General features: G+C 69.8%; 43 protein-coding genes and 1 pseudogene (1 of these 44 running past the window's edge). 24 read left to right on the forward strand and 20 right to left on the reverse strand.

Annotated elements, in window-relative coordinates; translation table 11 throughout:
* From CRO12_RS07170 to CRO12_RS07180, 3 genes are all read right to left on the reverse strand, one after another.
* On the reverse strand, positions 1-239 hold a 239-nt coding region (locus CRO12_RS07170; protein ID WP_144033476.1), incomplete at its 3' end, for a hypothetical protein.
* A gap of 342 nt (positions 240-581) precedes the next feature.
* Positions 582-1,052, reverse strand: a complete 471-nt coding sequence (locus CRO12_RS07175) for a group I truncated hemoglobin (RefSeq protein ID WP_097063407.1) — start codon at positions 1,050-1,052, stop codon at positions 582-584.
* A 1-nt stretch (position 1,053) separates the two neighbouring features.
* The gene (locus tag CRO12_RS07180) at positions 1,054-1,926 is read right to left on the reverse strand and encodes a DUF3034 family protein (RefSeq protein WP_097064214.1); all 873 of its coding nucleotides are present in this window, start codon (positions 1,924-1,926) and stop codon (positions 1,054-1,056) included.
* Between CRO12_RS07180 and CRO12_RS07185 the strand changes: the two genes are divergently transcribed.
* The 5 genes from CRO12_RS07185 (at position 1,904) to CRO12_RS07205 (ending at position 10,219) form a co-directional block, all read left to right on the forward strand.
* The gene (locus tag CRO12_RS07185; RefSeq protein ID WP_245858308.1) at positions 1,904-2,608 is read left to right on the forward strand and encodes a cupredoxin domain-containing protein; all 705 of its coding nucleotides are present in this window, start codon (positions 1,904-1,906) and stop codon (positions 2,606-2,608) included. The two genes, CRO12_RS07180 and CRO12_RS07185, sit on opposite strands and share 23 nt — an antisense overlap.
* Positions 2,605-4,914, forward strand: coding sequence for a putative bifunctional diguanylate cyclase/phosphodiesterase (locus CRO12_RS07190; protein ID WP_245858311.1), 2,310 nt, complete (start codon positions 2,605-2,607; stop codon positions 4,912-4,914). The genes CRO12_RS07185 and CRO12_RS07190 overlap by 4 nt, the downstream gene beginning before the upstream one ends.
* Positions 4,915-5,044: 130 nt before the next feature.
* Positions 5,045-5,752: an IS6 family transposase gene (locus tag CRO12_RS07195; protein WP_097064216.1), complete on the forward strand. Its 708-nt coding sequence runs from the start codon at positions 5,045-5,047 to the stop codon at positions 5,750-5,752.
* A gap of 198 nt (positions 5,753-5,950) precedes the next feature.
* Positions 5,951-6,565, forward strand: a complete 615-nt coding sequence (locus CRO12_RS07200) for a TetR/AcrR family transcriptional regulator (RefSeq protein WP_097063409.1) — start codon at positions 5,951-5,953, stop codon at positions 6,563-6,565.
* A gap of 216 nt (positions 6,566-6,781) precedes the next feature.
* The gene (locus CRO12_RS07205; protein WP_179640918.1) at positions 6,782-10,219 is read left to right on the forward strand and encodes an acyl-[ACP]--phospholipid O-acyltransferase; all 3,438 of its coding nucleotides are present in this window, start codon (positions 6,782-6,784) and stop codon (positions 10,217-10,219) included.
* A gap of 50 nt (positions 10,220-10,269) precedes the next feature.
* Here the strand turns inward: CRO12_RS07205 and CRO12_RS07210 are convergent, their stop codons facing one another.
* Positions 10,270-11,604 (reverse strand): M28 family metallopeptidase, encoded by a 1,335-nt coding sequence (locus tag CRO12_RS07210; RefSeq protein ID WP_097063410.1) that lies wholly within the window; start codon positions 11,602-11,604, stop codon positions 10,270-10,272.
* A 95-nt stretch (positions 11,605-11,699) separates the two neighbouring features.
* Positions 11,700-14,156 (reverse strand): zinc-dependent metalloprotease, encoded by a 2,457-nt coding sequence (locus CRO12_RS07215; protein WP_245858312.1) that lies wholly within the window; start codon positions 14,154-14,156, stop codon positions 11,700-11,702.
* 156 nt (positions 14,157-14,312) lie between these two features.
* Here CRO12_RS07215 and rarD point away from each other — a divergent pair, with 156 nt between their 5' ends.
* The 5 genes and pseudogenes from rarD to CRO12_RS18345 all read left to right on the forward strand — a co-directional run bounded on the left by rarD (position 14,313) and on the right by CRO12_RS18345 (position 16,611).
* On the forward strand, positions 14,313-15,209 hold the full coding sequence (rarD, locus tag CRO12_RS07220; protein WP_097063411.1) for an EamA family transporter RarD: 897 nt from the start codon (positions 14,313-14,315) through the stop codon (positions 15,207-15,209).
* A gap of 66 nt (positions 15,210-15,275) precedes the next feature.
* On the forward strand, positions 15,276-15,539 hold the full coding sequence (locus CRO12_RS07225) for an MHYT domain-containing protein (RefSeq protein ID WP_097063412.1): 264 nt from the start codon (positions 15,276-15,278) through the stop codon (positions 15,537-15,539).
* Positions 15,464-15,787, forward strand: coding sequence for a PAS domain-containing protein (locus tag CRO12_RS18575; protein WP_101750162.1), 324 nt, complete (start codon positions 15,464-15,466; stop codon positions 15,785-15,787). The genes CRO12_RS07225 and CRO12_RS18575 overlap by 76 nt, the downstream gene beginning before the upstream one ends.
* Positions 15,771-15,848 (forward strand): annotated as a pseudogene (locus tag CRO12_RS18340) (hypothetical protein); the annotation flags it as partial. The gene CRO12_RS18575 and the pseudogene CRO12_RS18340, both read left to right, overlap by 17 nt.
* Positions 15,849-16,161: 313 nt before the next feature.
* Positions 16,162-16,611, forward strand: coding sequence for an ATP-binding response regulator (locus CRO12_RS18345; protein ID WP_245858431.1), 450 nt, complete (start codon positions 16,162-16,164; stop codon positions 16,609-16,611).
* Positions 16,612-16,759: 148 nt separating this feature from the next.
* Here the strand turns inward: CRO12_RS18345 and CRO12_RS07240 are convergent, their stop codons facing one another.
* Positions 16,760-17,254, reverse strand: coding sequence for a nucleoside deaminase (locus CRO12_RS07240; RefSeq protein WP_097064220.1), 495 nt, complete (start codon positions 17,252-17,254; stop codon positions 16,760-16,762).
* Positions 17,255-17,493: 239 nt separating this feature from the next.
* Here CRO12_RS07240 and CRO12_RS07245 point away from each other — a divergent pair, with 239 nt between their 5' ends.
* From CRO12_RS07245 to CRO12_RS07260, 4 genes are all read left to right on the forward strand, one after another.
* Positions 17,494-20,358 (forward strand): TonB-dependent receptor plug domain-containing protein, encoded by a 2,865-nt coding sequence (locus CRO12_RS07245; protein ID WP_097063413.1) that lies wholly within the window; start codon positions 17,494-17,496, stop codon positions 20,356-20,358.
* An 82-nt stretch (positions 20,359-20,440) separates the two neighbouring features.
* On the forward strand, positions 20,441-21,781 hold the full coding sequence (locus tag CRO12_RS07250) for a CitMHS family transporter (protein WP_097063414.1): 1,341 nt from the start codon (positions 20,441-20,443) through the stop codon (positions 21,779-21,781).
* Positions 21,778-23,748, forward strand: a complete 1,971-nt coding sequence (locus CRO12_RS07255) for an alpha/beta hydrolase domain-containing protein (protein ID WP_097063415.1) — start codon at positions 21,778-21,780, stop codon at positions 23,746-23,748. The genes CRO12_RS07250 and CRO12_RS07255 overlap by 4 nt, the downstream gene beginning before the upstream one ends.
* Entirely contained in the window at positions 23,735-25,258 is a 1,524-nt protein-coding gene (locus CRO12_RS07260; RefSeq protein ID WP_179640919.1) for a tannase/feruloyl esterase family alpha/beta hydrolase, read from the forward strand. Before CRO12_RS07255 ends, CRO12_RS07260 begins: the two co-directional genes overlap by 14 nt.
* On the opposite strand, the gene CRO12_RS07265 is transcribed toward CRO12_RS07260, so the two are convergent.
* Both CRO12_RS07265 and CRO12_RS07270 read right to left on the reverse strand, forming a co-directional pair.
* Positions 25,221-26,129 carry a hydroxymethylglutaryl-CoA lyase gene (locus CRO12_RS07265; RefSeq protein WP_097063417.1) on the reverse strand — a complete coding sequence of 303 codons (909 nt, stop codon included), beginning with the start codon at positions 26,127-26,129 and terminating at the stop codon, positions 25,221-25,223. The two genes, CRO12_RS07260 and CRO12_RS07265, sit on opposite strands and share 38 nt — an antisense overlap.
* Positions 26,126-27,349 (reverse strand): CaiB/BaiF CoA transferase family protein, encoded by a 1,224-nt coding sequence (locus CRO12_RS07270; RefSeq protein ID WP_097063418.1) that lies wholly within the window; start codon positions 27,347-27,349, stop codon positions 26,126-26,128. The genes CRO12_RS07265 and CRO12_RS07270 overlap by 4 nt, the downstream gene beginning before the upstream one ends.
* Positions 27,350-27,454: 105 nt before the next feature.
* Between CRO12_RS07270 and CRO12_RS07275 the strand changes: the two genes are divergently transcribed.
* Entirely contained in the window at positions 27,455-28,390 is a 936-nt protein-coding gene (locus CRO12_RS07275; RefSeq protein ID WP_097063419.1) for a LysR family transcriptional regulator, read from the forward strand.
* Positions 28,391-28,408: 18 nt separating this feature from the next.
* Here CRO12_RS07275 and CRO12_RS07280 read toward each other — a convergent pair whose 3' ends face one another.
* Positions 28,409-30,628: a beta-glucosidase family protein gene (locus CRO12_RS07280; protein ID WP_097063420.1), complete on the reverse strand. Its 2,220-nt coding sequence runs from the start codon at positions 30,626-30,628 to the stop codon at positions 28,409-28,411.
* A gap of 294 nt (positions 30,629-30,922) precedes the next feature.
* Between CRO12_RS07280 and CRO12_RS07285 the strand changes: the two genes are divergently transcribed.
* From CRO12_RS07285 to CRO12_RS07295, 3 genes are all read left to right on the forward strand, one after another.
* On the forward strand, positions 30,923-33,886 hold the full coding sequence (locus CRO12_RS07285; protein WP_097063421.1) for a TonB-dependent receptor domain-containing protein: 2,964 nt from the start codon (positions 30,923-30,925) through the stop codon (positions 33,884-33,886).
* Positions 33,887-33,910: 24 nt separating this feature from the next.
* Positions 33,911-35,569: a carboxylesterase/lipase family protein gene (locus CRO12_RS07290; RefSeq protein WP_097063422.1), complete on the forward strand. Its 1,659-nt coding sequence runs from the start codon at positions 33,911-33,913 to the stop codon at positions 35,567-35,569.
* A gap of 102 nt (positions 35,570-35,671) precedes the next feature.
* Positions 35,672-38,011 (forward strand): glycoside hydrolase family 3 N-terminal domain-containing protein, encoded by a 2,340-nt coding sequence (locus CRO12_RS07295; RefSeq protein ID WP_097063423.1) that lies wholly within the window; start codon positions 35,672-35,674, stop codon positions 38,009-38,011.
* Positions 38,012-38,051: 40 nt separating this feature from the next.
* Here the strand turns inward: CRO12_RS07295 and CRO12_RS07300 are convergent, their stop codons facing one another.
* Positions 38,052-38,786: an SDR family oxidoreductase gene (locus CRO12_RS07300; protein WP_097063424.1), complete on the reverse strand. Its 735-nt coding sequence runs from the start codon at positions 38,784-38,786 to the stop codon at positions 38,052-38,054.
* Between the two features lie 131 nt (positions 38,787-38,917).
* Between CRO12_RS07300 and CRO12_RS07305 the strand changes: the two genes are divergently transcribed.
* The gene (locus CRO12_RS07305; protein ID WP_097063425.1) at positions 38,918-39,241 is read left to right on the forward strand and encodes an ArsR/SmtB family transcription factor; all 324 of its coding nucleotides are present in this window, start codon (positions 38,918-38,920) and stop codon (positions 39,239-39,241) included.
* Positions 39,242-39,261: 20 nt separating this feature from the next.
* Here the strand turns inward: CRO12_RS07305 and CRO12_RS07310 are convergent, their stop codons facing one another.
* From CRO12_RS07310 to bdcA, 8 genes are all read right to left on the reverse strand, one after another.
* Positions 39,262-41,298, reverse strand: coding sequence for a DNA/RNA non-specific endonuclease (locus CRO12_RS07310; RefSeq protein WP_097063426.1), 2,037 nt, complete (start codon positions 41,296-41,298; stop codon positions 39,262-39,264).
* 104 nt (positions 41,299-41,402) lie between these two features.
* Positions 41,403-42,644 (reverse strand): dicarboxylate/amino acid:cation symporter, encoded by a 1,242-nt coding sequence (locus CRO12_RS07315; RefSeq protein WP_245858314.1) that lies wholly within the window; start codon positions 42,642-42,644, stop codon positions 41,403-41,405.
* Positions 42,641-43,678 carry an LLM class flavin-dependent oxidoreductase gene (locus CRO12_RS07320; protein ID WP_097063427.1) on the reverse strand — a complete coding sequence of 346 codons (1,038 nt, stop codon included), beginning with the start codon at positions 43,676-43,678 and terminating at the stop codon, positions 42,641-42,643. Before CRO12_RS07320 ends, CRO12_RS07315 begins: the two co-directional genes overlap by 4 nt.
* A complete protein-coding gene (locus CRO12_RS07325) occupies positions 43,678-44,586 on the reverse strand; it encodes an ATP-grasp domain-containing protein (RefSeq protein WP_097063428.1) in 909 nt (302 codons plus the stop codon). The genes CRO12_RS07320 and CRO12_RS07325 overlap by 1 nt, the downstream gene beginning before the upstream one ends.
* 98 nt (positions 44,587-44,684) lie before the next feature.
* The gene (locus tag CRO12_RS07330; RefSeq protein WP_097063429.1) at positions 44,685-47,204 is read right to left on the reverse strand and encodes an Hsp70 family protein; all 2,520 of its coding nucleotides are present in this window, start codon (positions 47,202-47,204) and stop codon (positions 44,685-44,687) included.
* A gap of 3 nt (positions 47,205-47,207) precedes the next feature.
* Positions 47,208-47,552, reverse strand: a complete 345-nt coding sequence (locus CRO12_RS07335) for a hypothetical protein (RefSeq protein WP_144033554.1) — start codon at positions 47,550-47,552, stop codon at positions 47,208-47,210.
* On the reverse strand, positions 47,549-48,994 hold the full coding sequence (locus CRO12_RS07340) for a hypothetical protein (protein ID WP_144033555.1): 1,446 nt from the start codon (positions 48,992-48,994) through the stop codon (positions 47,549-47,551). Before CRO12_RS07340 ends, CRO12_RS07335 begins: the two co-directional genes overlap by 4 nt.
* A gap of 124 nt (positions 48,995-49,118) precedes the next feature.
* Positions 49,119-49,832 carry an SDR family oxidoreductase gene (gene bdcA / locus CRO12_RS07345; protein WP_097063432.1) on the reverse strand — a complete coding sequence of 238 codons (714 nt, stop codon included), beginning with the start codon at positions 49,830-49,832 and terminating at the stop codon, positions 49,119-49,121.
* 75 nt (positions 49,833-49,907) lie between these two features.
* On the opposite strand from bdcA, the gene CRO12_RS07350 reads away from it, so the two are divergent.
* The 5 genes from CRO12_RS07350 to CRO12_RS07370 all read left to right on the forward strand — a co-directional run bounded on the left by CRO12_RS07350 (position 49,908) and on the right by CRO12_RS07370 (position 55,379).
* On the forward strand, positions 49,908-50,495 hold the full coding sequence (locus CRO12_RS07350; protein WP_097063433.1) for a TetR/AcrR family transcriptional regulator: 588 nt from the start codon (positions 49,908-49,910) through the stop codon (positions 50,493-50,495).
* Positions 50,496-50,544: 49 nt separating this feature from the next.
* Complete coding sequence (locus tag CRO12_RS07355) at positions 50,545-50,943, forward strand: DUF2946 family protein (RefSeq protein WP_097063434.1); 399 nt, start codon at positions 50,545-50,547, stop codon at positions 50,941-50,943.
* Between the two features lie 117 nt (positions 50,944-51,060).
* Positions 51,061-52,185: a PepSY-associated TM helix domain-containing protein gene (locus CRO12_RS07360; RefSeq protein WP_218838876.1), complete on the forward strand. Its 1,125-nt coding sequence runs from the start codon at positions 51,061-51,063 to the stop codon at positions 52,183-52,185.
* Positions 52,182-54,302: a TonB-dependent receptor gene (locus CRO12_RS07365; protein ID WP_097063436.1), complete on the forward strand. Its 2,121-nt coding sequence runs from the start codon at positions 52,182-52,184 to the stop codon at positions 54,300-54,302. The genes CRO12_RS07360 and CRO12_RS07365 overlap by 4 nt, the downstream gene beginning before the upstream one ends.
* Positions 54,303-54,371: 69 nt before the next feature.
* Complete coding sequence (locus CRO12_RS07370; RefSeq protein ID WP_097063437.1) at positions 54,372-55,379, forward strand: aldo/keto reductase; 1,008 nt, start codon at positions 54,372-54,374, stop codon at positions 55,377-55,379.
* Positions 55,380-55,388: 9 nt separating this feature from the next.
* On the opposite strand, the gene CRO12_RS07375 is transcribed toward CRO12_RS07370, so the two are convergent.
* Both CRO12_RS07375 and CRO12_RS07380 read right to left on the reverse strand, forming a co-directional pair.
* On the reverse strand, positions 55,389-57,326 hold the full coding sequence (locus CRO12_RS07375; RefSeq protein ID WP_097063438.1) for an NPCBM/NEW2 domain-containing protein: 1,938 nt from the start codon (positions 57,324-57,326) through the stop codon (positions 55,389-55,391).
* A gap of 70 nt (positions 57,327-57,396) precedes the next feature.
* Positions 57,397-57,671 carry the 3' portion of a glycosyl hydrolase family 28-related protein gene (locus CRO12_RS07380; protein WP_097063439.1) on the reverse strand. The gene runs 2,725 nt beyond the window's last position, so 275 of the gene's 3,000 nt are visible here — the last part of the coding sequence; its start codon lies beyond the right edge, outside the window — the gene reads right to left on this strand; it ends in the stop codon at positions 57,397-57,399.

Here is a 57,671-nt window from a genome sequence, read left to right on the forward strand (position 1 = left end):
AACACGGGCTGCGCACCTGCATCCAAGCTGAGTGGCGCGCCGGGCGAGGCGGAGATCGGATGCGTGCCGATCGTGATCATCAGGGCGTTGAACGCGAGCATCGCCCCCAGTCGCACCGACAAGTCCAGGTCGCGGTTTTCGAGATACTCGAGGTCAGCGACGAAGCCGGGGTCTGGCGTCGCGCCGCGCATCGCCTGGAATGCGCGAAGTCGAACGCGATGAGAGGACTTCTTCATCATGGCGATCTATCGTCGGTCATTGTGCCGCGCCAGCGCCTAGTATGGCGTCGCTAAGGACCCAGAAACGGCCGCTCAGAGACGATTAGGTTCCGCCCGGAACCGGTCGCTCGTTCAATATCGCCGATGGCCGATCAACCACACCGCTAATCCATCGAATTGTTGAGCCTGCGTACGCTCAATCCGCCAATTTGATTTCAATGGAGAAGAGACAGTCAGCCAATAAACGATCGACTCGACGGCGCGCGTGCGAGTTGAAGTTTTTGTTTGATCCGGCGCAGTGTTCAACTAATCGCTTTGTTAGGAGGAGGCTCGCCGGCTCGCGAACATTTGGTGAGGCAGCTGTCAGCGCTGCACGACATCACGGTGCATCGGCGCCAATTTTGCCAAGAGGCGGTTCTGTGCGCCGAAAGGAATCCTTTCGGCACGCATGGCCGCTTGCAGGTTCTCGACCAGCGCGGCCATGTCGGCACGCTGGACGCCCATGTTCTTGTGCGCGGTTTTCATGTCTCGCCCTGTGTAGGTGCATCCCCCGCCCAGGATGTAGCAGAACTGTTCCTTCAGCGTGCGACGCAGCCGAACCGTGTCTTGGTTGCGGAAAATGTCGCTGATGCGAGGATCGTTCTGGTTACGGGTGACCAGATCGTCGACGATCCGCGATACGCCAGCGCTTTCGTGAAACGCCTTCCACAGCGTATCGTCGCGAAAGGGCTTGGCGCCGGCGTTGACGTCCGATTGCGTGTACGGCTCCACCGGCTCCTCGCCGGGCGGAAGGATGACGGTGGCCTGTAGGAGGAGGGCCGCGACAATCAACATGTCAGAAGGATCCTTGAGCGGAGAGGAAGGCGCCGCGCTGGCGGCGCACGGTGGCAATGTCGCCAAGGTCGACGTAGGCGGCCGTTAGAGAAAGGTTGCGGGTCACGGCCCAAGCGGCGAAACCATCCACCGCCTTCTGCTCGCGCGCGAAGCCGAGGTTGTTCGGCTTGGTCCGGCCCTCGACTCCGAGCACGAAGCGCGGCGACAGCATGATCGCCGCCGATCCTTCGAATTGCGGACGACGTCGATCGTAGCGATCGCCGCCGAAGCCCAGCAAGCCGAACTGGTTGGCCTTGGTGAAGCGAACGGTGCCGTTCACCACCACGCTGCGCGAAAGCACCACCTTAGTGGCGGCGACGTAGAAATCGGTTCCGCGGTCGCCCTTACCCCCGACAGCGCGGATCACCGCGCCGCGGGTCGCGCGCTTGTGCTGCGCGCCGATGGCGACCTGCGGCAGCCAGCTGTCCTGATCCCAAACCGCGTCGCCGAACAGCCGCAGCTTGGCTCCGTAGATCTCCTGCTTGAACGTAAAGCCGCGCCCAAGCCTCAGCGCGACGCCCGCAGCGCGGGTGTCGAAGCTCTGGTGAGTGTAGGACAGCTCCAGCCGGTCGTTGACGCCGATGGCTCCGCCGAAGCTCTCTAGGTCGAAGTCGGGCAGCGTCACGATGGTGGCATTCACCTTGCCACCGATGCCGTCGCGGGTCTCGTTGCCCGCGATCACCGCCCAACTGGCCAGGCCGCCACCGGCCGCGCCCTCCACGCTCGTGACCCCGTTGGTGAGCAGGAGCTTGCCGCCGGCCCGACGATCGCCGGCCGACGCGGGTTGGGCTGCGATAAGCAGCGTCAGGGCAGTGGCGACGGCGAAGCGGACCATGCCGTCATCTTGGATCAGCGTCCGCCAAAACCGAGTTAACGCCGGCATTCACTCTGTCGAAACCACTGGACGCTATCCGGATGCGATGCGCCTCTTGCCCACGCTCGTCGCGGTCGCAGCCACCGTTGCTTCTGCCGCCATCCCGGCAGCTGCCGCGCCCGTCACGGTACAGGTGATCGGGGTCGACGGCCGCCCGCTTGCGGGCGCCGTGGTGACGCTGGCAATGCCCGGTGCGCCGGCACCGGTGCCGCGCGGCCCCTATTCCGTCGCGCAACGCGACATCCAATTCAACCCACAGGTGCTGATCGTGCCGGTCGGCGCCACGGTCAGCTTCCCAAACTTCGACAAGGTGCGGCACCACGTCTACTCCTTTTCCAAGGCGAAGAAGTTTGAGTTGAAGCTGTTCGGACGGGACGAAAGCCGAAGCATAACCTTCGACAAGCCGGGCGCCGTGGCGCTGGGATGCAACATCCATGACGGCATGAACGGCGTCGTATACGTGACTGCCAGCCCGTACACCGCACAGACGGATGTCAACGGACGCGTTCGGCTGAACGTCGCGGCGGGCGTCGGTCGCGTGTCTGTCTGGCACCCGTCGATTCGAGCCGCCGGCAACACGCTGCAGCAGCCCGCGACCGTCACGGGTACCGGCCTCAGCACGACCCTGCAGCTGCGCCGGTGATCCGGGCCGCTCCCGCGTTTCGCACGCTGCGGACGCGGCTGACCGTTCTCTACGCTGGGCTGTTCACGGTCGGGCTGATCGCGTTGTCCGTGCTGGCGCAGGTCATGATCGAACGGAGCGCCCGCAGCTCGGCGACCGACGAGCTTGCGACCAGTGCCTCCGTCCACGATCGGCTGTGGCAGGAGCGCGAGCGCTCGCTGGTGGGTGCGGCGGACGTGGTCGCGCGCGACTTCGGCTTTCGCAGCGCGGTCGCGAGCAGCGACACCGACACGATCGTGTCGGCGCTCGACAGCCTCCGCGGACGCGCCGACGTGCCGTTTGCGGTTCTGGTCACGAATGAGGGCGAGGTCATCGGGGATGCCGGCGCGCTCGGCCCGACCATCGGTCGCTTCGTCGGCCAGATCGCCGGTGATCGGCGAGATGCTGTCGTTACGTCGGGTGCGTCCGTGTTCCGGATCGTCACCGCTCCCGTCTTGGCCCCACTGGAAATTGGACGGATTGCGTTTGTCGTTCCGCTGAACACGGCGGAGATGCGAGGTCTTGAGAAGCTCTCCGCGATTCCGCTGAATGCCACCATGCTGACCCGGTTGCCGTCCGGAGCATGGCGCGGAGGCGGCGTCGAGTTGGCCGCCGATATGGGTCGATCAGTGGTCCATGTCGACACGCCCGCCGGACGCAGCTTCGCGATCGTTCGCCCGCTCGCCGCGCCAGCCGGCCAGGCGCAGGCCGCCCTGTTGCTCAGCTATCCGATGGTCCGCGCCATGGCGCCATATCGATCGATCCAGCTCGGTTTGGTCGCGGCCGGCCTGCTGTGGCTTGTACTGATCGTGATCGGCACCGGCCGGCTCGCCCGCGGCATCGCGCGCCCGATCGCCGCCCTCGACGCAGCGGCGCGGCGGCTGGAGGAAGGTGAGCGCGCGGAGGTCGATGTCGAGAGCGACGACGAGGTCGGACGGCTCGCTCGGTCGTTCAACAGTATGTCGCGCGGCATCAAGGAGCGCGAGCAGCGGATCACCCATCTCGCCTTTCACGACGGTCTCACCGATCTGCCGAACCGCGTCTTTTTTCAAGAGTCGCTCGAGCAGGCGGTTGCGCGCGCCAATCGGCTGGGGGAGCAGGTCGGCGTCCTGTGCCTCGACCTGGATGGCTTCAAGAGCATCAACGACACGTTAGGCCATCCGGTCGGCGACGACCTGTTGCGCGCGGTGTCCGAGAAGCTCCTTCATGTCGCGGACGGATGTATGATCGCGCGCCTGGGCGGCGACGAGTTCGCCATCGTGGTGCTTGGGAGCGATGATCTGGACCGGTCGCGACGCCTGGCGCAGGCGATCATCGACGCCTTCGCCGATCCGCTGGACGTGGCAGGCCACACCATCGCCACCGGCAGCAGCATCGGCATCGCCATGTATCCCGCCGACGGCACAGACGCGTCGGTGCTGCTGAAGAACGCCGACCTAGCGCTCTACCGCGCCAAGCAGGACGGTCGGGGTGGCTTCCGCTTCTTCGAGCCGTCGCTCGACGAGGCAGCGCGCCGGCGCCGGCAAATCGAGACCGACCTGCGCGTAGCGATCCGTACCGGACAGCTCCAACTCAACTTTCAGCCGATCGTCGCCAGCGACGGCGGGTCCATCAGGGGCTTTGAGGCGCTGCTGCGCTGGCCTCACCCGGAGCGCGGGTTCATCCCGCCGGTGGAGTTCATCCCGGTGGCGGAGGAAACCGGCCTGATCGTTCAGCTGGGCGAATGGGTGCTCCACGAAGCGTGCCGGATCGCCGCCGGCTGGCCGGAAAACATCCGTGTCGCGGTGAATGTCTCACCGCTGCAGTTCCGCTCGGCGGGGTTCAGCGACGTCGTCCTGCAGGCGCTCGCGCGATCCGGGCTGTCACCAGATCGGCTGGAAATCGAGATCACCGAATCGGTGTTCCTGGACGGGGAGACGGGCGTTCTTCAGATCCTCCATCTGTTGCGGCGGATGGGCGTGCGTGTCGCCTTGGATGATTTCGGCACCGGCTACTCCTCGCTGAGCTACCTCCGGTCGTTTCCGTTCGACAAGATCAAGATCGACCGCTCGTTCGTGACCAACATCGCGGAAGACAGCACCGCCGCCGCCATCGTCAAGGCGATCGTAGATCTCGCCACCGCGCTCAGCATGGAAACGACTGCTGAGGGTGTTGAGGATCGCAGCCAGCACGCCAAGCTTCAGGCGCAAGGGTGCAGCACATTGCAAGGCTATCTTTTCAGTAGGCCTCTGGACATCGCAGCGGTCACCCGAATGCTGAGCGAAAACACCAAAGCCTGCGCGGCATAGTCTCCATTGATTCAAAGAGCGACCAGTCACGTGCGAGCTCCGCGGTAAATACTTGGACGCAACTAAAGCCGTAACGGCTCTGTCCAAGCAAATGCACGGGCTGGTAATCGGGCGCGGGTACCGGTGGAGCATGCCCAGCTTCCGCAAGCCAGCCAGTCCGTTCCGCTACTTCAACTCGTCACCGGAAGTAATCCGGCTGGTGGTGCTGATGTACGTGCTCAGCCCGCGGAACGTGGAGGACCTGCTGTTCGAGCGCGGGATCGACATCTGCCATGAGACGGTCAGGCTATGGTGGAACAGGTTCGGTCCGATGTTCGCCGGCGACATCCGGCGGGCACGGGTGAGCCGCATGCGCGGGTTCCGGCACTGGCGCTGGCACCTGGACGAGATGTACGTCAAGCTGAACGGCGAGATGGTCTACTTGTGGCGTGCCGTCGATCACGAGGGCGAGGTGCTCGAGAGCTTCGTCACGAAGACGCGCGACAAGAAGGCGGCGCTCACCTTCATGAAGAAGGCGCTCAAGCGCCACGGCTCTCCGCAAGCGATCACCACCGATGGCCTGCGCAGCTACGGTGCCGCCCTGGACGAGCTAGGCTGCCGTGACCGCCAGGAGGTGGGCCGCTGGGCCAACAACCGGGTCGAGAACTCACACCTGCCGTTCCGACGACGAGAGCGGGCGATGCTCCGGTTCAGGCAGATGAAGAGCTTACAGAAGTTCGCCTCCGTCCACGCCAACATCCACAATCACTTCAGCCTCGAACGCCACCTTACCGACCGGCAGACCTACAAGGAGCGACGCTCGGCTGCGCTTGCCGAGTGGCAGATCCTCGCGAGCTAGGCTGCTGCGCACAAAGCCGGAAGTGCATCGTCGAGAGAGCGGTTCGCGTTAAACTGACAGCCCCGCCAAGCACCAAGCAACAGCGCTTGTGGATGGTCTGCTCGGCTCCGGCTTAAATTGCGACACTTGCTTACCTGTGAAGGCGTGGAGCGTGTAGATCGACACTACACACGTTGCATTCCGCGTTATGACGCTTGGATGGCACGCCGATCCGACCATAGCCGAAGCGAACTGCAGGCGCTGATCCTGGAGCAGGCGCACAAGCACATGGAGGAGGTCGGCTTCGCGCGCTTCTCGGCGCGGGAAGTGGCCAAGCGGATCGGCTACTCGGTCGGCACCCTCTACAACGTGTACGGCACGCTCGATCGATTGCTGGTGGCGGTGAACACGCGGACGTTCGCGATGTGGGCGGATGCGCTGGAGACCGCGCTCGCGCGCGGGGGCACCGATCGCATCGCGACGCTGGTCGATGGCTATTTCCGGTTCGCCCGGGCGCACCACCGACTGTGGCACGCGATCTACGAACATCATGTCGCACCGGGCACCGCCATCGACGAGGAGCAGGCCGCGACGCGCGGCCGGCTGACCGGTATCGTCGCGCGGGAAGTGGCGGCCGCGATCGCGGCGGAGCGGGCCGACGATGCGCCGGCGATCACGCGCTCGCTCGTCGCGGTCGTGCATGGCCATTGTGCCTTTGAGCTGTCGGGCTCCTACGCGCTGATGGGGAGCGACGACGCTCAAGGGGACGCGCTCGCCCGCGTCCGCGAGACGCTGGCGCGAGCCGCGGAGACTGTCGCCAAGACCGCCAGGTAGCCGAGCTTGCGCAGCAGAGCGGACGTTGGCTCCCGCGCGCCGCCGGATTGATCGGCTCACTTCATCGGGATCTATCAACCATCAATAATGAACGATGCTCAATTTCTTATTGAGCGGTGTTCAATATGGTGTATGGTGCGAGGCGACGACGGGGCTCACGTCCGCAGTCCGTTAGCTTTTGCCTGCTACGTTCGCCTTCAAGGGGAGCATCAAGCCATGTCCGCACCTGACCTGTCGCTGCTCGGGAAGCGCCGGTTCGCGCCGTTGTTCGTTGTGCAGTTCCTGGGCGCGTTCAACGACAACCTGCTGAAATACGCGCTGCTGTTCCTGGCCAACTTCACGATCTACGCGGCGGCGCCGGCGAAGGCGGGCATGCTCGCGACGGTCTCGACCGGCATCTTCATCCTGCCCTATTTCCTCCTGTCGGCGCTCGCCGGCCACCTCGCCGACAAGTGGGACAAGGCGCGGCTGATCCGCGCGGTGAAGGCGGCGGAGATCGCGATCATGGCGCTCGCGCTCGCCGGTTTCTGGTTCCAGTCGATTCCCGTGCTGCTCGGCTGCCTGTTCCTGATGGGCGTCCACTCGACGATCTTCGGACCGGTCAAATACTCGATCCTGCCGCAGCACCTCGGCGAACGCGAGCTAATGGGCGGCACCGGCCTGATCGAGGCGGGCACGTTCCTCGCGATCCTCGGCGGCCAGCTGCTGGGGGGCGTCATTCCGGCGTGGGAGGCGGGCCTGGTCGCAACCGGCATCGCCGTGCTCGGTTTCCTCGTGAGCCTGGCGGTGCCGAGCGCGCCGGCCGCGGCGCCCGGCCTCCGCCTCGATCGCAACATCATCAAGGGCACGTGGGAAATCCTGTCGGTCGCGCGGTCGGGTCGGGGCGTGTGGCTCGCAATCCTCGGGATCAGCTGGTTCTTCTCTCTTGGAGCGATCCTCCTGTCGGAGTTCGCGCCGCTGGTCAGCGGCACGCTGAACGCCGGGGCAGGGGTGGTCACCCTGTTCCTGCTGGTCTTCTCGGTCGCGGTCGCGGTCGGATCGATGGTGGTGAACAAGCTGCTCGGCGGAGAGGTCTCCGCCCGCTACGTGCCCGCAGCAGCGCTCGGCATGGCCGCGTTCATGATCGACCTGTGGATCGCGACCCGCAGCTTCACCGTGTCCACGCCCGGCGCCGATGTCGCCGCGTTCCTCGCCAGCCCGGGCAGCTGGCACATCCTGTTCGCGCTCGCCGGCCTCGCGCTCGCGGGCGGCATCTTCATTGTGCCGCTCTACGCCATCCTGCAGGTGCGCACCGCGGCGGCCGAGCGCTCGCGCGTCATCGCGGCAAACAACATCGTCAACGCGTTCGTGACGGTCCTGATGGTGGCGGTGGTCACCGCGCTGCTCGCGCTCGGCACCAGCGTTCCCGGCGTGATCGGCGCCATGGGCTTCGCGACGCTGGCGGTGGCGCTGATCTCATGCTGGTTACTGCCGGAAACCGTGTTCAAGGCGCTGATCCGCGGCGTGCTGGTCCTGCTGTACCGCGTCGACGTGCACGGGGCGGAGAACATGCCGCAGCCCGGGACGCGCGCGGTGGTGGTGGTCAACCACGTCTCGTTCCTCGACGGGCTGCTGCTCGCCGCGTTCCTGCCGGGCAAGCCGACCTTTGCGGTCGCGACCCGGATTGCCCAGGCCTGGTGGATCAGGCCGTTCCTCAGTCTGTTCGACGCCTTCCCGGTCGATCCGACCAACCCGATGGCGGCCAAGGCGATGGTGAAGGCCGTGCGTGAAGGCCGCACGCTGGTGATCTTTCCCGAAGGGCGCATCACCGTCACGGGCGCACTGATGAAGGTGTTCGACGGGCCCGGCATGGTCGCCGACAAGGCGGAAGCGCCGATCGTGCCGGTGCGGATCGCGGGCGCGCAGTACACCCGCTTTTCCCGCATGAAGGGCAAGGTGCGGCTGCGCGCCTTCCCCAAGATCAGCCTCGCCATCCTGCCGCCGCGCCGGTTCGCGGTGACAGGCGACACCGCGCGGCAGCGCCGCGCCGCGGCCGGTGCAAAGCTGTACGACGTGATGAGCGAGATGATCTTCGCCACGTCCGACGCCGATCGCACGCTCTACCAGGCGCTGATCGACGCCAAGGACATCAACGGCGCCAAGCAGCCGATCGTGGAGGACGTGAAGCGGGAGCCGATGAGCTATGCGCGGCTGCTGACCGGCACGGTCGCGCTCGGCCGCCCGCTCGCGGCGCTCACCGGACCGGGCGAGGCAGTCGGGCTGCTGCTGCCCAACACCAATGCGGTGGTGGCGAGCTTCTTTGCGCTGCAGGGCATCGGCCGCGTTCCGGCGATGCTCAACTACACCGCCGGCCTCGCCAACCTGCAGTCGGCCTGCACCGCGGCGGAGGTGCGCACGATCGTCACCGCCCGCGCGTTCGTCGCACAGGCGAAGCTTAGCGAGGTGCTCGCCGGGCTCGAGGCCGCGGGCCTGCGCATCGCCTATCTGGAGGATATCGGCGCCGCCATCGGCACGCTCGCCAAGCTGCGCGCGGCGATCGCGGCGCGCTGGGCAGGGCGGCTCCACCGCCGTCACCGGCTGTCACCCGACGCGCCGGCCGTGATCCTGTTCACCAGCGGATCCGAAGGGCTGCCGAAGGGGGTGGTGCTGACCCACCGCAATCTCCTGTCCAACTGCCTCCAGCTCTCGGCGCGGATCGACTTCAACGCGGCCGACGTGGTGCTGAACGCGCTGCCGGTGTTCCACAGCTTCGGCCTGACCGGCGGCACGCTGCTGCCGATCCTGTCGGGGGTGCGGACGCTGCTGTACCCGAGCCCGCTCCACTATCGCATCGTACCCGCGCTCGCCTATGACGCGAACGCGACCATCCTGTTCGGCACCGACACCTTCCTGTCGGGCTATGCCCGGATGGCGCACGGTTACGACTTCTACTCGCTGCGCTACATCTTCGCTGGGGCCGAGCGGGTGCGCGACGAGACCCGCCGCACCTATGCCGAGAAGTTCGGGTTGCGCATCCTGGAGGGCTATGGCGCGACCGAGGCGGCGCCGGTGATCGCGGTCAACACGCCGATGCATTTCCAGGCGGGCAGCGTCGGACGGCTGCTGCCCGGCGTCGAGGCGAAGGTGGCGCCGGTCCCCGGCATCGCCGAGGGCGGACGACTGTCGATCCGCGGGCCCAACATTATGGCCGGCTACCTGAAGGCCGATGCGCCGGGCGTGCTGCAGCCGCCGGAGGGGGGCTGGCACGACAGCGGCGACATCGTCACGATCGACGATGCGGGCTTCGTCACCATTCGCGGCCGGGCCAAGCGCTTCGCCAAGATCGGCGGCGAGATGGTCTCGCTGCCGGCGGTGGAGGGCTATGCCGCCAAGCTGTGGCCGGCGTCCGAGCACGCGGTCGTGACCCGGCCCGATCCACGCAAGGGCGAGCAGCTGGTGCTGTTCACCACCCAGCCCGACGCGACCGCCGCCGCATTGCAGACCTGGGCGCGCGCGCACGGCGTGGCCGAGCTCGCGGTGCCGAAGGACGTCCGCATCGTCGATGCGCTGCCGGTCCTCGGCACGGGCAAGCTCGACTACGTCACACTGACGGATCGCGCCGCGACGGAGTCGCGCGGCGGAGCGGCCGAAGCCGACGTGGAAGAGGCTGCCTAGAGATGCGGTAATGCCGTGAGCGCCGCCCGACCCGGCGGCGCCGCGCTCGGCTACCGCGCCGGAGCGGGCGTTCCCGTCGGCGGTACCGCGGCGCGCGTCGCGCGGCCGCCGAACGTCGCCAGGCTCTCTTCCCCGCCCGCCGCGAGCGACGAGACGCCGACAAAGGTGTCGTCGACGATCACGCCGGTGAGCGTCGTTCCCGTCGCGGAGGCGGGCAGGTCGCTGTGGTCGGTCCAGTCCTGGGCGTCGTTGCGGCGCCAGTGCACGCGGTAACCGGCGGCACCGGGCACCGCCGTCCAGGACACGATCGTGTCGCTGCCGAGCGCACCGCGCAGCGTCACGTCGAGCGGCGCAGCGGGCGCGGTCGCCAGCCGTGCGATCGTCGCCGCATTGATCGCCGTCACACGCGCGAGGTACGGGAAGTCCATCTTGTCGACCGTGTCGCCATAGTCGCGCGTCCCCTCGCGGCGCAGGTCCTGGTGCTGCTGGTCGTAGTTCTCGATCCCGACGGAGAACCGCACTGCCGGGTAGCCGAGCCGCAGAAACGGTTCATGGTCGCCGCCACGTCCGAACCGATCGGGACGGCGATTGACGAAGACGTCCAGCCCGCCCGGGATTCCGTCCGCCACCCTGTCGATCGCCTTGGCCAGCGCGCGGCTGGGGCCGTCGTCCTCGCCGCCGTTGCCGCGCCGCAGCAGCTGTGCGGCCGGGTCCTCGCTTATCCTCAGTCCTTCCGAGAAGACGCGGACCCGGTCGGCGACGCGCGTCCCGTCCTGCCCAACCGTGTTGCCGACGATGTCGTTGTTGAGCACCGCCGTGACGATCCAGCCGCGTGCCCGCGCGGTCTCGGCCAGCAGGGTGGCGCCCAGCAGCTCCTGCTCCTCGCCCGACAGCGCGGCGTAGACGATCGTCGCGTCGAACGTGCGCCGGGACAGCAACCGTGCGGCCTCCAGCACCAGCGCGACCCCCGACGCATCGTCGTTGGCGCCGGGCGCGTCGCTGGTCGCGTTCATGACATCGCTGACCCGGCTGTCGATGTGTCCCTGCACAATGACGACGCGGTTGGGATCACGCCCGCGCTGGATACCCAGCACGTCGACGATGTTGACGCCGTTCGGCGCGCGGTCGTTGGTGAAGGATCGCTCGATCTCCGACACCGCGATGCACCCGCCGCAGCCGCGCGCGATGCGCTTCAGCTCGGCGCCGAACCAGCGCCTCGCCGCACCGATGCCGCGGCGGGGATCGGTCGAGCTGGACAGGGTGTGGCGCGTGCCGAAGCTGACCAGCGACTCGACGTCGGCCTTGAGGCGGGCCGGATCGGGCGCGGTCTGCGCCGCAGCGGGAGCGGCGAGGAGAGCCGCGCCGGCAAGAAGAACAGTTTGCATCGCGCCTCGTCGACAGGTCAGTGCGCAACAATTGGCGCCGGGCGGGCATGCGCGCGCTGGTCGCGCCATGTCAAACCTGCTGCGGCAGCGCCCGCTCAGCCATCATCCGAACCGATCGGCATGCCCGGGGGCACGGTCACCTCGGCATCCTTGTCGGCGAGGGCGGCCGCCAGCGCCTCGCGGTCGCGCAGCAGTCGCGCGGTTGATAGCGCCCACGCCCGGTCGTCGCCGCTCGCGAAGGATCGCGCCTGCTGCCGTGCTGCCCAATCGGCAAGCGCTTGATCGATGCGGCTGGCGGAGTCGGCGCCGCTCGCCGGGTCGGCGGCCGCGCTAGCCAGGTTCATGATGATCCGCGTGCCGACGCTGCGGCGGACAGCCGCCAGCGCGACACTGGTCGCCGGTGCGTCGGCGATCGCCAGCAGCCGGGTGGCGATGGTCGCGGCATCCGGCACGGCGGGGTCGCGGCGGCGCTGGTCGGCCAGCCGCGCAAGGCGCTCGGGGGCGAGCAGCGCGCGCAAGGAGACCTCGGCGGCGACGGCGGCCGCCACCAGCGGATCGAACACGGCGCTGCCGGCGGTACGCATCACCTCGATGTCGGTCTGACGGTCGCTCTCGCCCGACCAGCCGGCGGACAGCTGCGGGATGAGGCCCGCCGGGACGTCGAGCGCGGCCGGCGCAAGCGTCGCGAGCAGCGCATCGAGTGCGCGGCGCTGCGTCGCCCCGTCGACCGACACCATCGCCGCGCCGCCGCTGCCCCCAACCGCGTAGGTCGAGTAGACGCCGCCGATCAGCTTGGCGGCCGCCTCCACCTGGTAGCGGTGGAGCAGCCAGATCGGCACGAACTTGCGACGCAGCGCCGCAACCGGCTCGTCCCGCCCCAGAGCCGCCGGACCGAACCGCGCGACCGCGGCGGCGCGCACCGTCATCATGCGACCGAGCTCGGCTGCGGGATCGGCGCCATCGTCCCACAGGCTGCCCCACGGCTGCGAGGCGGACGCGCTGCGGGCGTTCTCGTCGGCGACGAAGCGGTAGCCCCGCCGATCGGCCGCCACGGCCTTTGCCCGTGCCGCGGCGTCCGGGTCGCCACCGGCTGGATCGGCGTATAGCCAGTCGATCGCGTGCGTGTCCCACGCACCCAGCCTAACTCCGTAGGCATCCGACAGGTCGGGCGCACCGTCCACCAGGCCGATGCGGGGGGCGGGGTAATCCATGACGGAGGCGCGACCCTGCGAGCTTCCCGCGAAGTTGTGGAGGAGCCCGAGCGCGTGGCCGACCTCGTGCGCGGCGAGCTGGCGGATGCGGGCAAGCGCCACCTGCGCCGGATCATTGGGGCCGCCCGCGCCCGTCCTCGCCGCCCCGACCAGCCCCTCGTAGATCAGCATGTCCTGCCGGACCCGGAGCGACCCCAGCAACACCGCGCCTTTCAGGATCTCACCCGAGCGCGGATCGGCGACCGCGTAACCGTAAGACCAGCCGCGGGTCGCGCGGTTGACCCAGTTGACGACGTTGTAGCGGATGTCGAGCGGGTCCACGCCTTTGGGCAGGATCTCGACGCGGTAGGCGTCGATGAAGCCCGCCGCCTCGAATGCCGCCTTCCACCACGACGCGCCCTCCAGCAGCGCGGTGCGGATCGGCTCGGGCGCGGCGTCGTCGATGTAGAAGACGATCGGCTTGCGGACGCCGGAGCGCGCCGCGGTGGGATCGAGCTTTTCCAGCCGGAACCGGTTCGCGAGGTTCTGGACGATCTGCCCGCCGAGCGGCGCACCGAAATCAAGGATTTGGGTGGCGAAGCTGCCGCCGCGCGGATCGAACGCGCGGGGAACGTATCCGGCCTCCGGCAGGGCAATGAAGCTGTGCCGCACGACCAGCGTCACTTGCCGGGGATCGGGCGCGATGTTGCGCACCTCCGGACCGGGGGTCTCGCTCGCGTAGGTCTGCCGCGCCTCGAACTCCAGGTTCAGCGGGAAGGCGCGCACGCTGTTCGGGTCGGCGGCGCTCAGCGCGTCGATGAGCTTCCAGCCCTTCTCCCCGCTCGTGTTCAGCTGCGCCGTTATCCCCTTGGTATCGCGGGCGAGGAACGGGGCGATGTCGACCAGCAGCGCGCCGTCCGCGCCATCGACCGCGTCGCCGAGCCAGAGCGTGCTGGTGGCAAAGGCGTTCGCAGCCGCGGCCTGTTCGGACGCGGACGCACCGGTCGCACGGAAGCGCGGGTTCTCCAGCTCGAACGCGACCTTCTTGCCGAGCCGCCGGATGACCAGGACCTGCGCGGGCCCGGGTTGCGCACGGTCGAGGCCGATCGGCGCCGAGCCGAGCCCGGTCCGAAGCGCGGTGGTGTAGAGCAGCCGCACCGCGACGCCGTCGCTCGCCGGGGCGGGCAGCGACAGCAAGATGCGGCCCCCCCACCGGTCGACATGGACCGGCAGTAGTCCGTCGAGCCGCTCCGTTCCCTCCACCACGCCGCGCCGCACGGTTGCGCTGCTGTCCCGGCGCTCGGCCGCGACGGGAAGCGCGATCGTCATCAGGACGCCGGCAGCGATGGTTTTCAGGATCATGGTACCCCCCGGGACACGGTGGTGCCGGATCGGCCACCGCCCCGCAAGCCCGGGCGGACGGTGCTCACGCCGCACACCAGATGGTGCTGCGCCGGCAAGCGGTAGCGGTCCCCTTCGCACTTGCACTTTCGCGCTACGCTGTCAGGGGCAGCCGCCATGCAGCCGAGCACGTCGCCGCGCCGCGCCGGTCTGCTCCTCGCAGTCGGCGCCTACGTCCTCTGGGGGGTACTGCCGCTCTACCTGCGGCTGCTGAACAGCGTGCCGCCGCTCCAGATCCTCGCGCACCGGGTGCTCTGGTCGCTGCTGCTGCTGGCGGTGATCGTCGCCTTTCTCCGGGTCGGGCCGGCGCTGCGGACGGCGGCGCGCGGCCGCACGCTGCTGCTGCTGACCGGCAGTGCGGCGCTGATCGCGTTCAACTGGCTGGTCTACATCTGGGCGGTCCAGAACCACCATGTGCTGGAGGCGAGCCTCGGCTATTTCATCAACCCGCTGGTGAACGTGGCGCTCGGGCTGCTGCTGCTCGGCGAGCGGCTCAGGCGCCTGCAGAAGGCGGCGGTCGCCATCGCGGCGCTGGGCGTGGTGGTGATGGCGTCCGGTGGCGGCATGCTGTGGATTTCGGTCACGCTCGCGATCAGCTTCGGCTTCTACGGCCTGATCAGGAAGGTCGCCGCGATCGATGCGCTGGGCGGGCTGACGATGGAGACGCTGCTGCTCGCCCCCGCGTGCGTCGCGCTGCTGGCGTACGCGCACGCGGGAGGGAAAGGCGTGTTCGGGCCCGACCTCCGGCTGGATGCGCTGCTGGTCGTCGCGGGCGCGGTGACGGCGGCGCCGCTGCTGATGTTCGCCGCCGCCGCCCGCCAGCTGCCCTATTCGACGCTAGGCCTGCTCCAGTATATCGCGCCAACCCTGCAGTTCCTCCAGGCGGTGCTGCTGTTCGGAGAGCCCGTGAGCCATCTCCAGCTCGCGGTGTTCGCGCTGATCTGGGGCGGGTGCGCGCTCTTCGCCTGGGACAGCATCGTCGCGCAGCGGGCGTCGGCGCAGCGCGACGGGTAAACCGATCCGGGGTCCGGAACGCCCGGCTCCCTTGATCCGCAGCAGTTGTAGGGACCGTGGCGGACGATGATCATGCCCGGCACGCACGACAGCGATCTCGTCCTCTTGTCGGTCGTCGTTGCGATGTTCGCTTCCTTCGCGGCGCTGAGCCTCGCCGGTCGCCTGCGGGTCAGCCGAGGCGGGGCGCGGCGGATCTGGCTTGCCGCGGCCGCGCTCGCCGGGTGGAGCAGATCAACGCGGCGCACGAGCGCGGCATGGGGTTCGCGCTGGAAGCGATCCGTGGCCGGCGTGCCGAGTCCTTCCTGCCCCCGGACGTCGCCGAGCGCGTGATCGCCAGCTACGACCGGGTCACCCGGACGGGTGAGATCCACGAGTACCGCGAAACCTTTCAGCTTGGAGACGAACCCAAATACTGGGACACCACGCTGGTTCCGCTGCTGGGCGACGACGGGCGGGTCGCCAAGATCATCGGAACGAGCCGCAACGGCACCCGCCAGGTAACGGGAGGAGGGCTAGCTGACCGGCGGGGTCGCGCACGACTTCAACAATCTTCTCACCCCCATCCTCGGGGCGCTTGATCGCCTGCACCAGAAGTGGATCGGTGACGATCGGGATCGCCGCCTGATCGACGGTGCGCTGCAATCCGCCGAGCGCGCCCGCACGCTTGTCCAGCGGCTGCTGTCGTTCGCCAGCCGCCAGCCGCTGCAACCGGTGGCGGTCGACGTCGTCGAACTGGTGAACGGCATGGCCGACCCGATCAACAGCACCATCGGTCCGTCGATCCGCCTGTCGATCACGGCCGAGGCGGGCCTCGCCCCGGCCATCGCCGACGCGAACCAGCTCGAGATGGCGCTGCTCAACCTTAGCGTGAACGCGCGCGACGCGATGCCGGGGTGGACGGCTGACGATCACGCTCGACACGGTCGACGCCGCCGCACCCGAAGCGGAGGGGCTGCCGGCCGGTCGTTTCGTCCGGCTGTGCGTCAGCGACACCGGCGTCGGGATGGATGCGCAGACGCGCCGCGCGATCGAGCCGTTTTTCTCGACCAAGGGGATCGGCAAGGGCACCGGACTTGGCCTGTCGATGGCGCACGGCCTCGCGGCGCAGCTCGGCGGCGCCCTGATCATCCACAGCGCGCCGGGCGAGGGCACCAGCATCTGCATCCTGCTGCCGCAGGGGGCGCACGTGCGGCCCGTTCCGCCGCCGCGGCTGGCCGTCGCCGCGAAGGTGACGGCAGGCGGGCGCGTGCTGCTGGTAGACGACGACGAACTCGTCCGCACGAGCACCGGGCAGATGCTGGTCGACCTGGGCTACCAGGTGACGGTCGCGGCTTCGGCCGAGCAGGCGATCCAGCTGTTCAGGCGAGTGGCGCGCCCGACCTGGTCATCACCGATCAACTGATGTCCGGAATGACCGGCACCGAGCTGGCGCAGCACCCGGCCGAGCGGCACTCCCGCACGCCGACGCTGATCATTCCGGGCTATGCCGACCTCGTGCAATGAGCTCACCGCAACGATCGTGCCTGCGCTCCACGCGTGGGCGCCGCGGCTTACAGGTTCGCCTGCTCGTCCTGTGGCAGGTCGGCGTCCGGCGGGTAGTAGAGCGCGGCGCACTCCCCGGCGAGGCAGCCGCCCTCGATCTCGATGTCGTCGCGGTAAGCGTCGGCGATGAAGCCGAGCGTGTCGACGTGCCGCGCCTCGAAGTACATCCGGTGCACGTCGTCGCGCCCGGCGCCGTAGACAACCCGGCCGACCTTTGCCCAGATCGACGCCATCGTGCACATCCCGCAAGGCTGCAGCGTCGAATACAGCGTGGCCCCACGCAGCTCCATCTCGCCCGTGCTCTCGCACGCGCGGCGGATTGCCATCATCTCGGCATGAGCAGTCGCGTCGGGCAGCTCCTGCGTCTGGTTGCGTTCGGCGGCGATGACCTTGCCATCGAGGACGATCACGCACCCGAGCGGCGAGGTGGACGGATCGGAGCCCTTCGATCGCGCGACGTCGAGCGCCATTCGCATCCAGCGTTCGTCATTCCCCGCGCGCATGGCCGTTTCCCCGATCACCGCGCCAACGCTCCACCCGGCCGTTCGATGCGTCGATGTCCATGGTACTCGCCAGACACATTCCTGAAGCCGATCAATCCATCCACTAATACGATTTTAGTTCTGAAACGTCGCGGCTCATCACACCTGCAACAACAAGCGTCCGGGTCGGCATCAAGCATGCTGCGGGGGCGTGGCGAGCGGACGGCAACCCACCGTCCAGAACAGGGGAGGATAGCGCCGTGGCAATCAAGGCTTTCAGGGTCCGCATGCTGGCGGGGACAATCGTCGGCGCCGCCGCGCTTTGCTGGACGGCCTCCCCCGCCGCCGCGCAGGACTCGCCCGTTCCGATCCCCGCCGATCAGCAGGCCGCGGCGGATGCGAACGCGGCGGCGCAGGGCACGCAGCCGCCCGCCGCGACCAGCAGCGACAGCGACGTCCCGCCCGGCACCACCGCGCAGGAGAACGGCCCGGACATCGTCGTCACCGGATCCTTCCTCCGCAACGTCCGGCAGGAGGACCGCGCCTCGCCGATCCTGTCGGTCGGGCAGGAGGATCTGGCGAAGACGGGCATCACCTCGCTTGCCGACATTACCCGCTTCATTCCGCAGAACGTCGGCAGTGCGGGCGGCATCCAGGATCTGGCGAAGGGTGGCGGCGCCGACTCGCGCGACACGCGCTCCGCCAACCTGCGCGGGCTGGGCTCCGGTGCGACGCTGGTGCTGCTGAACGGGCGGCGCGTCGTGCCGATCGACGGATTCGTCAACCTCAACAGCCTAACGCCGGAGATCGCGGTGTCGCGGCTGGAAACGGTGCTCGACGGCGCGTCTTCGACCTATGGCGCGGACGCGGTGGCGGGCGTCGTCAACGTCATCACCGACACGCGCTTCCGCGGGCTGAAGCTCTCCGGCCAGTTCACCCACATCGCGGACTCACCCGCCTTCAACGTGGGCGCGATGTGGGGCGTGGGTGACGGCGGCTTCCGCAGTGTGACCTCCATCGCCTATCGCAACGTCGACCGCCTCCAGAACGGTGAGCGCGACGTCACCAATTTCTTCAACCCATCGGCCGGTGCGGGCGCCAACCCCGGATCGTTCATCCTCTACGCGCGGCCCCGCACGGCAAGCGGCGGCGACGTGATCATCAACGGCAACAATTATTCGACGCTCTACGACCGGTTCCGCAATGCAGCGGGGCAGGTGACGGTGGTCGATCCCAACTGCGGCTCGGCGGAAACGCAGAGCCGCTACGTGCCCGCCGCGAACAGCCCGGGCTTCGGGCTCGGCTCCTGCCAATTCAGCTTTCAGGCGCAGAACCCGATCCGCCCGGCGTCGCAGTCGCTGCTGATCCATAACGATACCACGTATGAGATCGCCGACGGGCACCAGCTGTTTGCCGAAATCTCGATCTACCACCAGGATGCGCAGCGCTACGGCGTGCCGTCGTTCGCGCAGAACCGGAACGGCCCGACCCCGCCGATCGTACCGGCCGCCAACCCGCTCAATCCCTTTGGCGTCGACGTCGGCTTTATCGGCCGCGCGATCGGCTCGCAGGGGTTCGCCGGCACCCTCTACAAGGTGCAGCGCGATCAGGTCGACCAGCGCCACCTGGTGGTCGGCGGGCGCGGCACGATCGGCGGCGGCTGGAACTACGAGGCGAACGCCACCTGGTCGCGCGGCGAGGTCAACTCGGTCGACAAGGACACCGACATGCGGCTGTTTCAGGCCGCGCTGAACGGCTTCGGCGGACCCAATTGCAACATCCGCTTCAACGGCGCGGGTAGCGGGGCGGTGCCGGGGCAGGGCAACTGCCTGTATCTCAGCCCCTTCGCCAAGGACAATCTGACCCAGGATCCGTCGCTGATCTTCAACATTCAGACGGAAGAGATCGCCAACACCGTCCGCGAGTTCCTGATCGGCGAGGCGGTCGTCAACGGGACGCTGGTGGAGCTCGCGGGTAACCCGCTCGACGTCGCGGTCGGCGTGCAGTACCGGCAGGAGCGCCAGGTCGCCCGCTACTCCGACCTCTTCCAGAACGGTTTCGGCGCGTTCAACGGGCCGTTCCGTAACACCGACCTGAAGCGCGAGGTGAAGAGCATCTTCGCCGAGGCGAACTACAAGCCGTTCGAGGCGCTGAACCTCAATATCGCGGCGCGCTACGAGGATTACGGCAACTTTGATACGCTCGCGCCCAAGATCGCGGCCAATCTGCGCCCGACCGACTGGCTATCGATTCGCGGCTCGGCCAGCAAGGCGTTCCAGGCACCGGCGATCGCCAATTCGACCGACGCGCTGATCTCGACCAATGTCGCGAACATCATCGATCCGCTCGACGGATCGATCGTGTTCCGCTCGCTCCAGCAGTTCGGCAATCCCAACCTGCAGCCGCAGAAGGCCGACGTCTTCAACATCGGCACGACCCTACTGCCCGTCCGCCAGGCTAGCATCTCCGTCGACTACTGGAACTACAAGTACGTCAACCAGATCCAGCTCCAGAACGGTCAGGCGGTGATCAACGCCGATCCGCGCGGGCCCAATGTCATCCGCGACTCGACCGGTGCCGCCCAGTCGGTGATCGTGACGTCGTACAATGCGCCGAGCGGCACGCAGACCTCCGGCATCGATATCGCGGGGCGGTTCGAGCTGGAGACGGGGGCGCTCACGGTCGGCTTCCGCAACAACCTCTCGATCCTGCTGAAGTACGACGTCGATACCGGCACCACCGTCTATGACGGCGTCGGCAAGCGCAACAACTACCAGACGTCGCCGCTCACCGCGGCTGCGGCACCGCGCTACCGCAACGTCGCCGGCATCGACTTCTCGCTCGGCGATCACGCGCTGACCGTCGACTGGCGCTACGCCAGCAGCATCCGTGACGACTATCAGCAGGTGCTCGGCGCACCCGAGGTCGCCCGGATCGGCGCCTGGTCGGTCTTCGACTGGCAGTACGCCGTCCGGTTCGGCAGCGACCGCCGGTTCGAAGTCGCGGTCGGGATGACCAACGCGTTCGACAAGGAGCCGCCGCGCGCGATCTACACGGGCTATCTCTCGACGACGTCGGATCCGTTCGGCCGCCAGACCTATGGCCGCCTGACCGCGCGGTTCTGAGCGGAAGCGTGCCGCGCACTTCCGCCGCTTCGCCGCTGCCGGCGCGCTCGCCGGCGCGGCCGGCACCCGTTAGGACGGTGCCATGCTGGCCCTGATCGGCGTCCTTGCGATCCTGTCGCTGCTCGGCCTGATCCTGTCGAACCGGATCTCGCCGCTCGCGGCGCTGATCCTGGTGCCGGTCGCGGCGGCGGTCCTGGCCGGGCTGGGGGCGGAGCTGCCCGATTATGTCGCGTCGGGACTCGCCAAGATCGCGCCGGTTGCCGGCATGTTCGTGTTCGCGATCCTGTTCTTCGGCATCATGACCGATGCCGGGCTGCTGGCGCCGCTGGTCGGGCTGGTGCTGCGGCTGGTGGGAGAGAAGCCGCGCCGGATCGCGGTCGGCACCGCGGCGCTCGCGCTGCTCATCCACCTCGATGGATCGGGCGCGGTCTGCTTCCTGGTCACGATACCGGCACTGCGGCCGCTCTACGACCGGCTCGGCATGGATCGCCGTGTGCTCGCCTGCACCGCGTCGATGGCGGCGGGCGTGAACTTCCTGCCGTGGACCGGGCCGACGCTGCGTGCGTCGGCGTCGCTGAAGGTGCCGACGTCGGCGCTGTTCACGCCGATGATCGCGGTGCAGCTGGTCGGGCTCGTCTTCGTCTTCGCCGCGAGTTGGTGGCTCGGGCGGCGCGAGGAGTTGCGGCTCGCGGCGGCGGGGCGGCTCGGCACGCCAGCCGCGGACGCGAGCCGATCGGGCGCGCTCGCGGCGGAGCCGCTCGGGCAAGCGCACGGCGACGACGACAAGGCGGCGGCGCTGCGCCGGCCGCGGCTCTACCCGGTCAACCTCGCACTCACGCTCGTCGCGATCGCCCTGATGGTCAGCGGCGCGGTTGAGCCGGTGCTGGTGTTCATGGTCGCGACCGCGCTTGCGCTGGTCATCAACTATCCAACTGCCGCCGAGCAGCGCGACCGCATCGACGCGCACGCCCGCGCCGCGCTGCTGATGGCCGGCATCCTGCTCGCCGCGGGTGCCTTCACCGGGATCATGACCGGATCGGGCATGATCCGCGCCATGGCCGAGGCGGCGGTGCGCCACGTCCCCGACGGCGTCGGCGGGCACATCCCGGTGGTGCTCGCCGTTCTCTCGATGCCGCTGTCGCTGCTGTTCGATCCGGACAGCTTCTACTTCGGCGTGCTGCCGGTCGTGGCAGAGGTCGCCGACCACTTCGGCACGCCGCGGATCCAGGTCGGCCAGGCGGCGCTGCTCGGGCAGATGACCACTGGATTTCCGGTCAGCCCGCTCACGCCCGCGACCTTCCTGGTGGCGGGGCTGAGCGGCGTGGAGCTCGGCGCGCATCAGCGCTTCGCGATCCCGTGGCTGTTCGCGGCGACGCTGGTGATGACGGCGGCCGCGGTCCTGCTCGGAGTGCTGCCGTTGTGATCCGGGTCGCGCTGTCGCTCGCCGCGGTGCTGGCCGCGACCGCCGCCGACGCCCGCGTCATCCGGCTGGTGGTGGAGCGCGAGGAACGGTCACCCGCCACGCGCGCCGGCGCGCCCGAGTACCGCATCCTCCACGGCCGCTACGAGGGCGATCTCGATCCCGCCGCGCCGGGCAACGCCGTCATTACCGACATCACGCTCGCACCGCGCAATGCGGCCGGTCGGGTTGCCTACAGCGCGACCTTCGCGATCGCGCTGCCGGTCGACCCGGCGCGCGGCAGCGGCGTGCTGTTCTATGACGTGCCCAATCGCGGCAACGGGACGGTGGCGGCCGACCTCGACGGGCACATCCGGGTGGTGAGCGGATGGCAGGGCGACCTAGCGCCGATGGCGGGCGCGCAGACCGCAACCGTCCCCGTCGCTGCGGGCGCGACCGGCACGGTGCTGCAGCGCTTCGTCAACATGCCCGCGGGCACCACCACGCTTTCCATCACCGGCAGCATCGGCCGGCCGACGCCGCGACCGCTTCCCGTCAGCCTCGACACCGCCCGGGCGCAACTGCTGCGGCAGACGAGCGACGCGGCCGCGCCGGTGCCGCTCCCAGCCGCCGCCTGGGCGTTTGCCGACTGCCGCACCCGCCCGTTCCCGGGCACGCCCGATCCGACCCGGCTGTGCGTCAGCGGCGGCTTCGATCCCGCTCAAGCGTACACGTTGATCTACCAGGGCCGCGATCCGCTGGTGCTCGGCATCGGCTTTGCGGCGGTGCGTGACCTCAACGCCTTCCTGCGCCACGCCCCGGCGCCGGCGAACCCGCTCGCGGGACGCGTCCGCTGGCCGATCATCACCGGCACGTCGCAGTCGGGAAACTTCGTCAAGAGCTTCATCAACCTCGGCTTCAACGCCGACGAGGACGGGCGTCAGGTGTTCGCCGGCGCGAACCCCAACATCGCCGCGCGGCAGGTGCCGCTCAACATCCGCTTCGGCGTGCCGGGCGGTGCGGCAACGCTGTGGGAACCCGGCAGCGAGGGGACCTTGTGGTGGGGGACGTATGACGACCGCGTGCGCGGGCGTGGCTTGTCCAGCCTGCTCGACGCGTGCCGCCGCACCGCGACCTGCCCCAGGATCATGGAGACGGTCGGGTCCGCCGAGACCTGGGGCCTGCGGATGTCGCCCGGCATGGTCGGCACCGATGCCGCCCGCGACCTGCCGCTGCCGCCGGAGGTACGGCGCTACTACTTCCCCAGCGTGACCCACGGGGGATCGTACGTCGGCGGATTTCCGGTGAAAGGCGAGCCCGCGTCCCCCGGCGCACCGCGCTGCACGCTTGCGATGAACCCGAACCCGTCGGCCGACACCCGCCGGGCGCTGCTCGCGCGGCTGGCGGAGTGGGTGTCGCGCGGCACAGCCCCGCCGCCCAGCCGATATCCGACGATCGCGGCCGGCGAGCTGGTGGCGCCGACGGCGCGTGCGATGGGCTGGCCCGCCATTCCGAGGGCACCGAGCCCGGATGGGCACCTCAACCAGTTCCTCGATTACGATTACGGCCGCGGCTTCGACTATCAGCGGCTAAGCGGCGTGCTCCGGCAGCAGCCGCCGCACGTGCGCCGCCCGATCCCCTCGTTGGTCCCGCGCGTCGATCGCGACGGGAACGAGGTCGGCGGTGTGCCGTCCATCCAGCTGCTGGTGCCGATCGGGACCTACACCGGCTGGAACGAGCTGGCCGAGGGCTATGGCGCGGGCGGGCCGTGCGGCTTCGTGGGCGGCTTCATCCCCCTCGCGCGGACACGCGACGAGCGGATGGCTCGCGGCGATCCGCGCCGCTCGCTCGAGGAGCGCTACCGCGACCATGCCGGCTTCGTCGCGCGGGTCCGCACCGTAGCGGCCGAGCAGGTCGCGGCCGGTTGGCTGCTCCCCGACGATGCCGCGCGGATCGTCGCGGAGGCGGAGGCGAGCGATGTCCTTCGCTAAGGCGCTGCTGCTCGCGGGAACGGTCGCGCAACCGGCGGGGGATCGCTGCACGGCGCTCGCCGGGGCGGAGCGCACCGCCGCGGCCGTGCCGGCGGGTACGCGCGTGCCGACCGGGCCGAGCGGCGGCGCGGTGAGCCTGTCCGGATTCTGCCGGGTGGAAGGCGTGCTGCGCCCGGTCGCCGGATCGCGGATCGGCTACCAGCTCTGGCTGCCCGCGCCGGGCAAGTGGACCGGACGCTTCCAGATGTTTGGCAACGGCGGCTATTCCGCGGAACTGCCGCTCGGCCAGATGGCGGCGGCGGTCGCGCGCGGTTCCGCCGCGATCGCGACCGACACCGGGCACAGCGGCGACGATCCAGACTTCGCGCGCGGCGCGCCGGAGGCGATCGTCGACTGGGGCTGGCGCGGGGTGCACCTGTCGGCGGTGGAGGGTCAGCGGCTGACCGCGCGCTACTACGGCCGGGCGGCGCGGTACCGGTACTTCGCCGGTTGCTCGACCGGCGGGCACCAGGCGATGATGGAGGCGCAGCGCTTCCCGGACGACTTCGACGGCATCGTCGCGGGCGCCCCCGGCGCAAATCGGGTGACCCTCAACGCCGCCTTCCTGTGGCAGTTCGTCACCAACAATCCGACGCCCGGCCGCCCGCCGCTGCTCGACGCCTCCGACCTGAAGCTTTTGCAGGATCACGCGCTCGCCACCTGCCACACGGCCAACGGCGCGGCGGCCGGAGGGCTGGCGGCGGACGGCTGGCTGAACGATCCGCTCGGCTGCCGGCCCGATCCCGCCGCGTTGCTGTGCCGCCCGGGTGGCACGGGCGATTGCCTGACCGCGGCACAGGTGCAGGCGGCCGCGGCCATGTACCGCGGCGCGACCGACCCGCGGACGGGCAAGCGCGTGACCCTTCCCTGGCTGCCGGGCAGCGAGGCGGGGTGGGCGGCTTACTGGGCCGACCCGCGGCAGCCCGATCAGCCGGCGCGTGCCAATTTCTGGCGCTTGTGGACTGGCTATGGCGACCGCTGGCAGCCCAGCAAGTTCGATTGGGGACGCGATCTCGCCGCCGCCAGGACGCGGCTCGGGCCGGTGATCGACGCGGTCGACCCGGACCTCGACGGGTTTCGCAGACGTGGGGGCCGTCTGCTCCAGTACCACGGGCTCGCCGATCCGGTGGTCTCGCCGCTTGACACGATCGCCTACCGCGACGCGGTCGCGCGGCGCACGCCCAAGCTGTCGGCATGGAACCGGCTGTTCTTGGTGCCGGGCATGGGGCACTGCGCCGGCGGCCCGGGGTTCTGGCGGTTCGATGCGCAGACCGCAATCGAGCGGTGGGTGGAGCAGGGGCAGGCACCCGATCGCCTTGTCGCCGGCCAGGCGGCGGGCACCGCCACCCGCCCGCTCTGCCCCTATCCGCAGCGTGCCCGTTTCCGCGCCGGGCCGACCGACGCGGCCGACAGCTTCGTGTGCGAAGCCCCGCTCAGCCGCGCGTCGGCGGGAACGCCGCGACGCGACTGACCCGGCCGGGCAGCGGCCGGCCGAGCCGATCGCCCAGCCACTGCGCCGCCTCCGTCACCGCCGGCAGCGACATACCGGTCGCGATCCCGCCGCGATCGAGCGTGTAGAGCAGGTCCTCCGTCGCGACATTGCCCGATGCGCCCGGCGCGAACGGGCACCCGCCGAGCCCGCCGATCGAGCAGTCGAGGATCGCAACACCCAGCTCCAGCGCCGCCCAGGCATTGGCGACCGCGGTGTTGCGGGTATCGTGGGCGTGGAGCCGGAGCGGGACGCCCGGCGCCGCGGCGGCGACCGCCGTGATCACTTGGCGCACGTCGGCGGGGGTGGCGACGCCGATCGTGTCGGCGAGCGCGATCTCCCGCGCGCCACCATCCGCCAGTCGCCGCGCAATCGCAGCGACCCGGGTCGCCGGCACCTCGCCGTCGAACGGGCAGCCGAACGCGACGGAAATGGTTGCCTGCGCACGTCGTCCGGCCTCGTTCGCGAGCGTCAGGATCTCCAGCGCGTCGGCCACGGTGCCCTCGGCATCGCGGCCCTGGTTGCTCTGCGCGAAGCCGTCGCTCGCCGCCGCTACCGCGCCGATCTCCTCCACGCCGGTCCGGAGCGCGCGATCCACCCCGCGCCGGTTGAGTGCGAGGCCGACCGTGACCGCCCGCAAGCGGCCGACTGCGTCGCACACCGCTTCTGCATCCGCCATCTGTGGGACGCGCAGCGGATGGACGAAGCTGGCGATCTCGATCCGGGCCGCGCCGGCCGCATCGGCGCGGCGGATCAGCGCGACCTTGTCGGCGGTGGAGAGCGCCACCGCCTCGTTCTGCAGCCCGTCACGGGCCGCAACCTCGACGATCTCGACAGCGGCGGGATAGGTCATGCAACCTGGCCGGCCGGCGGCGGTGCTGCCGGCTCGGCGATCACGCCGCCGGCGATCAGCGCGTCGATCGCGACATCGTCGTAGCCGGCCGCGCGCAGCACCGCGCGCGTGTCGCCGCCGAGCCGGGCGGGCAGGCGATCGGCGGTGTCACCGCCGCCGTGCGTGCGGAACGGCGAACGCACGGTCATCAGCTCGCCTTCCGTCTCATGGGTGGCCGCGCGGAACAGGCCGACATCGGCGAGGTGGGGATCGTCGAACAGGTCCTCCAGCGCGTTGACCGGGCCGCTCGGGATGCCCGCGTCGCGCAGCAGTTGAAGCCAGTCCGCGGTCGCGCGCGCGGGCATGGCGTCGGCGATGATCGCGTACAGCGTGTCGATGCTGCGGCTGCGCACCACGGGGTCGACGACGCGCGGGTCTCCGGTCAGGTCGTCGCGCCCGATCAGGCGCAAGAACGCGACCCAATGCGCGGTGGTGTAGGGCAGCAGGCTGATGAAGCCGTCCGCGGTCCGGTGCGGCTTGCGGAACGGCGAGGACAGTCGGTCGTAGCCGGTGCCGCCGAGCGGCGGCGCGAAGCTGCGGCCGGCGAGCTGCTCGACCAGGAGGAAGCTGACCAGGCTCTCGAACATCGGAGCCTCCACCTTGACGCCCTCGCCCGTTCGCGCGCGCGACAGCAGCCCGCCGAGCGTCGCGAGCGCCAGGTGAAGCCCGCCCACCTTGTCGGCGATGATCGTCTGGAGGAAGCGCGGCGCGCCGTCCGCACCCGCGTTCAGGCGGGCGATGCCGGAGCGCGCCTGGACGATGTCGTCATAGGCGGGCTCGTTCTCGTCGCGTCCGCCCTCGCCGTAGCCGGCGGTGAAGCAGTAGACGAGCCGCGGGTTGATAGCGCGCAGCCGGTCCCACCCGATCCCCAGTCGCTCCGCCGAGGACAGCCGCATGTTGTGCACCAGCACGTCGGCGTCCGCGACCAGCCGGTCGATGATCGCCTGCCCCTCCGGATGGCGCAGGTCGACGGCGAGCGACCGCTTGTTACGGTTCAGGTTGAGGAAGCCCGCGCCCATGTCCGCGCTATGGCCCGGCCGCACGGCGCGGAACACGTCGCCCGTCAGCGGCTCGACCTTGGTCACGTCCGCTCCAAGGTCGCCGAGTATCTGTGTCGCGTAGGGCCCGAGCACGACCGTGGTCATGTCAAGCACGCGAACGCCCTTGATCAGGTCCAGCATGCACTCCTCCCCTACCGCTATTGCAGGCTGGTGTGCAGCGCCAACATTATACGCTCAAGTAAGTTTTCGCTTGCGTTTCATTGCCGCTGCCTATGAATTTGCGGGATGTCCGCCGAGCCCTTCGCCCGCCCAATCTTCTCGCCCGCGTCCGCCGTCAGCTTTCGCCATCTGCGCGCCTTCCGCGCCGCCGCGCAGCACCAGCATTTCACCCGCGCGGCCGAGGCGGTGGGACTGTCGCAGCCCGCGCTGAGCGCGCTGGTCAGCCAGCTCGAGATGCACCTGGGTGTGAAGCTGTTCCAACGCACCACACGGTCGGTGGAGCTCACCGCGGTCGGGCGGCTGTTCCTCGATGCGGCCGAACGGATGCTCGCCGACCTGGACGCCGCGGTCGCGGAGGCGAAAGATCACGCGCTGCTCAGGCGGGGCAAGCTCAGGATCGCGGCGCTACCGTCGCTGTGCACCGGTATCCTGCCGCGGCTGATGGACGTGTTCCACCGTCAGTATGAGGGTGTGGCGCTATCGATCCTCGATGTGCCCGGCGATGAGGTGGTGGCGCTCGCCGCCAGCCGCCAGGTCGATCTCGGCATCGGCTACATGCCCGCAAGCGGCACGCTGGACGCGGAACCTGTCCTGACCGACCGGCTGGTCGCGCTCGCCAGCCCGTCGCTGATCCCCGCGGCGACCACCAGGCTGGGCTGGCGCGACCTTGCGCCGCACCCGGTGATCGCGATGAGCCCGGGCACCACCGTTCGCCGCCTGATGGACGAGGCCGCGGCGGAGGCGAAGGTCAGCCTGTCGATCGCACTGCAGGCGAACCAGATGCCGACCGCCATCGCCTTCGCGAGCGCCGGGCTCGGCATCGCGGTGCTGCCGAGTTCGGGCATCCCGCCCGAGATGCAGCGGACCATGACCTGCGCGGAGCTGGTCCAGCCGCGGGTCGACCGCACGCTCTCCGTACTGCGGTCGCGCGACCAGGTCTCGACCCCCGCAGTCGAGGCGTTCCTGTCGATCCTGCGCAGCGAGGCGGGCGCCGCGGGCTGATCCCGCGGCGCGGGCGCGTCACCGCCGCATCGGCAGTCGGGCCGCGGCGATCGTCACCGGCGCGGACGCCACCACGTCGTCGGCCGCGCGGGCGAGGTGCAGCTGATAGCTGCCGCCCGCCACCTGCCAGCCGCCGCCGGCTTCGCGAAAGGTCGCGAGCAGCCGCGGGTCGACGGGAACGCTGACCGTCCGGCTAACGCCGGGGGCGACCTCGACCTTGGTGAAGCCGCCGAGCCGCTTGGGCTCGCTGATCCCCGGTCCGGACACGTAGATCTGCGCCACGTCCTTACCCGCGCGCGCGCCGGTGTTGGTGATGCGGAACCGCGCGGTGATGCTGGTGCCGTTCGCCTGGGCGGACAGCTGGTCGTAGCGGAAGCTGGTGTAGGACAGGCCGTGGCCGAAGGCGAAGGCGGGCTTGTTCCGCTTCGCCTCGTGCCAGCGATAGCCGACCAGCGCTCCCTCCGGGTAGCGGAACTCGCCCTTCTGCGGCGGCTGCGGCTGGGGCAGCTGCGTCACCGCATCAATGAAGGTGACGGGCAGGTGACCCGACGGGTTCACCGCGCCGGTCAGCACGTCTGCGATCGCCTCGCCGCCCTGCGTGCCCGGGAACCAGGCGGCGACGATCGCCGCCGCCTTTTCGCGCCACGGGGTCAGCACCGCGCTGTTTGTTTCGAGCACCACCACCGTGTTGCGGTTCGCGCCCGCGACCTGGTCGATCAGCGCGTCCGCCTTCTCATCAAGCGTCAGCGCCACGTCGATGCTCTCCGACGCCCACTGCGTCCCGAACACGACCGCGACGTCGGCCCCACGCGCGGCGGCCGCGGCCGCGGCCGGATCCGCGCCGTCGACATAGCTGATCTGCGCGCCCGGCAGGCGACGCTTCAGCGCCTCCATCGGCGAATTGGGATAGTACATCTTCGGCCCCGGCCAGATCTTCGGCTCGGCATCGGGCACGGCATTGCCGCCGACCGGGTAGACCAGCGACGATCCGCCGCCGGCCAGCACGCCCTTGTCGGCGTGGCCGCCGATAATGACGATCCGCTTCGCCGATGCCGCGAGCGGGAGGACGTTGCCGCGGTTCTTCAACAGCACGATCGAGTCGGCCGCCGCCGCCCGCGTCACCGCGCCGTTCGCCGCCAGCATGTCGCCCGGCAGGTCCATCGGCGCGGCGGTGATCGGATGATCGAACAGCCCGTGCTCGAACATTGCGAACAGGATGCGGCCAACCGCGCGGTCGACCAGGTCGATGCCAACCTGTCCGGCGGCGAGCGCCGCCTTCAGGTCCTTGCCGAAGAACTCGTCCTTGTCGAAGGGGTAGCCCGACTGCTGGTCCTGCCCGGCTTTGAGCGCCGCGCCGGTCGAGTGGGTCGCACCCCAGTCCGACATGACATAGCCCGGCCACTGCCAGTCGCGGCGCAGCACGTCGGTCAGCAGCCACGGGCTCTCGCAGGAGAAGATCGTGTCCACCCGGTTGTACGCGCACATTACCGAACCCGGCCGCCCGCGCTCGATCGCGATCTCGAACGCCAGCAGGTCGGACATCCGCGCCGCGTCATGGTCGATGACCACATTGCCGTTGTTGCGGTCAGTCTCTTGATCGTTGATCGCGAAGTGCTTGACCGTCGAAATGATGTGGTTCGCCTGAATGCCCGCGACCGCGGCGCCCGTCATCACGCCGGCGAGCAGCGGATCCTCGCCGCCATATTCGAAGTTGCGGCCGTTGCGCGGCTCGCGCTCCAGGTTGACGCCGCCCGCCAGCATGACGTTGAAGCCCGACGCGCGCGCCTCTGCACCGATCATCTGACCACCCTTGAAGGCGACCTCCGGATCCCAGCTCGCCGCGACGCCCAGGTTGGAGGGAAGCGCCGTCCGCTCGCGCTTGCGCGCGGCACCGCCCTGGGTCGCCACGCCGATCGCGGCGTCGGTCTGCCACTGCGGCGGGATGCCGAGCCGCGGCACTCCGGGCACATAGCCAGCGGAGCCGGCACGCGCCTCCGCCGGCGCCTTGAACTGGCGCGGCGGGAAGTCGGTCCCGAAGTAGCCGAGCATCAGCGTCACCTTCTCGTCTGCCGTCATGCGCGGCAGCAGCAGCGCGACGCGCTGCTCGGCGGTAAGTGCCGTGTTCATCCACGGCCGCTCGCCCGCGCTGGCGGCTGGAGCGCGCCGTTCCTGGCCGAACCCACCGGTCGCGCCCGTGATCATTGCCGCCGCCGCCAGCAGCATGGCCGCCCTACGCATCAAAGCCCCTCCCAAAGTCGTTGCCGCTCCGTCGGTGTCGCCGGACGCGCTAATGCAGTTTAGGATGTCCGGCCCCGCGTTGGCAAACAAAGCGAATAGCGTGATGCGGTGATCGCCGACCGCAATCAAAGCAGCGATGATTGATCCGCTGATCGGATGAAACGATCGTAACCTTCGATTTTGCGATTAGGTGTTTGCGCGCCAGACTTTCCCGTCCGCACACAGGTGGGGGTCCGGCTGTTCCGTGCAGCTTCCCTCGCCAAACAAACAGGTGGCGGCAGGGGAGGATGGCAGATGACGAAAGGGCAGCTGGCGATCTGCGCGAGCAGTGGAGCATTGATCCTGGCGATGATGGCCGCAACACCGGCAGCGGCGCAGACCCAGACGACCGACAGTCCGGCCGGGCCGGTCGTCCAGAACGAGCCCCCGAGCGAGACGGAAGCCGCTACCGAGGCGCTGCCGGCGCAGGAGGCTGGCGAAGAGGACGACGGCGAGATCGTCGTCACCGGCACCAACATTTCGGGCGTCAAGCCGGTCGGCAGCGAGGCGATCTCGCTCAACCGCCAGGCGATCCTGGCGACGGGGCAGACCAACGCCGCGGACGTCGTCCGCACGCTGCCGCAGGTGCGCAACCTGGGCGAGTTCCGCGAGGGCGGTACGCAGGGCGGCAACAACAACCAGCAGGGGAACGCGATCAACCTGCGCGGCCTTGGGCAGGCGGCCACGCTGGTGCTGGTCGACGGCCACCGCATCACCAACACCGGCGCGTCCCAGACCTTTACCGAGGCCAATATCGTGCCCCTCGCCGCGCTGGAGCGGGTGGAAGTCATCGCCGACGGCGCGTCCGCAATCTACGGGTCGGACGCGGTCGCCGGAGTGGTCAACTTCGTCGTGCGCAAGGACTACAACGGCGTGGAAGCGGGCTTCCGCGTCAGCAACAGCAATGGGGGGTTCGAGTACACGCCCTCGCTCACGGCCGGGGCGACCTGGACCGCGGGATCGCTCGGCGACGGCAGCATCATCGCCAGCTACGAATTCACCCACCGTGACGCCTATCGCCGCGCCAAGAACCCGTACCTGCGTCAGGACCTCCGCCGTTTCGGCTTCTACGACGCGCGGCTGAACGGCACCACCGCGACGGCCGGGTTCAACGGCAACATCGTGGTGCCGGCGGCCGACCCGGACGGCGCCGGCCCGCTCCAGCCGCCGACCAATGCGACCATTCCGCTCGCGGGACCGAACATCTACTACGGCCTGCCGACCGGAACCAACGTCGGCCTTAGCGTCGGCGCGCTCAGGCTCAACCAGCCCGACCTGATCGATAGCGCGCTGTTCAACGACTATACCGGGGAGAGCGAACGGCATCAGGCAACGCTGTACCTGCGCCAGAACCTGGGCGACGCGATCGAGGTGTTCGTGTCGGGCACCTACAACAACCGCGAGACGATCTCCGCAACCGCACAGGGCGTGATCTCAAACGTGCTGCTGCGCCCGACGCTCTACAACCCGGTCACCAACCTGCCGACCGCGACGCCGAACCCGAACTACATCCCCGGGCTCGCCGCGGGGCCGCTGACGGTGCAGCTCAACGTCATCGACAGCGTCGGGCTGAACAATTGGACCGGCGAGAACGAGGCGTACAACATCACCGGCGGCGCGACCGTCAAGTTGCCGTGGAGCTGGCGGGCCGATGCCTACTACACCTACGGCCGCGACAAGGCGTGCAACTACTGCCAGCTCGGCACGAACATCAACCCGACCGCGCTCCAGTATCTGATCGACATCGGCGAGATCAATCCGCTGAACAACGTGACCCCGCTGTCGCCCGCGACGATCGCGCGCTTTACCGGCGACAACATCCAGCGCAGCGGCAGCGGGATCGACGACGTCGTCGTGAAGCTCGACGGTCCGCTGTTCGCCCTGCCCGGCGGCACCGTGCGCGCGGCGTTCGGCGGCGAGCGCAACAAGGTCACCAACTACAACATCAACGGCGCCAACCGGCTGTTCAACAACGCCTTCCGCCTCGATACGGACCAGAACACCAGCCGCGGCGCACGCACCATCTGGTCGGCCTTTGCCGAGCTCTACCTGCCGCTTGTGGCCGACGACATGGACGTGCCGCTGATCCGGTCGCTGACGCTCAGCGGTGCCGCGCGCTACGACGACTATTCGGACGTCGGCGACACCTTCAATCCCAAGATCAGCGGCACGTGGGAGGTCTTCGACTCACTCACGCTGCGTGGATCCTGGGGAACGTCGTTCCGCGCGCCCAACCTGCCCGACGTGAACCCGAGCGCGATCTCGAGCGGCGGGACCTTTGCCTATTTCTACACCGGCAACGATCCGCGCATCCCGCGCGGGCCGATCACGGCCGGCTATATCACCGGCGCCAATCCCAATCTGGTGCCGGAGAGCGCCGACACGTGGCAGGTCGGCGCCGACTTCGAACCGATCCGCAACCTCAAGCTGTCCGCCACCTACTACAACATCCAGTACCAGGATCGGATCGCCGGGCCGGACGTGTTCGGCGCGTTTCTGAACCCGCTGACCTACCCCAATTATCTCGGCTATGCCGACTTCATCTTTCCGATCGACAACCCCGCCGGTTGCACGCCGGGCAATCCGGCGACCTATGATCCGGTGCTCGCGGACTATCTGAACCGCACGCTGCTGTACGGAAACGGCTACCCAGATCCGTGCGCAGTGGAGGTGCTGCTCGACGGCCGCAACACCAACCTGGCGGCAACCAAGCAGGACGGGCTCGACCTGCAGGTGAGCTACGTCCAGCCGTTCACCGGTGGCGCGGTGCTGTTCAACGTCGCGACCAACACAACTTTGTCCAACGACCAGCAGGTGAACCCGAGCGGGGCGTTCATCGACCGGCTGGGCTTCTATAGTTCTCCCATCAAGTGGCGCGGTCGCGGGTCGCTCGGCGTCAACTACCACGGCTTCAACGCGCTGCTGTTCGCCAACTACACCGGATCGTACACCAACGATCAGGCGGTGAACGCGCTCGCCCAATCGATCCCGCCGGTGAAGGTCGGCAGCTACACGACGTTTGACCTCAACCTCGGCTACTCGAGCGACCTGGCGGGCCGCGACCGCAGCTTCGCGCGCCAGGTCCGGATATCGGTCAACCTGCAGAACGTGACGGACAAGGCACCACGGCTGGCGTTTACCACCGGCTCGGTGTTCAATCCGGCCTATTCGACGCCGTTCGGCCGCACCGTGACCATGCAGCTGTCGGTCGGCTTCTGAAGACACCCAGGGGAGTTACTCGCCATGAAAACGCATCTGATCGGCCTGCTGCTCGCGAGTGCCGCGGTCGCCACCACCCCCGCGCAGGCGCAATCGACGGAGGTGACGCTCGACAGCGGCCGCATCCGCGGCACGTCCGAGGACGGCGTCCTCAGCTGGAAGGGCGTTCCCTTCGCCAAGCCGCCGCTCGGCGCGCTGCGCTGGCGCGCGCCGCAGCGGCCCGAGCCGTGGAGCGGTGTGCGTGCCGCAACCGCGTACAGCAGCGACTGCATGCAGGTGCCGTTCCCGAGCGACGCCGCGCCGCTCGGCACCACGCCTGCCGAGAACTGCCTCTACGCCAACGTCTGGCGCCCGGCGACCGCGGGGAAGAACCTGCCGGTCATGGTCTGGATCTACGGCGGCGGCTTCGTCAACGGCGGTGCGTCGCCCCCGACCTACGCGGGCGCGAACCTGGCGCGCGAAGGAATCGTCTTTGTCAGCTTCAACTACCGGGTGGGCCGCTTCGGCACCTTCGCGCTGCCGCAGCTGACCGCGGAGAACAAGGACGGCGGCCGGCTCGGCAACTACGGCGCGATGGACCAGATTGCGGCGCTCGAGTGGGTCAAGCGCAACGTCGCGGCGTTCGGCGGCGATCCCGCCAACGTGACGATCATCGGCGAGAGCGCGGGCGGCATGTCGGTCCACAACCTCGTCACCTCGCCCTTGTCGCAGGGGCTGTTCCAGCGCGCGGTCGTGATGTCCGGGGGCGACGGCACCACCGCGCCCAGGTCGCTCGCCGAGGTCGAGAAGGTCGGTCAGAACTTCGCCAGGCGCTGGAACATCGATCCTGCTTCCCCCGATGCGCTCACCAGATTGCGCGCCCTGTCGCAGGAGCAGGTGACCGACGGCCTCAACATGATGCGCCGGGGCAGCGGGCCGGAGACGGTCACGGGGCCGTTCCCCGACGGCAAGGTGCTGGTCGACCTGGACGAGGCCTATGCCGCCGACCGCTTCGCCAAGGTGCCGATGCTGATCGGGGCGACCAGCGCCGACATCGGCGGCAAGAGCGGGTTCATGATCGCCGGCGCGCGCGACGCGTCGGCGGTGATCGCGGACAAGGGCGTGCCGGTGTGGGAGTACCGCTTCTCCTACGTCGCGGAGTCGATTCCGCAGCCGGGCGCGCAGCACGCCGCCGAGATTCCTTATTTCTTCGACAACACGCGCATCAAGTACGGCACCGCGACGACGCCGCGCGACGAGCAGGTCGGCAACACCGTCAGCCGCTACCTCCTCAACTTCGTCAAGACCGGCGACCCGAACGGCCCGGGCCTCGCCTTCTGGCCCAAATACAGCCGCAGCGGCGACGAGATCCTGGACTTCACCCCCGCCGGCCGCGTTGTCGCGTCGCGCGATTCCTGGGGGCCGGAGATCGAGGGCGAGCGCAAGCGCATCGCGGAGGCGCGCGCGTCCGGCCGCTACAACACGCTGACCACCAACATCGGCACGCTGCTGGACGATCCGGCCGCCAAGGCGATCGTGACCCGCTACTTCCCCGACTTCGTCACCAGCCCGCAGATCGGCATGGCCCGCGGCTCCACCTTTAACGCGATCAAGGGCTACCTGCCGCAGGTGATGACCGACGAGAAGCTCGCCGCTCTCGACAAGGAGCTCGCCGCCGTACCGGTCAGGCAGCCGACGCCCTGACGGCGGCAACGCTTCCTTACTTCACCAAGGTCCGGGTCGTCGCCCAGACCGATACGGGGGCGCCAGGCCGGCGCCCCCGCCTGCACAAGAGGGGTTCGATCCATGCTGAAGCTCACCATCGCCGCCCTGGCGCTCGCCGGCGTCGCCGCCGGAGCGGTCGCGACCACCGCGGGCGTCGCGCAGCAGCGCGCTGCGGCGCGGTCGGCCTGGCTGAACACCCGCCTGTCGCCGGAGCAGCGCGCCGACGCGCTGATCGCCGCCATGACGCTGGAGGAGAAGGCGGGGCAGGTGTCCCAGCAGTTCATGTTCGGCGCGTTCGAGCAGTTCGCGCCACAGGTGAAGGCGGGCAAGGTCGGCTCGCTGCTGTTCGTCACCGACCCGGCGATCATCAACCGGTTGCAGAAGGTCGCGGTCGAGGAAACGCGGCTCAAGATCCCGCTGATCTTCGGCTACGACGTGATCCACGGTTTCCGCACCATCTTCCCCGTGCCGCTCGCCAATGCCGCGTCGTGGGACCCGGCCGGGGTCGAGCAGGCGCAGGCGATCGCGGCGACCGAGGCACGCGCGGTCGGCATTCACTGGGCCTTTTCCCCCATGCTCGACATTTCGCGCGACCCGCGCTGGGGCCGCATCGTCGAGAGCCCGGGCGAGGACCCGTTCCTGGGCGCCGCCATGGCGCGCGCGCAGGTCCGCGGCTTTCAGGGGCCGGCGATCGGCACGCCCGGGCGCATCATCTCCGGCCCCAAGCACTTCGCGGGCTATGCGACGGCGGAGGGCGGGCGCGACTATGACGGCGCCTACATCTCGGACGCGCAGCTTTACAACGTCATCTTTCCGCCCTTCGCCGCGGCAGTGGCGGCGGGCGCCGGCAACATCATGAGCGCCTACATGGACCTCAACGACGTGCCCGCGGTCGGCAACAAGTGGCTGCTGACCGACGTGCTGCGCGGGCAGATGGGCTTTAACGGCTGGGTCGTCTCCGATGCCAACGGCACCAAGAACCAGGTCGTCCAGCACTTCGCCAGGGATGGAGCGGACGCGGCGGTGCGCAGCATCGCGGCCGGCAACGACATGGAGATGTCGTTCGGTCCGGCGGCATCGGCGGACACGCTCGCCGCCTCCGTCCGCGCCGGCAAGCTGCCGCTCGCCACGCTGGACCGCGCGCTTCGCCGCATCCTGGTCGCCAAGTTCCGGATGGGCCTGTTCGAGAACCCGTTCGTCGATGAGGCGCGCGCACAGGCGATCCTCGCCACGCCGGCCCACCGCGACGCCGCGGAACGCGCCGCCGAGCGCGCGCTGGTGCTCCTCAAGAACGACGGCGCGCTGCCGCTTACTCCCGGCGCACACAAGCGGGTCGCGGTGATCGGCGCCCACGCCAATTCCAAGCGCGACACGCTCGGCTCCTGGGCGTTCCAGTACGACCTTCCCGAAACGGTGACGCTGTTCGAGGGCGTGCGCGACCGGCTCGGCCGCGACGCGAGCGTCGAGACTGCGCCGGGCGTCCAGATGAAGCGCGCGGTGCCGTCGATGTTCGAGAGCATCACCATCCCCGGCCAGGCCAAGCCCGAGCCGAAGTGGGAGCCGCAGCGCGCCGAGCGCGAGTTCGACCGCGCGGTCGGCCTGGCGAAAAGGTCAGACCTCGTGATCCTGACGCTCGGCGAGAATGAGGACATGAGCGGCGAGGGCGCGTCGCGATCGGACCTGAAGCTGCCCGGCGACCAGCTGAAGCTGCTGGATGCCGTGGTCGCGAGCGGCAAGCCGTTCGTTGTGGTGACGATGAGCGGTCGCCCGCTCGAGCTCGGGCCGGTGCTCGCCAAGGCGCCGGCGGTGCTCCACGCCTGGTACGGCGGGACGCGCGGCGGCGCGGCGACCGCGCGCGCGCTGTTCGGCGACGTCAATCCGGGCGGCAAGCTCCCGGTCACCTGGCCGCGCAGCGTCGGGCAGGTGCCGATCTATTATTCGCACAACACCACGCACCAGCCGGACAATCAGGGCAAGCGCTACTGGGACATCCCGTCCACGCCCGAGTTCCCGTTCGGCTACGGCCTGAGCTACACCAGCTTCGAGATCGGTACGCCCGTGGTGTCCGGATCTGTTACCGCGAACGGTCGCGCCACCGTCACCACCACCGTCACCAATATCGGGCGGCGGGCAGGCGACGAGGTGGTGCAGCTCTACCTCCACCAGCGCGCTGGCCGCGCATCGCGTCCGGTGCGCGAGCTGAAGGGATTTCAGCGCATCACGCTGCAACCGGGCGAACGGCGTACCGTCAGCTTCCCGCTCGACGAGGGCAGCGTCAAATACTGGAACGCCGCCGTGAAGGGCTGGGTGGTCGACCCGGGCACCTTCGACGTCTGGGTCGGCAACAGTTCGGCCGCGACGCAGCACGCCGAGCTGGTCGTCGGCGGCGCGCCGCGTTCGACCGCAGGGTTCGTGCGGTAGAAGGCGGCGGCTCTCCCATCAGGGAGCCGCCGCCTCGCCCTCAGGCGGCCGTGCCGCCGTCGACGTTGATGGTGGTGCCGGTGACGTAGCTCGCGTCCGGCCCCGCGAGGAACGCGACGACACCCGACACCTCGTCCACCGTGCCGTAGCGACCGAGCGGGATCATCGTGGTCATCTGCTGCGCGAATTCGCCGTCGGCGGGGTTCAGATCGGTGTCGATCGGACCGGGCTGCACCGTGTTCACCAGGATGTTCCGGCTGGCGAGATCCTTTGCCCAGCTGCGCGCGAGCGCCGCGACCGCGGCCTTGGTCGCGCTGTAGGTTGCGACTGCCGAGAGTCCGAGCTCGCCCGAAATGCTGCCGATCAGGATGATGCGGCCACCGTCGCTGAGATGCGGGAGGGCGGCCCGGGTGCCGACGTGGACGCCGCGGACGTTGACGTCGAATTGGCGGTCGAACAGCGCGTCGGTGTCCTGCTCGATGGTCGCGAACTCGGCGACGCCGGCATTGTGGACCAGGATGTCGACCTTGCCGAGCGCGCCTGCCGCCTGCTCGATGCCGGCCCTCTGGGACGCGCCGTCCGCCGCATCGGCTTGGAAGGCGAAGGCGGTGCCGCCGGCCTGCTCGATCGCCGCGACGGTGGCGTCGGCGGCTGCCTTGTTACCGGCGTAGGTAATCGCGACCGTGGCGCCATCGGCCGCCAGCCGCTTGGCGATCGCCGAGCCGATGCCCCGCGACCCACCGGTGACGAGCGCCTTCTTGCCCTGAAGTGACATGTGGAATCTCCCAATCATCGCCCGCGATCACGGCGTCGTGCGCTGCCAGCTGCGGCGCTATCTGGTGCGTGCCGCTAATAGTTCAATGTTCCCGAACTGTGAAAACGACGAAGTGATCCTATGTAAGTGAGATGCCGCGCTTAACGCACCCGCGACTGGCCGATGTCCCGCTCGATCTGGCGCTGCACGCGCTCGCCGATCCCAACCGGCTCGGCATGGTCGCGCGGCTGAACGCGACCAGGGAGCTCAGCTGCGCCGGCGCCGCGCCGTGCGAGACCATCCCCAAAAGCACCCTGTCCAACCACCTGAAGCTGCTACGCGCCGCCGGCCTGATCGAGACCGCGCAGTCCGGGCGCGAGATGATCAACACGCTGCGCCGCGCCGAGTTCGACCAGCGCTTCCCCGGGCTGCTCGACGCGGTCCTCGCCAACGCGCCTGGCTCCCCGGGCGGCTGATCGACACTCGCGGGCCGGCGTCAGGCGTCGGCGTGCTGGTCTATCGCGGCCAACGCACCGAGGTCGAGCCAGCCACGCATCAAGTCGGCGATGGCGCTGATCGGAGTCCAGGCCGCTGCCCATTCTGGCGTCACGTAGAACTCGGCTTCGGTAATGGCGGTGACGTCCTGACCGATGATGAAGCCATACGCCTCATAGCCGTCCGCTCCCCTGACCACGACGATCTTCCAGAAGCGGTCGGGTATCTGGATTCGGGCGGTGCCGCTGTCATCCTTGCCGCGGAACCAGCGATCCGTGGCGCCGAAGACCGGCCCGGCGTAGAGGCACGCGGCCTCCGCCTCTCTCTCAGTCACCTTCTCGATCGCGGCCTCCAGATCGCCCCAGTTCTCCTGACCCTGTGCGGCCTGGTTGAAGCGCTTGACCTGCGGCGAGCAGTTGGTGACGTGGAACGTGTCACCGTTCGCCATCTGGATCTCTTCGAAGCGCTCGCCCCAGCAGACGTCGTCGCGCCGGACGATGTGCCCCTTGTCGAAGGCGCCGCGATCCTCGCTGTAGAAGACGTCGGGTAGCTGGAAACGCGCCTCCATCCGCGGATCCACCACCCACTGCTCCATGTAGTTGTTCCGGGGCGGCCATCCCGCGAGCGAGTCCCGGCTGGTCACCTTGCCGTCGACGATCTTGCGGCGCTGGCGCCAGTCGACGTTTGCCGCGGTGAAAAGCGCGAGCCGACGTTCGCGGTGCATCCAGACGGAGAAGTGCCGGTAACGAAGCTCGGCATCGTCGCCGTCGAGGAGCGGTGCCAGGATGCGCGCGCCCTGCTGCGTGATCACCGGTTGGGGAACGTCGCTGCCGGGGTCGAGGAAGCGGCAATCGAAACCCGGGCGATCCGCCAGGCCGTCGTAGATGAGCGGTGGCCGGAGCTCCAGCGCCTCCGACTCCAGCGGGGTCGGCTGCGCGGCTGCGCCCCCGGCCTCGATCGAGAGGCGCACGGTGATCGGGACGGTCAGGCCGTCCGCCGTCACGGCCCGCGCGGAAGGAGCGGCTGGTACTTCAGCCGCGACCGGTCCGGGGCCGCGCCCGGCCAGACCGTCGATCGTCGTCGACATGACATCGCCGCCCCGCATCGCTGCCTCGATCGCGGGCAGACGGGCGGGCCAGTCCGCGCCGGCGAGTTGGAGCAGCCGCGCGGCGATGCGACTGACGCGAAAGCCGACGTTGGCTTCCCAGACGACGTCGGACTCGGTCAGCCCGTCGAGGCGATCGGTGGTGCCGCCTGCTGCCAGCACATAGCCGCCGTCCGCGCGCTTGATCCGCCCGTTCGCGTGCAGCGCGACAACCTGGAAGCTGTCGTTGAACACCGGCGCGCCGGAGGAGCCGTGCGCGGTGTCGGCCCGGTACCAGAGGTATGGCTCGTCATCGCCGGCCCGGATCACCTGGTTCTCGCGAAGCGCGACCTGCATCGGCACGCCGTCGGGGTGCTGCAGGATGGTGACGAAGTCGGTCTGCTCGCGGACTTTGCCCGACTCCGGAATGAGGCGGAGGTAGCCGCGTGCCGCGATGTCGGCGCCCGCCGCGGAGCGGGCGCCCACCGCGACGACGGCGAAGTCGAGAACGGGATCGGATACGTAGAAGCTGGCGGCGTCGAGCGGGAACTCGTCAGGATCGCCGGGGGAACGCCCCGCAATGTCGAACCAATAATCGAAGCCGACGCTTGAGCTCGCGACCGAGGCGGCTGTTGGGAAGACGTGGTGGTTGGTGAGCAGCAGCCCCGGGGCGATCAGGAACCCGGTCGCCCAGCCGGTCCGCCCGCCGCCGCGAACGCGAATCCGGCCGACGCAACGCCGCGCAAGCAGGCAGCGGTCGAGGAAGTGGACGTCGAGCAGGTCGTTCGTGCCGAGCACCGCTTCCTGCTCGAGCGGCGTGGCGGCCTGGCCGTCGGCGGTCAGGAACTTGAACCGCCGGGCGACGACGTCGGCGGACGGCGCGCCCGACGGCACCGGCCCCGCAGTAGGGCTTGCGGGCGTGAACAGGTCGAGATCGAGCGCGCTGAGGTACATCGGCCGGGTCCTCCCGACACGCCGGCAGCCGCGGCACTGCGCCGTGGCGCCGCTGTCGATGCAGACTATCGCCTGCTAACGTGAAGGACGCGTGACGGCGGCCGTCACACCGCCCGCTCGGCAAGCTCCGGCACCTTCCGCTCCGCCAGCAGCGTCGTCACCGCCAGGTCGGCGGTGACGTTGGCGGTGGTCGCCGCCATGTCGGGCACCGTGTCGACGGCGAGGAACAGCGGCAGCAGCTCGACCGGCACGCCCACCGCAATCGCGACGGGGGCGTAGGCGGCGAAGAAGCTGATCTGGTTCGGCAGCCCGGCGATGACCAGGTTGTTGACGACCGCGAGCACCGCAACCAGCGCCAGCTGCGCCACGCCGAGCTCGATGCCGTTCAGCCGCGCGAGCGCCAGCACCGCCAGGCTGATCGCGGTCGGCGCGCTGATGCGGAACAAGGCGACCGCGAGCGGAAGCACGGTACCCGACTGCCGTTCGTCGAGCCCGAGCCTGGCCGATCCGGCGAGCATCGCGGGGAGCGCGGCGAGCGAGGACTGGGTGCTGAACGCGACCGACTGGGCGGGAACGGCGGCGCGCAGGAAGGCGCCGAGCCGGACGCGCCGGGTCATTGCCACCAGCACCACGAACGCCGACAGGAGCACCACGCCGCCGATCACCCGCGCGGCCACGTACCAGGCGAGCACCGTTCCGACCGCCAGGCCGCTGCGCGCCGCCACGTCGAACGCCAGCGCAAAGACCCCGATCGGTGCCAGCAGCAGCACCCAGCCAATGATGACCAGCAGCGCGTCGGCGAGCCCGCGCAGGACGCCCGTCACCGCCGCCGCGCGCGCCGGATCGATGCGGCGCAGCGCCAGCGCCAGAAACAGCGCAAAGATCACCACGGAAACGATCGCACCTCCCGCGGCCGCCGCGATCGGGTTGGCGGGGAGCAGCTGGCGCAGCACCTCGCCCGTCGGCGGCAGCGCCGGTACCGTCCCGGCGCCCGCGCGAACCTCCTCCAGCCCGGCGACCTTCCATCCGCCGAACATCGCCGAGCCGAGCGTCACCCCGAACAGCGCGGACAGCGACAGGAACAGCGCGAACGTCGCGATCGCCCGGCGCGCGACCGCGGTCGAGCCGCCCTCGGCCGCGCCGCCCGCGATCCCGGTGACGATCAGCGCGAAGACGAGCGGGATGATCGGCATCCGGAGCGCATCGAGCCACAGTCCGCCGATCGGCTGAAGGATGGGCAGCACCGGCGCGTCCGGCCCGGCCAGATAGCCGCCGACCAGCCCGGCCAGCAGCGCGATCAGCACGCGCACGGACGCCGGCACGCGCGACACGATGCGGGCGGTCACGCGGTCGCCGCCTCCACCACGCGCGTGCCCATCACCTGCGCGGCGAAGCGCTCCATCTCCTCGGCCTGCGGGCTCATCTGGAGCAGCAGCAGGCCGAGCCCGGCGTGCTCGTATTCCGCGATCCGCTCCTTCAACTGCTCGGGCGTCCCGACCAGGTTGGGGCGCAGCCCGCGGTTTGAGACCGAATATTCCTGAAGCTTCAGCTCGCGCTCGAGCTGCGTGCCCGACAGCCACTGGTCGAAGTTGGCATAGCCCGCCGGCAGCTCGGTAACCGTGGTGATCCGCTCAAGTTCGCGCTTCGCCTCCGCCTCGCTGTCGCGCACGATGGCGTAGGCCGCCATGCCGTACTGCATGGGCTGACCGCCGATCGCGGCGCGGCGCTGGGCCATGTCGGCGATCTTGGGCGCGATCGCCGTCACGGGATCGCCGTGCATCACATAGGCGTCGCACTGCGCGGCGATCATCGTCTTCGCCGCCTCGCTCTCGCCGCCGGCGTAGACGGTCGGCCGCTTAACCGGCTTGGGCGCGCAGATCGCGTCCTCCGTCTGGTAGAACTTGCCCACGAAGCTGAACCGCTGCTCCGTCCACAACCCGTCGACCACCCGCAGCCACTCGGCGGTGCGGGCATAGCGATCGTCGTGCTGGTCGAACTGCAGTCCGTATTGGCGCGCCTCGTCCGCCCACCAGCTCGACACGACGTTCAGCGACAGCCGCCCGTTCGCGATCCGGTCGATGTTGGCGGCCGCCTTCGCGAACAGCGCGGGGTGGTGGAAATTGGGGCGGACCGCGACCATCAGCTCCAGCCGCTCGGTCACCGCGGCGAGCGCGGCGGCGGTCGACCAGGCGTCGAGCGAGGGCTGCTCGACACCCTTGATGTCGTTGAGGTTTAGCTCCGCGATCAGCGTCAGGTCATAGCCCCAGCGCTCCGCATCCCGGGTCAGCGCCTTGGCATAGTCCCACGTCGCCGCCATTCCCTCGTCGGGGACGTTGCGCAGCCAGCCGCCGAACACCGGCATCCAGAACCCATAGCGCATCAGCGTGCCTCCTCCAGCCAGCCCTCAATGCGGTCGACCAGCCGTTCGTGCGGGTCCCAGCCGAGCACGTCGAGCGGCTTGGCGACGAAGTTGGAGAGCGCGTTGATGTCGTAGAAGCGGGCAACGCCGTCACGGTCGTCGATCATCACCTCGACCCCGCCGAGATCGAGCGACGCGGCGCGCGCGATGGCCTCCGCCGCGGCGCGCAGTTCGGGCGCGGGCTCGACCGCAGTCATCGCTATCGCGCTGCCCGGCACCTGGCAGGCGTCGGCCGGGCACAGGTCGAACGCGCCCGCGCCGGCGACCTCCAGCGCGTAGAGGAAGGAGCGGTCGAGCGTCTCGATCCGGGTGATCGTGCCGCCGCGCGCGGGCACATAGTCCTGGACGAGCAGCACGCCGTCGATGCTGGTCGGCAGCGTGCCGTCGGCGACCGCGGCGCGTACCTCGTCCAGGCTGTCGTAGCGCGCGATTCCGGCCCCGGCCCCGCCGATGTTGGCCTTCACCACCAGCGGGAAGCCGATCGCCTCGGCGGCGGCGGGCACGTCCGCGGCGCGGTGAACCGCGCGGGTCGCCGGCATGGCCAGGCCGAGCGAGGCGATGAGCGCGAGCTGGCGCGCCTTGGACGTGTCGACCGCGAGCGCCGCGGTGCCGTTAAGGACGCGCGCGCCCGACAGCTCCCACCGCGCAAGAAGCGCACCGGCCCAGAAGATCGGGTGCTCGCGCTCGCGCAGGAAGGCCGACATCGCGAGTCGGCTGAGCACCAGCGGCGCGGGCGGCGCTGCGTCGGCGGGATCGAAGGCGGTGCCGGGCTCCAGCGCCCCATAGGGGATGCCGCGGCGGTCGAGGGCGGCGAACAGCGGCCGGAACCACTGCGGATGCTCGTAGAGGATGGCTAGATCGGCGGTCATGGCGCGGGGTCATGGCGCGGGGCGACGGCGATGGGAAGCGCCGCGAGCTTGGGCACCGCCAAGAAAGGGTTGGCGTCCGCGCAGCCCCGAGCTACCCGCTAGCGACGCAGACCCGCCAGCGCGGTAACGTCCGCGGTCTGCTCGCGCGGCAGGTTGAGCGTCTGCCCGAGCTTGTGGCACACCTCGCGCAGCTCGTTGATGTCGCGCGCGTCGGCGGCGGCGCGGCCGCGGGTGACCAGCGCGTCGAAGCGGGCCGGGTCGGTCGACAAGTGGCGCTGCGACTGCAGCCAACGGAAGCCCTCCAGATAATAGTCGGGACTGCGGCTGAGGGCGAGGCGGAGCACGCCCTCCATCGCCTCGATCGCGCGCTCCGCGACGCGGAAGCGCTCGTCGTCGAGCGCCTGCTCCGCGGTCGCGCGCTGTTGCTCGAACTGCGCGCGGTCATCCTGCGACAGCGAGGCGAGCAGCGCACGCGCGCTCGCCTCGACCCGGTACAGGTCGGCGCGGACCATCTGGAGGCGGAGCTCCGGGCGGTGGCGCAGCCGCGAGATGTCCTGGCGCAGCAATCGCGCCTCCTCCGCGATCGAACGGTAGGTGTCGGCCTCCCGCGCACCGTCGAGCCGGGTGAACTCGCCCGCGATTCGCGTGCGCAGCCGGGCGAGCTCGGAGGCGAACCGCGCCCGCACGGCCGCGTCGAGCTGACCGAAGTCGTCGAGCGCCTTGTCCGCGGCGATCAGCGCGTCGGTCGCGAACGCCGCGCCGTTGGTGCCGAAGTCGACGCGCGCGAGCTCGTCCGCGTAGAAGCTGTGATCGGCCAGGTGCAGCCCCTGCTCGGGCAGCTCGATGGAGCAGCGGATCAGCTGGCTGTCGTCGACCGACCAGTGAAGGATCACCTGCTCGCCGCTGCGCAGCGGCGCGGCATAGCCAGGCAGGTCGCGGCCGGAGAGGTGAAAGGACCCGATCAGCAGGTTTGCCTCCGGCTCCTGGACGCCGTCCGCCTGCTCGAACAGCTCGACATCAATAGCGTCGTCGCTGCCCGGCGAAATGGGACGGGTGGCACGCAGCGTCTTGGTGCCCTTGAGCGGCAGGGTCTCGCCCTTGCGGACCAGCGGCTCCAGCACGTTGATCGCGCGCACGCCGTCGCCGTCCTCGACCTTGACGGAGATCGTGCTGGTGCACGGCGCGCCGGCCGCCGCCGCGGCGACGCGGGTGACGGTCAGTGTACGTGAGCTTCCGGGGAGCGGCGCGCCGCCCGCGTCGGTCACCTCCATCGCGACGCTGGTTTCGCCGTCGGCCAGCTGGATCACGAACACCGGGCTCTCGTCCACCAGCCGCTCGCCATAGTCGCGGCCGTCGCTCGCGCGGGCGCTGACGCGCAGGCCGCTGGCACCCTTCGTCGCGGTCACGCGGATACGCGCACGCTCGCGCGTCGTGCGTGCCTCATAGTCGAAGGAGACCTGCGCGCCCGGCGCCGCCTCCTGCACGCGTGCGGGCTTCGCCTGCGCCTCGTCGCCGCTCCAGTCGCGGCTCTCGGCGAAGATCGCCGCGCCACGCGCGACCGCGGTCATCGGATCGACGTCGAGGTCGGTCGCGATGCCGAGTTCAGCGGGTACGCGCTGGCGCACGATCGGCATCCGCGACGGGCCGCCGATCAGTACCACCTTGCTGACGTCGGCAGTGGTGTAGCCGTGATCGGTCACGACCTTGCGGCACAGCGCGATCGACTGGTCGATCTTGTCGGCGACCAGCGCCTCCAGGTCGGCACGGGCCACCGCCACCTCGACGAACAGTTCGCGCCCCGCCTCGTCGAGCGCGCGTGCGTCATGCTCCGACACGAAGATGATCGCCTGATCGGCGGTGGACAGCTCGACCTTGGCGGCCTCCGCGTTGGCGGTCGCGAGCGCCAGCAGGCGGCGGTACTCGGGCCGGCGCTGCCAGTCGCCGGTCAGCGCAAAGGTCTGCTGAAGCCACGGCTTGACCAGCGCATCGACCAGCATCCGGTCGAAGTCGCTGCCGCCGAGCATGTTGATCCCCTCGTGCGCTTCGATCGAGACCGCGCCGTCGATCGCGCGCACCAGCGCGACGTCGAACGTGCCGCCGCCCAGGTCGTAGATCAGGAACAGCCCGTTGCGGGCCGCCGGGTTCTCCAGGCACGCCAGTGCGGCCGCGATCGGCTCCTGAAGCAGGCCGACCCGTTCCAGCCCGGCGGCGCGGGCGGCGCGGATCGTCGCCTCCGACTGCATCTGGTTGAACGCGGCCGGCACCGTCACGATTGCGCCCGCGACCGCCTCGTCGCCGACGCCGGCGCGCATCTGCTTCAGCAGCTGGCGCAGAACCTCCGCGCTCGCTTCCTCCGGCGTGATGCTGTCGGCGGCGGGACCGAAGGGCAGGGTGGTGCTGGTGCCGAGCAGCCGTTTGAAGCGGGCGGCGATCCCCTGCGGCGCGGTGCGCAGCTGGTCATAGGCGCGCTTGCCCACATAGCGTCCACCGTGCCGGTCGGTCATCACGACGGAGGCGAGCACGTCCTCTCCGCTCACCGCCTTGAAGAGGTCGAGCCGGCCGGCGCGGTTGCCGACGATCGCCGAGTTGGACGTGCCGAGATCGATGCCGAGGTACATGCGCTAGCCCTGTTTCAGGAGGATCTTGCCGGGGTGCAGGACGCGCCCGTCGGCCAGGATGGTGGGTTCGATTGTCGCCTCGATCAGTGGATCGGTGCCGGCGACGTCATCGGCGTTGACCGGAGAGGCTGGTACGTCCGCGGTCCAGCGCGCGCCGTCGTAGCAGGCGAGCGCCATGTTCTCGCCGGCCAAAATCGCGTCGAGGCGGCGGCGGGCGAAGCGGAGCTGCGCCTGAGCGGCGACGCTCCGCTCGACGCTCATGAACGCCGTCTCGCGCTCCAGCGCGGCGCACAGCTTCCAGTGCTGAACCGCCAGGTCGGCGAGGCTGCGGGTCGGATCGGTGCTCACGCGTCCACCCGCCTCGGCCGCACCGGCACCGTCCACGACAGGCCGAAGTGCTGGAGGTCCTGCTCCAGCTTCGCGGCGATGTCGGCCGGCGCAGGCTGCCCGCCCAGCCACATCGTGACCGCGCGCGAGGCGGCGCGCGCCTCCAGCTCGTTGTGCAGTTTGACGCCGAGTTCGCGCAGAGCGAGGAACAGGTTGGTCAGCCCTTCCTCGTTGAGGTCGTCGGCATCGTCGAACAGCGCAGCGAACGCGCCCGCGGTACCGCCGCCCCGCTCCAGGCAGCCGCGCTCCACCTCCCGCGCGAACGTCTCCAGGTTGGCGAGCGCGCGGAAGTGGAGCTGCTCCGCCCGCCGGCAGGTCGCGTTGGAGACTAGGGTCGGCAGCTCGCGCTCCAGTGCGGCGCGCCGGATCGGCACATGCGCGAAGCAGGCGCGCAGGGCCTTCGCAAGGCGCAGCGCGATCTCATACTGCCGGTGCTCGTTGGAGTGCTGCAGGATCAGCTCGCGCACGTGGGTGAAGATGTCGGCAGAGGCCGGATCGTCGAGCCCGCGGGCCGCCTCGTGGATCTGGATCGGACGGCGCAGGCTCGACCAGTAATCAAGCGTGGAGAGCAGGGTGCCGGCGTGGACCTCCTGCTCGGGCTGCGCGCGCATGGCGGCGAGGGTGGCAGTGATCCGGCCCTGCGCGCCGTCCAGCACCGCCGCGATCTGGTCGCCGTAGCTGCGGAGCAGTTCGTCGCGGAGCGTCGCGCCGAAGCCGCTGACCGCCGGCGGCTGCTCCTTCAGCACCTGGGTAAGCGCGGCGCGGGTGGTGACGCTCGCGGCGAACAGCGGTGCGGCGAGCAAACCGATCTCCCGCGCGCGCTCGCCGAGCAGCTCGTAGTAGGTCTCGCGCTCGATCTCCCGACCGTGCGCCTTGAAGCGGGCATCGTCCAATCGGTCGAGCAATACGTCGGCCGCCACGCCCTGTGCGTCCGCCACGATCAGCGTCAGGTCGTCCGGTGCGGTTGCACCCGCCTCGACCAGCGCGACCGACAGGTTGACCCGGCTGATCCCGGTCGCCTTGTCCCGCACGGAGCGGAGCGTCGCCATGTCGCCGGTCGCGAGCGCACGCCGGGTCGCGGCCACGGTTGGCAGCGGCAGGTCGGGCAGCCAGCCGATCTCGCTCGCCAGTCGCTCGCGCGGAGCCATCAGCCGGGCCCGTGCCGCCGTCAGGATCGCGGGGTCGGCACCGGGCTCGAACGACCGCTCGTCCAGCGCATCGTTGATGGCGGCGGTTGTCGCGCTCGGCTCGACTCCGAGCAGGGCGAAGGGGTTGCGCGCGAGCGTGGTGACGGCGGCGTCGTGGCCGCTGCCGTCGTCCACCGGCGGGCTCGCCGCTGCGCTTGAGCGATCGCGCATTCGTTGGAGGCGCGCGGACGCGGCCTCGACGGCCGCCTCGTCCACGGCCTCAGTCTCCACCGGCGCCGGTCGGCGTCCCCAGAACCCCACTTTGCCCCCTTCGCTCGATCAGCGTGTGACGACGCTAACCGGCGGAGGTGGAGATCGGGTTACTGGGAACGCCTGATGTTCAGGCCCCGAACGCCCCGTCGATCGTGTGCATGGCTCCCGTCACGAAGCCGGCTTCGGGTCCGGCGAGCCAGGCGACCATCCCGGCGACTTCGTCCGCGCGGCCGTGCCGCTTGATCGCCATGAAGCTGTGCATCAGCTCCTTCATCGGTCCGTCCGCCGGGTTGGCGTCGGTGTCGATCGGGCCGGGCTGGACGACGTTGATCGTGATCCCGCGCGGGCCGAAATCGCGCGCCAGCCCGCGGGCGAGACCCTGCAAGGCCGACTTGCTGAGCGCGTAGGACGCCATGCCGGGGACGGGCATCCGGTCACCGTTGACCGATCCGATGACGATGATCCGCCCGCCATCGGGCATTTTGCGCGCCGCCTCGACCGACGCGTGGTAGGGCGCGTGGATGTTGACGCGGAACAGCCGGTCGATCGCGTCCGGATCCTGCTCCAGCGCGTCGCCGAAGATCGCAAAGCCGGCGTTCACGACCAGCACGTCGAGCGGCCCGCTGTCGCGAACCCGCGCGATCACCGCGTCGCGGTCGGCGCTGTCGGTGTGCTCCACGGTCGCGCCCGTCTCCGCCGCCAGCGCGAGCGCCGCGTCGCGCGATCCGGCGTAGGTGAAGGTAACTCGCGCACCATCGCCCGTGAAGCGGCGAACGATCGCCGCGCCGATCCCGCGGCTGCCCCCCAGAACCAGAACCGACTTGCCATCGACCGCCGCCATCAGATGCTTCCTTGAGGTTTGTGTAGTGGCGGCTACATATACCGGCATAGGTGATCGTCAAGGATATTTGTACGAGTGACTACAAAAGAAGTTCGCCCGCGGGGACGCCCGCGCCGCTTCGACCCCGAAGCGGCGGTCGAGACCGCGCAGGCGCTGTTCCATGCCCGTGGTTACGACGCGGTCGGGGTGGCCGACGTGACCGCCGCGCTCGGCATCAACCCGCCGAGCTTCTACGCGGCATTCGGCAGCAAGGCGGCGCTCTACGCCCGGGTGCTCGCGCGCTGGGGTGAGCACGGCGCGATCCCGTTCGCCGACATCCTGCGCCCCGACCGGCCGGTCGCGGAGGGCCTTGCCGCGCTGCTGGAGGCGGCGGCGCGGCGCTATGCCGCCGGTGCCGATGCGCGCGGGTGCCTGGTGCTGGAAGGAACCCGCGCCAGCGATGCCGACGCGCGCGACGCCGCGCTCGCGTGCAACCGCGCGGCGGAGGCGCTGATCCGCAACTACATCGCGGCGCGCCACCCCCTACAGGCGGCGGCGGTCGCCGACTATGTCAGCACGGTCATGTCCGGGCTCTCCGCCAAGGCGCGCAACGGCCACGCCGTCGACCAGCTCATCGCCACCGCACGATTGGCGAGCCGTCCGCTCGCGGACCTGCTCGGCTGACCGGCGCGCGGCAGGTGACAGCGCGCGGGCGCGGGCCTAAACGGCTCCGGTGTCCGCCCGCCGCCACCTGACCGCACATCGCCGCTGCGCCGGGCTGATCCTGGCACTCGCGCTGCTGGTCAAGCTGCTGGTGCCGGCCGGCTACATGGTCGATCGCGGCGGCGGCCACATCGTCATCACCATCTGCTCGGGCACTGCGCCGCGCCAGATGACGATGGACATGGGCGGAAAGCACCATGAAGGAAGCGGCGATCGCGGTGCCACCGCGGACATGCCGTGCGCCTTCGCCGGGCTGGCCGCGCCGGTCCTCGGGCCGATCGATCCGCTCCAGCTCGCGCTGCTGATCGCCTTCGTCCTGGCGCTGGGCGTTGCGAGAAGCGTGCCGGGCGCGCCGGCGCCGCCGGTCCACCTGCGACCGCCGCTCAGAGGACCACCGATCCTCGCCTGACCGAAGCTGGCGCGTCCCATGGATGCGTCCTGTTCAAGGCTGCGCGTCTGCCATCGACGGCGGCCGGTCGGAGGATTTCATGTCTTCAGTCGCACCGTGCGTGCGGCGCGTTCCGCTGTGACGCGCCCGCGCCTCCTCATCCGTCGCCTGCACCTGTGGCTCGGCCTGTCGCTCGGCGTGCTGCTGGTGGTGCTCGGTTTCACCGGCTCGGCCCTCGTCTTCTATGTCGGGATCGACGAGGTGCTGCACCCGCCCGCGCGGAGCCGGACCGACGTGCCGGGGCCTGGCTGGGTCTCGCCCATCTGGGACCGTGCGGTCGCGACCGGCCGCGCGCGCTGGCCCGATCCCGCGGGCACCTGGTCGCTCGAGGTGACTGGCGCAGGCGGGGCGATACCCGCGCGCTACTATCCGGCCTCCGAGCACCACGATCACCATGCCGAGCGGCTGATGGTCTGGTTCGCAGCCGACGGCGGGCGCATCGTCCGCGCGGATCCGTGGGGCGGGTACCTGATGAGCTGGCTGTACGAGGTGCACATGCACCTCCTCGCCGGGGAGGGCGGGCGGCTGGTGGTCGGCTGGGGCGGGGCCGCGTCGCTCCTGCTGCTGCTGAGCGGCGTCGTCGCCTGGTGGCCGCGCGGCAGCTGGCGCAAGGCGCTCGCCCTCAAGCGCCGCGCGGCACCGATCCGCCGCGTGCGCGACCTCCACAAGCTGACCGGCGTGGGAAGTGCCGCGCTGCTGCTGGTGGTGGTCGCAACCGGGGTGCTGCTCGCGCTGCCGGAGGTGAAGGCGGCGCTGCGCTTCCCCGCGTCCCCGCCCGACCCCCGTTCGGCGGCAGCAACGGGTGTACAGATCCCGGTCGCGCGGGCGCTCGCGGCGGCGCGACAGGCGGTGCCGGACGGTCGCCTCGCCTTCATCGACGTTCCGGGCGCAGGCGATGCGCCGTTCCGGGTGCGGCTGGCGGTGCCGGGCGACCCGCACCGGCGCTTCCCCTCCAGCTACGTCTGGATCGACCAGCACAGCGGCCGGGTGCTCGCGGTTCGCGACCTGCGGAGCGGCGGCACCGGCGCGACGCTCTCCGCCTGGATCCGCCCGCTTCACGACGGCTCGGTCGGCGGGCTCCCGATCCGCATCGTCGCCGTGCTCGTCGGCCTCATGCCCGCCGTGCTGTTTGCGACCGGGCTCCTCCACTGGCGCCGGCGCCGTGCCGCCCGGACGCTCGCGCTCTCAAGGATGACCACATGACCATCATTCTCGCCCTCGCCGCGCAAGCCGCGGCTCCCCTGTCCGTCGACACCGACCGGCCCGCCATTATCGTCACCGGACGCCAGCTTGAGGCGGCGCCCGACGTCGCCGGTCGGCTCGGCCTCACCAACCGAGAGACCCCGGCGATCATCGACGTGGTCACGCAGGAGGATTTTCAGAACCAAGGCGTGCGGAGCGCGATCGAGGCGATGAACGCCGCGCCTGGTGTCACCTCCGGCAACTTGCCGGGCTCGATCGGCTCCGTCTCGCTGCGCGGCTTCACCCGCGCGGTGAACTACCTCCATGACGGCGTCCGCATGGCCAACTCGGACGTGGGGGTGCGCGACTGGGACGCGTGGATGTTCGAGCGGATCGAGGTGATCAAAGGACCGGCCTCCGTCACCTCGGGCGACGGTGCGCTCGCCGGCGCGATCAACTTCGTGCCGCGCCGACCGCGGCTGGGTGCAACGGGCGGCGAGGCGCTGGCGAGCTACGGCAGCTTCGGCACCGGGCGTCTCGCGCTCGACCTCAACGTGCCGCTCGGCGCGGCAGCGGCCCTGCGGGGCGACGTCGCCGTGTCGCGCTCGTCGGGCTGGATCGACGACACCGACAGCCGCACGCTCGCCGCTTCGGGATCCGTCTTCCTCCAGCCGACCGCGCGCTGGTCGATGACCCTCTCGGCCGACTGGTTTCAGGACGATTTCGACACCGCCTACTTCGGCACGCCGGTCGTGTCGCGCGCCGTCGCCCGCGATCCGTCGAACGCCGTTGGCGGCAGCGCCGGACTGGTGCTCGACCGCGCGATGCGCCGGGTCAACTTTGACGTGACCGACGCGAATCTGGGTTCCGATACGCTGTGGCTTCGCGCGCGCGGCACCTTCCAGGCCGCGGATGGGGTGCAGGTCGTGAGCGACTCCAGCTTCTACGACAGCCACCGCGATTACCGTGACGCCGACGAGTACGGCTTCAACGCGGCGACCGGCGGGATCGATCGCGGGCTGACCGCGATCACCCATGACCACCGGTTCTGGAACCAGCGCCTCCACCTCGCCGTCGATCGCCCGATTGCGGGCCTGCGCAACCGCGTCACGATCGGCGCGGAGTTCGGCCACACCGACTTCTTCACCACACGACGCTTCGGCAGCACTCCCTCTATTGATCCGTTCAGGCCCGTCCGGGGCACTTTCCCCGCGGACACCCCGGCGAGTTTCGCGACGCGGCAGGACGTGACCGCCGACGTCGACCAGCTCGCCGTCTTCGCGGAGGAGGCGCTGAACCTTTCGGACGCATGGCTGCTGGTCGGCGGCCTGCGCTACGACCATGTTGCGCTCAATCGACGGGTGGCGACCGTCACCACCGGCGCGGTCCAGCGCTATGGTCGGCGCTACGATCCGCTCTCCTGGCGCGTCGGCAGCGTCTACAGCCTCACCCCCGCGACCCAGGTATTCGCGCAGTACACGCGGGCGGTGACCCCGGTCGGCGGGCTATTGTTCCTCAGCGCTGCCAACGCCGCCTTCGACCAGACCACTGGCCGGTCGTACGAAGTGGGGATCAAGACCTCGCTGGTGGGCGGCGGCGTGGAGCTGACCGCGTCGCTGTTCGACATCCGCCAGGACGACATCATCACCCGCGACCCGACCAATCCGGCGTTGTCGGTGCAGGGCGGCGACCTGCGATCGCGCGGGGGAGAGGTGTCGCTCAGCCTGCCGGTCACGCGCGCGCTGCGCGTCGCCGCCAGCGGCACGCTGCTCGACGCCGCCTATGGCACGCTGGTCGAGGCGGGTGGGGTGAGCCGCGCCGGCAACCGACCACCCAACGTGCCAGAGCGCGTCGCCGATCTGGTCGTGACCTACGCGCCCGCAATGCTGCCCGTCACGCTCACCGCGAGCGCCAGGCACAACGGCGATTTCTACACGTCGAACGCCAACACGGTGCGGGTGAACGCCTACACCACCTTCGATGCTGCGATCGCCTGGCGGGCCTCATTCGGTACAGTGACGCTCCGCGGGCGCAACCTGTCGGACGCCTTTTACGCCGACTGGTCAGGCTATGCCGCAGGTCTGGTGTTCGTCGGTGCACCGCGCAGTGTGGAGCTCTCGCTTACCAGGCGGTTCTGACGTGCGGCCCGCCCTTCACAGCACGCCTGCGCTGCCTAGATAACGCGCTCACTGACGGGACCTTCGCACATGGCACTGACCGACCTTCTGCCCGGCAAACTCGGCTTCGGCACCGCTCCGCTCGGCAACATGTTTCGCGACATCCCGGAAGCTGAGGGCCTGGCGACCGTTGAGGCGGCGTGGGCGGACGGCATCCGCTATTATGAAACCGCGCCCTTCTACGGTGCGGGTCTCGCCGAGCTGCGCCTGGGCGAGGCGCTCGCCGGCCGCCCGCGCGACGACTACGTCATCAGCACCAAGGTCGGCCGACTGATCCTCGACGAGCTGGAGGACGTTTCCGCGCGCGAGCAGGGCGAGAAGGCGGGTGTGTTCGCGCACGGCCGCGCCAACAAGGTCGTCAACGACTATGGCTATGACGCGACGCTGCGCTCGATCGACGACAGCCTTCGCCGGCTGCGCACCGATCGGGTCGAGATCGTGTTCGTCCACGACCTCGCCCGAGACTTCTGGGGCGACGGGTGGATCGCACGGTTCGAGGAGGCGCGCACCGGCGCGTTCCGCGCGCTCGACCGGCTGCGTGACGAGGGCCTGATCAAGGGCTGGGGCCTGGGCGTCAACCTGTGCGAGCCGATCGAGACCATCCTGGACCTGAAGGAGCCGCGCCCCGACGTGTTCCTGCTCGCCGGGCGCTACACGCTGCTCGACCACGCCCGCGCGCTCCAGCGGGTCATGCCCGCGGCGGCCGAGCGCGGGATCGGGATCGTCGTCGGCGGGCCCTACAGCTCGGGCGCGCTCGTCGGCGGGCCGAACTTCGAGTACGCCCCCGCCTCGCCGAAGATTCTTGACCGCGTCGCACAGATAAAGGTGATCGCCGACCGCCATGGAGTAAGCATGAAGGCGGCCGGGTTGCACTTCGCGCTCGCCAACCCGGCGGTCGTCGCGGTCATCCCGGGCGCCAGCCGACCCGATCGCCTGGCGGAGGATCGCGCGGCGGTGGAGGCGACCGTTCCCGCCGGCTTCTGGCAGGAGCTGCGCGAAGCTGGCCTGGTCGATCCCGCGGCGCCGCTGCCGTCCTGACAGGGGTGCTCAGCGGCGCAGTGCCGCGTCGCCCCAGGTGACCGGCAGCGTGTCGGTACTGCCGGACGTGGTCCGCGCGACCAGCTCGACGATCCGGGCACCCGCGACGCTCAGGTCGAAGGCGTGGCCGGTCTGGCCGTGGCGCAGTGCCGGGCTGCTGCCGATCAGCCGGCCGTCGGCATAGACCTGGAAGGTGACGGCGCGCGCCTTGTCGCGGGCGCTGTCGTCGACACCGACGGTGGCGGTAAAGCGGCGGTACCCCTGGTTGCGCACCTCCAGCCGCGAGTTGGCGAGGATGCCGATCCCGCCGCCGAGCGGCCGGCCGGCGATCTGGAGCAGCTGGCCGTACGGCGTGCTGTCGGCCTGCGCGCCGCCCCAGCCGGCGTAAATCGGGCGGTCGCCCGCGCCGCGGGTGCCAGCCCAGCCGAGCGAGCGGTAGATGGTCGGGTCGTGCTGCGGCACCGTCACGCCGTCGACTGCCGGGTTCACGTTGCCGGGCTGTTCCGACAGGTACAGCCCGTCGGCGAGCGTGCGCGTGCCCTTTGCGCGCAGAATCAGCGTCTGGCGCGGCTCGACGTGCAGCTTGGTCTCGCGCGTGAAGCTGGTCGCGCGCCCGCTCCACAGGTCGGTCAGCGTGACCGGCGCGTCATCGGCGAAGCGGAGCAGGCCGGCGGCGAAGTTGACGTCGATCGCCTCCGCGCCACGGTTGAACACCGCGACCCCCTTCTCCCCCGATGCCAGCGTCTTGACGAAGATCTGCAGGTCATCGCTGTCGAACGCGATCACCGCCTGGTGCCCGGCCGGGTCCTGGTTGAGCGCGATGATCCGCTCGTTGCCGAACAGCTCCATCAGCGCCGGCGGCGCGCTGCGCAGGTCCGTACCCATCAGCAGCGGCGCGTTGATGATCGCCCACAATGCGAAGTGGGACCGCGCCTGCTCCAGATGGGCCGCGTCGAAATCGCCTGCGCCTATGTAGAGCATGTCCGGGTCGTTCCACGATCCGGGATGCGCGTAGAGCGCGCGCTTCGCCGCGCTGTCGAAATTGGCGAGCATCCGCCCCCAGGAGGGCGTCAGGTCGTCGCTGGTGCGCGACACGTTGCCCAGATCCTTGCCCCACGCGCGGACGTTCGCCGACCCCCACAGGCACAGCGACAGGATCCAGTCGCCGTCGGGGTTGCTCCGGGTCAGCGCCTGGTTGACCTGGTCGAACATGGTGCGGACCGCGGCGATGTCGGTCCGCATGACCTCCTTCAGGTCAACGGTGGGGGCGAGCGCGCGGAACTCGCCCGAGCGCACCCGCTCGGCATCGGCTCCGAAGGCACGGATGCCGCAGCCGTCGATCTTGATGTAGTCGAAGCCCCAGTCGCGGAAGAACAGGTCGATGTCGCGATCGATATGGCCGTACAGCCCGACCTCGCGCTCCTGGACGCTGCCCTGCGGCAGGTTGACGCGGTCGGTGGCGTAGGCCTGCGAACAGATGTTGCGGCCCAGGTCGGAGTAGATACCGGCCTTCAGCCCCATCGCATGAAGCCGGTCGGTCAGCGGGCGGAAGCTGTTGCCGCCCGGCGCCGTCGCGGCCGAGGGGAAGCGGTCCGGCCGGACGAGGATGCGACCGTCGCCGAGCCGCCGTTTGAGCCACCAGCCGTCGTCCAGGTTGAGGTAGCGGTAGCCCTTGGCCGCGAGCCCGCTGGCGACCATGCGCTCGGCCGAGCCGATGATCTTCGCCTCGTCGATGTCGGTGTTGAACGCGTTCCAGCTATTCCATCCCATCGGCGGCAGCGCGGCGCGCCCGCGGGTGTAGGCGCTCCAGCGCGCGGTCGGGGCGAGCGGATCGGCGCTGGCCGCCGGGCGGGCGGCATTCTGCGCGGCACCGGGCGCCTGCAGGCCGAGTGCCGCCGCGGCGAGCAGGGCGCTGCGCCACCAGCGCGAAGGACGATCATGGCGCATCAGGCAAGCTCCCCCGCTCTTTCCGGCACCTTCGCCGATCCGCGCGGTGCCGTCCACCGGGCGGCAGCGGTCAGATTGGCACCGAGTAGAGCGCGTGGTGGGCCAAAATGAACAGCGTGCGCCCATCCGCCCCGCCGATCAGCAGCTGGAGAGGGCGCTCGGGCACGTCGATCCGGCGGATTTCCTTGCCGTCCTTGTCGTACACCCAGACTTGGCCGTTTGCGACGTAGAGCGTGCCGTCGCGGCCGCGCGCGACGCTCTCTCCGCCGCGGGGTGCGACGACGCGCAGGTCGGAGAGCGCGCCGCTCGCCGCCACCCGGCCGCTGTAGGTCAGGTTTTCCGACG

It is taken from the genome of Sphingomonas guangdongensis (assembly GCF_900199185.1).
Taxonomy (GTDB): domain Bacteria; phylum Pseudomonadota; class Alphaproteobacteria; order Sphingomonadales; family Sphingomonadaceae; genus Sphingomonas; species Sphingomonas guangdongensis.

Coding starts and splice junctions, on each gene's coding strand:
- CRO12_RS07175 (WP_097063407.1), bottom strand. CDS start 1,052: ATGTTGATTGTCGCGGCCCTCCTCCTACAGGCCACCGTCATCCTTCCG.
- CRO12_RS07180 (WP_097064214.1), bottom strand. CDS start 1,926: ATGGTCCGCTTCGCCGTCGCCACTGCCCTGACGCTGCTTATCGCAGCC.
- CRO12_RS07195 (WP_097064216.1), top strand. CDS start 5,045: ATGCCCAGCTTCCGCAAGCCAGCCAGTCCGTTCCGCTACTTCAACTCG.
- CRO12_RS07200 (WP_097063409.1), top strand. CDS start 5,951: ATGGCACGCCGATCCGACCATAGCCGAAGCGAACTGCAGGCGCTGATC.
- CRO12_RS07205 (WP_179640918.1), top strand. CDS start 6,782: ATGTCCGCACCTGACCTGTCGCTGCTCGGGAAGCGCCGGTTCGCGCCG.
- CRO12_RS07210 (WP_097063410.1), bottom strand. CDS start 11,604: ATGCAAACTGTTCTTCTTGCCGGCGCGGCTCTCCTCGCCGCTCCCGCT.
- CRO12_RS07215 (WP_245858312.1), bottom strand. CDS start 14,156: ATGATCCTGAAAACCATCGCTGCCGGCGTCCTGATGACGATCGCGCTT.
- rarD (WP_097063411.1), top strand. CDS start 14,313: ATGCAGCCGAGCACGTCGCCGCGCCGCGCCGGTCTGCTCCTCGCAGTC.
- CRO12_RS07225 (WP_097063412.1), top strand. CDS start 15,276: ATGATCATGCCCGGCACGCACGACAGCGATCTCGTCCTCTTGTCGGTC.
- CRO12_RS18575 (WP_101750162.1), top strand. CDS start 15,464: ATGGGGTTCGCGCTGGAAGCGATCCGTGGCCGGCGTGCCGAGTCCTTC.
- CRO12_RS07240 (WP_097064220.1), bottom strand. CDS start 17,254: ATGCGCGCGGGGAATGACGAACGCTGGATGCGAATGGCGCTCGACGTC.
- CRO12_RS07250 (WP_097063414.1), top strand. CDS start 20,441: ATGCTGGCCCTGATCGGCGTCCTTGCGATCCTGTCGCTGCTCGGCCTG.
- CRO12_RS07260 (WP_179640919.1), top strand. CDS start 23,735: ATGTCCTTCGCTAAGGCGCTGCTGCTCGCGGGAACGGTCGCGCAACCG.
- CRO12_RS07265 (WP_097063417.1), bottom strand. CDS start 26,129: ATGACCTATCCCGCCGCTGTCGAGATCGTCGAGGTTGCGGCCCGTGAC.
- CRO12_RS07270 (WP_097063418.1), bottom strand. CDS start 27,349: ATGCTGGACCTGATCAAGGGCGTTCGCGTGCTTGACATGACCACGGTC.
- CRO12_RS07275 (WP_097063419.1), top strand. CDS start 27,455: ATGTCCGCCGAGCCCTTCGCCCGCCCAATCTTCTCGCCCGCGTCCGCC.
- CRO12_RS07280 (WP_097063420.1), bottom strand. CDS start 30,628: ATGCGTAGGGCGGCCATGCTGCTGGCGGCGGCGGCAATGATCACGGGC.
- CRO12_RS07285 (WP_097063421.1), top strand. CDS start 30,923: ATGACGAAAGGGCAGCTGGCGATCTGCGCGAGCAGTGGAGCATTGATC.
- CRO12_RS07290 (WP_097063422.1), top strand. CDS start 33,911: ATGAAAACGCATCTGATCGGCCTGCTGCTCGCGAGTGCCGCGGTCGCC.
- CRO12_RS07295 (WP_097063423.1), top strand. CDS start 35,672: ATGCTGAAGCTCACCATCGCCGCCCTGGCGCTCGCCGGCGTCGCCGCC.
- CRO12_RS07300 (WP_097063424.1), bottom strand. CDS start 38,786: ATGTCACTTCAGGGCAAGAAGGCGCTCGTCACCGGTGGGTCGCGGGGC.
- CRO12_RS07305 (WP_097063425.1), top strand. CDS start 38,918: ATGCCGCGCTTAACGCACCCGCGACTGGCCGATGTCCCGCTCGATCTG.
- CRO12_RS07310 (WP_097063426.1), bottom strand. CDS start 41,298: ATGTACCTCAGCGCGCTCGATCTCGACCTGTTCACGCCCGCAAGCCCT.
- CRO12_RS07320 (WP_097063427.1), bottom strand. CDS start 43,678: ATGCGCTATGGGTTCTGGATGCCGGTGTTCGGCGGCTGGCTGCGCAAC.
- CRO12_RS07325 (WP_097063428.1), bottom strand. CDS start 44,586: ATGACCGCCGATCTAGCCATCCTCTACGAGCATCCGCAGTGGTTCCGG.
- CRO12_RS07330 (WP_097063429.1), bottom strand. CDS start 47,204: ATGTACCTCGGCATCGATCTCGGCACGTCCAACTCGGCGATCGTCGGC.
- bdcA (WP_097063432.1), bottom strand. CDS start 49,832: ATGGCGGCGGTCGATGGCAAGTCGGTTCTGGTTCTGGGGGGCAGCCGC.
- CRO12_RS07365 (WP_097063436.1), top strand. CDS start 52,182: ATGACCATCATTCTCGCCCTCGCCGCGCAAGCCGCGGCTCCCCTGTCC.
- CRO12_RS07370 (WP_097063437.1), top strand. CDS start 54,372: ATGGCACTGACCGACCTTCTGCCCGGCAAACTCGGCTTCGGCACCGCT.
- CRO12_RS07375 (WP_097063438.1), bottom strand. CDS start 57,326: ATGCGCCATGATCGTCCTTCGCGCTGGTGGCGCAGCGCCCTGCTCGCC.